Genomic DNA, 55670 nt, shown 5'->3' on the forward strand with positions numbered 1-55670 from the left:
CGTTGCCGACCCAGCTGTGCCCGCCGGAGCGGATGCCGATCCGCAGCCCCTCGGCGCGGGCCAGCCGGACGGCCGCGATGACGTCCAGCTCGCTTCGGGCGAGCACGATGACATCAGGGTGGCGGTCGGGTTTGCGTTCGTTCCAGACGGCGTCGAGACGGGCCCGTTCGTAGGCCTCGTCGCCACGCCGGATGAGGGTGCCCTGGGGCAGCTGGTGCATGGCCGTCTCCTCACGCGTTTCACCCGGGACCATACTGTCGACACTTTAGGCCTTCAAGAGATGCGTCATCGAAATATCTGGCATCTCTGCCGACACTAGGTGATTCAGTGAGGGGTGCCGTGTGTCGTCGTTTGTCTGCGGCGCCGTTGGGGCTGGGCGCGCCCACGCGGCGGAGCCGCAAATCAGACACAGCCCCGCGCCCCTGATGGGGCGCTCTACTCGTCGAAGTCGAAGAGTTCGGTCGGGTTGGTTACCAACAGGCGTTGCAGTGCCGCTGGTTCGGGGGCGATGTGCTCCAACAGGTCCACCAGCAGGCCGTCGTCCGGGGGGTCGCCGGTGATGTTGACGTGCGGGTAGTCGGTGCCCCACACCACCCGCTCGGGCGCGTACCCGACCAGTGACGCGGCGAGGCCGACGGCGTCGGCGAACGGCGGCCCCTCCAGGGAGACCCGGTCGACCCCGCTCACCTTGACCCACACGTCCCCCGTGTCGAGCAGCGCGCGCAGGGTGCGGACGGCCGGGCTGTCCCGGCCCGCGGCCAGGTCGACCCGGCCCATGTGGTCGATCACCACCCGGCCGGGCAGGGCGCGTACGACGTCCGCCAGGCCCGGCAGGTCCTCACCCCGCACATGGAGCTGAGCGGCCCAGCCGAGGCCGTCCACGCGCTCCAGTACGGCGTCGATCTCGGCTCTGGTGGGCCGGCTCCGCAGATGGGGAAGGAAGTTGAGCCGGAAGGCCCGTACGCCCGCCTCGTGCAGCTCCTCCACCTCGGCCCGGCTCGTCGCCTCCCCGACCAGCGCCACACCCCGCACCGTGCCTCTCCCGGCGGCGAGGGCGTCGAGGAGCACCCGATGGTCGTGGCCGTAGCAGGAGGACTGCACGACCACCGTCCGCGTCAGCCCCAGGTGCGCATGCAGGGCCCCGAGTTGTTCCTTGGGGGCGTCGAGCGGGGTGAAGGTGCGCTCCGGCGCGTACGGGAAGACGCCGGCGGGCCCGAAGATGTGGCAGTGGGCGTCGCAACTGCCCGGCGGCAGCCGGAGCTTCGGCACTCGGGGCGACGGGTGCGGGGGCGGGCATCCCGGCGAGGGCACGGGGAGCGGCGCCTGGGGCAGGACGGCCGGTGCGGTCGCGGCGGGCTCAGTCACAGCGCGCCGTCATTCCGCCGTCGACGACGATCTCGGTACCGGTGACGAACCGTGCCTCGTCCGAGGCCAGGAACAGCGCCGCGTACGCCGTGTCGCGCCCGTCGCCCATGAAGCCGAGCGGGATCCGGGCCTGGCGCTGGGCGAGCAGTCTCGCCACGTCCCCGCCCGCGCGCTGCCCGGCGAGCCGGGCCTCGACCAGCGGGGTGTGCAGCTGCCCCGGGACGACGGTGTTCACCCGGATGCCGTCCGGCGCGTACTCGACGGCCGTGACCCTGGACAGCTGGATGACCGCCGCCTTGGCCGCCGCGTATCCCGCCTGGGCGGCACCGGTCCAGCGCAGCCCTGAGCAGGAGGCGGTGTTGACGATCGCCCCTCCCCCGCCCCGCCGCATGACCGGGATGACGTGCTTGCAGGCGAGGAAGGCGCTGGTGAGGTTGGTCCGCAACTGGCTCTCCCAGTCCTCCAGAGTCAGCTCCACCACCCCGCCCGCCCGGGAGCCGCCCACGTTGTTGACGAGGATGTCGATCCGGCCGGCCCGTTCGGCGGTCTCGGCGAAGTAGGCCTGGACGGCGTCTGGTTCGGTGACGTCCAGGAGATCGGTGCGGACCGTGCCGCCCTCGGCGCGGATCTGGTCGGCGGTGACCTGCAGCGCGTCCTTGTCCCGGTCGGTGAGAAAGACCGCGGCGCCCTCGCGGGCGAAGAGCACGGCGGCGGCACGGCCGTTGCCCCAGCCGGGGCCGACGCTGCCGGCGCCGCCGATGACGGCGACCTTGCCTGCGAGCCGCCCCGAACGACGGCTGAGCGGATGTTCTGGCGTGTCCTGAAGCACAGGAGCCTCCCTCCATGGGGGATCGGAGCCTGCCGACAGTCATAGCCAAGTGTCGACACAAAGTAAACATGAGAGCTTCATTAAGCGGATCCTCGGCGCCTTTTTGCCACGTGTGTCGACAGAGGGCTTGTATTGAGCTCAACAACAGGGCTTGTATGGGCTTCCGCAGCAGTCAGCGGTCAGGAAGCGTCGAGGTCCGACCCGGAGGAGCCCGTGCAGAAACCCCCCGTCTTCGCCCCGGAGGAGATCGCCCGCTTCCGCGCCGAGCTCGGCGCCCGGCGGGCGCCCGGTGCCCATGAGCCCGGCCGCTGGTCGGTGAGCCCGCTCAACCGCCGCACGGATGTGGTGGGTTCGCTGCCCAAGACGGTCCGGCTGCGGGACGCGACCCTGCGCTCCCTGGAGACCCTGCCGGGCGTCACGGCCCCGGCCGGGGCGAAGCGCGCCTTTCTGCGGCGGGTGGTGGCGACCGGGGTGCCGGAGGTCGTCACCGCCGGGCCGGGCGGGCGCGACGAGGGTGTGCTGAAGGCCGAGGTGGATCTGGTCAAGGGCGAGAACCCCGAGTGCCGGGTGATCTGCCCGCTGATGCGCTCCACGGAGGACATCGACCGTGCCGCGCGGGCCGGTTACGACGCCGTCCAGGTGTGGGTGCAGGGCTTCGGCGAGACGGCGCTGCTCTACCGGCCCGACGTGTACGCGGCCGCCTGGCGGGGCGAGGAGTGGCGGACCGCGGGGACCGCGCGCGACCGGGCCGCCGTACTGGGGCGGGCGGCGCGGCTCATCGAGTACGCCCGCTCACTGGGCCTCGATGTGATCGCGCCGATGCTGATGGTGTCGTACCTGACGGACGAGGACCACGCCACGACCGTCGCGGCGCTCACCGGGGCCGGAGCCGGCGAGCTGACCCTCTTCGACGGGCCGGGCGCGATGAGCCCGGAGGCGTACGGCCATCTGGTGTACCGGACGACGGAGTTGGCGCCGGACGTCGAGGTGGGCCTGCACCCGCACAACACCTTCGGACTGGCCGTGGGCTGTGCGGTCGCCGCCGTCCGGGCCGGCGCCACCGCCGTGGAACTGTCGGTCAACGGCTACTGCGGCGGCCCCGGAAACGCCGATCTGGCCGCCACCGCGCTGGCCTTCGAGGCCGTCTACGGGGTGCGTACCGGAATCCGCACCGAAGAGCTCACCCAACTCGCCCGGCTGGGAGCCGAGGTGACGGGATATCAGACGGCCTGGAACCATCCGATCACGGGCCCGGACGCGTTCTGCTGGGGCGGTCTGGACTTCATCACACAGGAGACGGCGGTCGATCCGCTGCTCCACAACTGCGTGGAGCCGTCCCTGGTCGGCAACGAGCGCCGGATCCCCTTCACCCCGGACAGCGGCCCCTACACCCTGGCCGACCGGACGGCAGCGCTCGGAATCGATCTGCCGCCGGCCGCCCTGGATCAACTGCTCGATCAGGTGAAGCAGTTGATGACCCGGGAGAACCGCCTCGCGACCGACGACGACCTGCGGGCGCTCGCCCGGGAACTGGGCTGACCAGCCGGCCCGGTGACCATGACGGGTTGGGTCACCGGGCCGACGGTGCCAGCCGACCTCCGGGCCCGTCGGCCTCAGGAGGTGCTGACACCCACGGTGAGCGTCGCCTTGTACCCGTCGGAGACGCTGTCACCCAGTGCGGTCAGGGTCAGCAGGCCGGAGGAGGCACCGCCGTCGTCGTAGATGGTGTCGTCGGCGAGCGCGGTCTCCTTCGTGGTGTTGTCGGAGTACGGCGAGGTCGCCTGGACCTCGGTGTTGATGTCCGCGTCGAAGAACAGCTGACCGGTGTGGATGACCGAGCCGCCGGTGTACGACGTGTCGGTCAGCGTCACATCGGTGTGCACCCGCATGTGGACGTGCACGGCCCGGGAGACGTAGTGCCCGGGCCAGATCGAGATGATGCTCACCTGGCCGTTGGCGTCGGTCATCTGACCGCCCCGCAGGAAGGTGCCGTCGTCGGTCTCGGTGTGGCCGTTCTTGCCGACGAAGCCGGAGTACTCGCCGAGCGCGTCGCAGTGCCAGATCTCGACCAGCGCGTCCGCCAGCGGGGCACAGTCGTTGGCCTCGTCGACGACGGTGAAGGTGTACTGGACCTCGACGCCCTCCCGGTCCTCGCGGACGTCCTCGCGCACCAGCGCGCCGGTGAGCGAGTACGGGCCCTCGGTGACCTCGGCGGTGAGGGTGCAGACGCTGGAGGAGGCGTCGCTGCTGACGGTGGTGGAGGCGTCGGAGTCGCTCTCCGAGGTGGTGGTGTCGGCGGAGGCGAGGCCCGCGGCCATCAGCCCGCCGACCGCGGCGACGGTCGCGCCGCCGATCAGCACCCGCCGCCGCTTCATGGTGTTGTCCATGCGGTGACGACCCGGCTCGGCGGAGAGGGTGTCGGCGGAAACGGGCTCGGGGGTCTGCTCGGAGGCAGAGGCGTTGTCTGTCATGTCATGAGAACTTAAAGACCGACCTGAGGTGAGCCATGGCCACGCACTGTGAAGACGCTGGGGAAGAACCCGTCAACTCGCCTCCATTGGAACGGAGTTGGGACCAATTCCGCGTGTCGCGCGAATGGCGCGGACGTCACGTGTGCGGCATGGGAAAGCCCCGCCGGACGGTTCCGGCGGGGCTTCGGGGAGAGGTGGTTCCTGCGACGCCTACGACAGTCCGGCGGCTCGGGCCCGCTCCACCGCCGGGCCGATGGCCTTCGCGACCGCGTCGACGTCGGCCTGGGTGGAGGTGTGGCCGAGCGAGAAGCGCAGGGTGCCGCGGGCCAGGTCCGGGTCGGTGCCGGTGGCCAGCAGGACGTGGCTCGGCTGGGCGACCCCGGCGGTGCACGCGGAACCCGTGGAGCACTCGATGCCCTGGGCGTCGAGCAGCAGGAGCAGCGAGTCCCCCTCGCAGCCCGGGAAGGTGAAGTGCGCGTTGGCCGGCAGGCGGTCCACCGGGTCGCCCCCGAGGATCGCGTCCGGTACGGCCGCACGCACGGCGTCGGTCAACTGGTCACGCAGGGCGCCTATCTCCTGGGCGAACCACTCCCGGCGCTCCTCCGCCAGACGGGCGGCGACCGCGAAGGAGGCGATCGCCGGGACGTCGAGGGTGCCGGAGCGCACATGCCGCTCCTGGCCGCCGCCGTGCAGGACCGGTACGGGGGTGTACTCACGGCCGAGGAGCAGGGCGCCGATGCCGTACGGGCCGCCGACCTTGTGGCCGGAGACGGTCATCGCGGCGAGGCCGGAGGCGCCGAAGTCCACCGGGATCTGGCCGAAGGCCTGGACCGCGTCGGCGTGCAGGGGGATGCCGAACTCAGCGGTCACGTCGGCGAGTTCACGGACCGGCAGAACCGTGCCGATCTCGTTGTTGGCCCACATGACGGTGGCCAGGGCCACATCGTCGGGGTTGCGGGCGATCGCCTCGCGCAGTGCGTCGGGGTGGACCCGGCCGTAGGTGTCGACGGGGAGGTACTCCACCGTCGCGCCCTCGTGTTCGCCGAGCCAGTGGACCGCGTCGAGGACCGCGTGGTGTTCCACGGGGCTGGACAGGATCCGGGTGCGGGCCGGGTCGGCGTCCCGACGGGACCAGTAGAGGCCCTTCACCGCGAGGTTGTCGGCCTCGGTGCCGCCGGAGGTGAAGACGACCTCGCTGGGGCGGGCGCCGAGCGCTTCCGCGAGGGTCTCCCTGGATTCCTCGACCGTGCGGCGGGCCTTGCGGCCGGAGGCGTGCAGGGAGGACGCGTTGCCGGTCACGCGGAGGGCGGCGGTGAGTGCTTCCACCGCTTCCGGGAGCATGGGGGTCGTGGCTGCGTGGTCGAGGTAGGCCATGGTGACGTCGATTCTACGGGGGGCGGCGTAAGGGTCGCCCAGCGCCGTAGGGGTCGATCGCCGTGTGCGGGTGCCGGTGGTCCGTGGCTGGTCGCGCCCACGCGGCGGAGCCGCAAACTCAACACAGACCCGCGCCCCTTTGGGGCGCTGCCCCGAAGGGCGCTTGCAAGGATCAGCTCACAGGCTCCAGGAGACCGTGTTCGAGAGCTCCATCGCGATCGCCAGGACCGCGAGGTCCGCCACGCCCAGGGCCAGGCCCAGGTACGCGCGGCCCTTGCGCTTCGTGCCGCGCCACAGGGAGACCAGGGCCAGGATGATCGCGATCGGGCCCAGGAACAGGTTCAGGACCAGGAGGCCGAGGAGGCCGAGGATGAAGGACGCCACGGCCATGCCGTCGGCGTCACGGGTGCGGGTCTGGGGGCGGGGGGTGGCCGGGGCGGTGAGTTGCATCATGCTCAGCTCCTCAGGTGAGCGCGGGGGTGGAAGGTCAGTTGGCCGAGGCGTGACGGCGGCGGGCGAGGCGCTCGCGGAGCGCGAAGACGGCCAGCCAGACGACGATCACGGCGGCCAGTCCTGCGGTGACGTCGAGCGGTGCGTGGGCCACGGTGCCCAGCACCACGCCGAACAGCATGAGTGCGGCGACGAGGAACAGCATGGGTTTCGATCCCCCTCCGTTAAGTTTGGGTGAACGCTTGTAGTAACAGTTGTTCACTGACTTTGAGTCTAGCAACTCGCACGGCTTTTCAATTCCAGAGAACAGTTGTTAACTGGATGACATGAGTCACACCCTCGGCATCCGACAGGCCCAGAAGCAGAAGACCCGCCAGGCTTTCCTGGACGCGGCGCTCGCACTGCTGGAGGAGCAGAGCCTGAGCAGCCTGGGACTGCGCGAGGTCACCCGGGCCGTGGGCGTCGCACCGACCGCCTTCTACCGGCACTTCCGCTCCACCGCCGACCTCGGCGTCGCCCTCGTCGACGAGGCCCTCGGCAGCCTGCATCCCATGGTCCGTACGACGGTCTCCATGCCCGGCGAGGAGCGCATCACCCAGGCGGTGCGGCTGATCGCCGACTATGTGTCCGCCCACCCGGCACATGTCCGGTTCATCGCCCGGGAGCGGCACGGCGGGGTGCAGCCGGTGCGGGAGGCGATCCGCGCCCAACTGGCCAGGTTCGCGGACGAGGTCAGGTCCGAGCTGGCCAGGGACCCCGGGGCGGAGGGCTGGAGCGACGACGACCTGCTGATGCTCGCCCACCTCTATGTCGACCAGATGCTCATCACCGCCTCGCTGTTCCTGGAGACCCTTGAGTCGCCGGAGCCCTCGGAGCCCTCGGAGGCGGAGCGGGAGCGCGTCACCCAGGTCGCCACCCGCCAGCTGCGCCTGATCAGCCTCGGCCGGCAGCACTGGCTGGACACCCCCTAGGGGCGGCCGGCGGGCAACGCGAAGGGGCGGCGCGTCCGGTAATCGGACGCGCCGCCCCTGTCGTGCGGCTCGTGCCGTGCGGCCCTTGCCGTACGGCCGCCGGTGTCAGCTCTTGGTGGCCTGCTGGGTCGGGGCGCCGCTGGGCGCCGCGCCGCCGCCGGCGCCACCCTGACCGCCACCGCAACCGCCGCCGCCCTGGCCGCCGCCGGGGCCGCCCTGACCGCCGCCGCCCGGTCCACCGCTCGGCATGCCGGTGGGGTTACCGGTCGGCTTGGCGGTGCCGGTGGGCGCGCCGGACGGGGCACCCGAGGGGGCGCCGCTCGGACGGCCCGACGCGTTGCCGGTCGGCATGCCGGACGGCTGCTTACAGGACTGCGACTGCCCGGAGTTGCCGCTGCTGGACGACGACGAGTCGCCCGAGCCGCACGCGGTCAGCAGCAGCGGAGACATGGCGAGCAGGGCCACGGCGGGGACGAGACGTACACGCTTCATGAGAGACAACTCCATAAAGGATGAGGGAGTCCTGAGGCGTCGCACTCAACCAACAGCGCTTAGGGCGTTCTTGGGCCCGCACTGTCCCCAGCCTGTGATTCGGGTAAAGAGCACCCAAAGACACCGCGCTGACCTGCGTCTTCCCGGACGGGAGCTGTCTACTCGCTGATACAGGTCCGTGACAGAACACTGCCCTCGGCGGGTCAGCCGAGACGGACCCGGGCCAACTGGCGGGACTGGGCGACGAGTCGGTCCGCGCTGTCCCAGACCTCGGCGTCCTCCTCCAGGAAGCCGCCGGCCAGGTTGCGGGTGGTGATGGCGACCCGGAGCGGGCCGGGGGCGGGGCGGTGGCGGACGTGGACGGTCAGTTCGACCGTGGGGACCCAGCCCTTGAGGCCGATCTCGAACGCCGTGGGCGGCAGCGCGTCGACCGCCAGGAGGAGCGAGAGGGGGTCGGCGTCACGGCCGTCGGCGAGGCCGAACCAGGAGCGCATATCCCCCTTGCCGGAGGGGGCGCCGAGGGCCCAGCCCAGGGTGGAGGGGTCCAGCTTGAGCATCAGGCGGTCGGTGATGGCGGAACTGCCCTCGACCGGCGCGGGGCCGCCCGACGGTAGTCGGACATTTGATGCGGTCTCGGGGCCGAAGCACTGCTCCATGGGCGGGATCACGGGCGGGGTCGCCGTCGTACGGACGTCGTCGGGGAGGCCGGCGAGGTCGCCGTAGGAGGCGAGGACACGGATGCGCTCGATCTCCTCGCCCCGCTCGTCGTACTGGAAGAGGGAGGCCTGGCCGGTGGAGAGGGTGCGGCCGGTGCGGACGGTGTCCGTGCGGATCACGGCCGGGCCGGGCTGGGACGCGGTCAGGTAGTGCGCGGAGATGGTGAACGGGTCCGGGTGCGGCAGGGTGTCCGCGAGCGCCCGGCCGAGGACGGCCAGCAGATAGCCGCCGTTCACGGCATTGATGATCGTCCAGCCGGCCGAGAGGTCGATGTCGTAGACCCCGGGAGCGCGCCGGGTGACCGCCGTGTCGCGGTCGAACTCGCTGTCGCCGATCACGGCCCGCGTGCATGCTGCTTCTGGCATGCCTGAACGGTACAACAAGAAATTACTAAGCGGTAGCTTTTCCGATCCCGTAGCCTGTCCATTACCCGGGGACCCCCGGTAAGGGATCCCTCCATCGAGTGAGGTTCCGGCAATATCTAAGTAAGTGCCCGGACACGTCCGTAACCCGCGGCCGGGAATTCCCCTCTATGGGGACATGAGCCTCACCGGGACTCCGTTCCTCTACACGACCATCGTCCTGTCGGTCGTCGCCCTCATACTGCCGCTCGTCCTGTGGTCGAAGATGCGGGGGCCCAAGGTCGTGCGTACGGCGGCCCGGGTCCTGATGCTGCTGTTCGCCCAGGCCACGGCGGTGACGCTGATCTTCGTAGTGGTGAACAACCAGAACAACCTGTACGACAACTGGGCCGACCTCCTCGGTACCGGCAACCACGTCCAGCAGGCCGCCGACCTCGGCCGGGACGGGACCGGCGGAATAGCGCTGAAGACGCTGCCCAAGGTCAAGCAGACCTTCTCGGCGGCCAGCGGCCCGGGCATGCGCGGGGTGCAGGTAACCCAGCTCAAGGGCCGGATCTCGGGGGTGAACGCCGAGGTCTACGTCTGGCTGCCGCCCCAGTACAACGAGCCGGCGTACCAGAACCACAGGTTCCCGGTGGTGGAGCTGCTCCCGGGCTACCCCGGCTCCGCCAAGGCCTGGTTCGGCTCGATGAAGGTGACCGCGCAGCTGGAGCCGCTGATGAGGAGCGGCAAGGTCGCGCCCTTCATCCTGGTCGCCCCGCGCACCAACCTGCTGGCCGGCGTGGACACCGGGTGCGCCAACATCCCGGGCACGGTCAACGCCGACAGCTGGCTGAGCATCGACGTGCCGAAGATGGTGACCGACAACTTCCGCGCCGCCCCGGCCCCTGCCGACTGGGCCACCGCCGGGTACTCCGCGGGTGCGCACTGCGCGGTCAAGCTGGCGGTCGCCCACCCGGACCGCTACCGGGCCGCGATCAGTCTGTCCGGCTACAACGACCCGATCGGCGAGCGCAACTCGCTCGCCGCGCAGAACATCACCCTGCGCCGGGCCAACAACCCCTATGTGCTGCTGAAGAAGGCGGTGACCCCGCCCCGGATCGCCCTGTACCTCTCCGGGGAGTCCGGCGACGGCTACCAGGCCGGCGTGGCGCTCGAGCAGATCGCCAAGGCGCCGACCACCGTGCACGTGGTGTATCTGCCGCGCAGCGACGGCGGCCACAACATGGCCCTGTGGCGGCCCCAGGTGCCGACCGTGTTCGAGTGGCTCACGCTCAACATGGGCCAGAGCCACGCCAAGGGCCGTTCCACTACTCCTCTCGAACCGTCGAACGCCGATTCCACGCACGCGGCGCTCGCCAGTGGTACCTCATCGCGAGCAGGCGCAGTACGAAAGCGGTGACGACCGCGACCCCGCTGGTGAACGGGGTCAGCGCGTCGTAATGGATACAGAGCACCACCGTCGTCGCCCCGACGATCGCCGGTACCGCGTACAGGTCGCGGTCCCAGCGCAGCAGCGAGGGAACCTCGTTGGCGAGCACGTCCCGGAGCACGCCGCCGCCGACCGCGGTGGCGAGCCCCAGGGCCGCGGAGGCGGTGAGGTTCAGGCCGTAGGAGTACGCCTTCGTCGTACCGCTGACGGCGAACAGGCCGAGACCGGCCGCGTCGAAGACCAGGACCGCCGACTGGATCCGCTCGACGTGCGGATGCAGGAAGAACACCACCAGGGCGGCGATGAGCGGGGTGATGAAGTACCCCAGGTCCGTGAAGGCGGCCGGGGGGACCGCCCCGATGATCACGTCCCGGAAGATCCCTCCGCCCAGCGCGGTGACCTCGGCCATCACGCCGATGCCGAAGACGTCGAAGTTCTTGCGGACGGCCAGCAGTGCGCCGGAGATCGCAAAGACGAAGATGCCGATGACGTCGAGCGTGTGCTGGACGGAGGGAGAGAAGAGTTGCTGGAGCTGCACCCTGACATTGTGACGTGTCGGGGCGTATGAACCTTACAAAGCCAGGCTCACAGGGCGGGTTTCCCTGGGGTGAACAGCCAGGTCCGGAACAGGTCGTCGAGGTTCTGCCCGGAGATCTTCTCCGCGAGCCTGATGAAGTCGGCGGTGTCGGCGTTGCCGTAGCGGTGCAGTCTCGTCCAGGCGGGCAGCAGCCGGAAGAAGGCCTCGTCGCCGATCCGTTCGCGCAGCATCTGCAGGGTCATCGCACCGCGTTGATAGACGGCCGAGGCGAACATGGTGTCGCGCTGCGGGTCGGCGACGGTGATCTGCCAGAACGCGTTGTCGGCGGGGCGGGCGTTGTAGCCGGCCAGGAACGAGTCATGGGCCGAGCGGGTGCCCTGGTGCTCCGCCCACAGCCACTGGGCATAGGTGGCGAAGCCCTCGTTGAGCCAGACGTCCTTCCACTGCGCCACGCTCACCGAGTCGCCGAACCACTGGTGGGCCAGCTCGTGCACGATCGTCGTCTCGTTGCGCACCGCCGAGTAGGCCGGCTTGCTCTGCACCTCCAGCGAGAACCCCGCCTGCGGCATGTCGTCGACGATCGCGCCGGTCTCCTCGAAGGGGTACGGCCCGAAGAGCTGTGACCAGTAGTCGGTGACGGCGGCCGTCACCGCGTACACGTCGACGCTGTTGCTGTTGGCGAGGGTCGGGTCGATGGCGACGTAGATCGGGATGCCGGAGGGGGTCTTCCCGGTCTTCACGTCGAACTTCCCGATGGTGGCGGTGGCCAGGTAGGTCGCCATGGGCCTGCTCTCGCGCCAGTGCGTGTACGTCGAGCCGTCCTTGTCGTACGTCGACACGAGCCGGCCGTTGGAGACCGCGGTCAGGCCCTGCGGCGCCTTGATCCGGATGTCGTAGGTCGCCTTGTCCGAGGGGTGGTCGCTGGACGGGAACCAGGTGGAGGCCGCGTTGGGCTCGCAGGCGACGAAGACGCCGTCGGGGGTCTTCATCCAGCCGTAGTCGGAGCCGAAGACGATGGGGCCGTTGAGGGGCTGGGGTATCCCGCCGTAGGTGACGGAGACGGTGAAGTCGCGACCCCTGGCGAGCGGGTTCCTCGGCGTGATGGTCATCTCGTCGCCGGTGCGCGTGAACTCGGCTCGTCTGCCGTTCACTTCGACGCGCGTGACCTCCAGCTTCTGGAGGTCGAGGTCGAAGGAGGAGAGGTTCTGGGTGGCGCGTGCGGTGAGGGTGGTACGGCCGTCCAGGCGGCCGGTGTCCGGGGCGTAGGCGACGTCGAGGTCGTAATGGCGGGCGTCGAAACCGCCGTTGCCGAGCTGCGGGAAGTAGGGGTCGCCGATGCCGTCGGCGCCCGGGGTGGGGGTGGGGGCGGCCGCGATGACGAAAGAGGCGGCTGCCGCGGTTGCGACAGCCGCCAGACGTGCCGAACGGGAGAGGCGCATGGGTCGTCCCTTTCGAGCGTGCCGGTCGGTTGACGGACACGGTCGACTCTGCGCTCTCCCGTTAAGGCATGTACATGACTTTGCCCACTTGTGTCATGGGCTACTTGTCGGTTGGCTCCTGTGACTTCTGTGACGTGGCTGTGGAGTCAGCGGCGTCGGTCGATTCGGTGGAGTCGGTCGAGTCGGCGGACTCGTCGGAGGCCTCGGCCACCGGCTCCGGCTCCGACTCCGCGGGTTCGGCGGCCGGCTCGGCGACTTCGGCGGCCGGCTCGGCGGCTTCGGCGGCCGGCTCGGCGGCTTCGGCGGCCGGCTCCGCCGAGGAGTCCGCCTCCTCGGTCTCCGCCGCGGTCTCCGCCGCGGGTTCGGCCGGGGTCTCGGCCTCGTCGGCCGGAGCCTCAGCAGCAGACTCCGCCGCCTCCGGCTGGGAGTCCGACGTCTCCGGCTCCTCCGGCGTCTCGGCCGTCGGCTCCGGCTCCGCGGCCTCGGCGGCCGCCTCCTGCTTCTGTTCGGCCTCCAGCGCGGCCACCGCCGCCGACGTCTTCGCCTCCTCCTCCAGGACCGCCTCGCCCACCAGCTCCGAGGCCTCCTTGGCCGCGGTCAGCAGGACCGTGTCCTGCGGGGCCTGGTCGGCGAAGTTCTCCGGGTGGTGGCAGGCGACCCGCTGGCCCGGGCGGAGTTCGAGAAGCGCGGGCTCGGTCGTCTTGCAGATCTCCGTCGCCTTCCAGCACCGCGTGTGGAAGCGGCAGCCGGACGGCGGGGCGATCGGCGACGGGACGTCACCGCGGAGCAGGATGCGCTCGCTCTTCTGGCCCCGGCGCTTCGGGTCCGGCACCGGCACGGCCGACATCAGGGCCTTGGTGTACGGGTGCATCGGCGTCTCGTACAGCTTGCTGCTGTCCGCGAGTTCGACGATCTTGCCGAGGTACATCACCGCGACCCGGTCCGAGACATGCCGGACGACGGAAAGGTCGTGGGCGATGATCACGTACGTGAGGCCGAGCTCCTCCTGCAGGTCGTCCATGAGATTGACGACCTGCGCCTGGATGGAGACGTCCAGGGCGGAGACGGGCTCGTCGGCGACGACCAGCTTCGGCTTCAGGGCGAGCGCGCGGGCGATGCCGATGCGCTGGCGCTGACCGCCGGAGAACTCGTGCGGGTAGCGGTTGTAGTGCTCGGGGCTGAGGCCCACCAGCGACAGGAGACGCTGGACCTCCTTCTTCACCCCGCCCTCCGGCTCCACGCCCTGCAGCCGGAACGGCGCGGAGACGATGGAGCCGATGGTGTGCCGGGGGTTCAGGGAGCCGTACGGGTCCTGGAAGATCATCTGGATGTCGCGGCGCAGCGGGCGCATCTTCGCGGTGGACAGGTGCGTGATGTCCTGGCCCTCGAAGGTGACCTTGCCGCCGGTCGGGTCCTGGAGGCGGGTGATGACCCGGCCCATGGTCGACTTGCCGCAGCCGGACTCGCCGACCACGCCCAGGGTCTCGCCCTTGCGCACCTCGAAGTCGATGCCGTCGACGGCCTTCACCGCGGCCACCTGCCGCTGCAGGATGCCCTTCTTGATCGGGAAGTGCTTCTGCAGGCCCTCGACCTTCAGCAGCACCTCCCGGTCCCCGGACGCCTTCTCGGGAGCCGACGCCTGCTGCGGGATGACCGCCTCATCGGTTTTCTTCGTGTCGCTCACAGCTTCGGCGCAATCTCTTCGGTCCAGATCCGCGTCCGGTCCTCGGCCGAGAGGTGGCAGGCGGACCAGTGACCGCCGTCGACCTGCTGCAGCTCGGGGCGGACCGTGCGGGTGACGTTCCCCTTGGGCAGGTCCGCGTACGGGCAGCGCGGGTGGAAGGCGCAGCCCGAGGGGACGTTGATGAGGCTCGGCGGCTGTCCCTTGACCGGGATGAGCCGGTCGGAGGTCTCGCGGTCGATGCGCGGCATCGAGCCCAGCAGGCCCCAGGTGTAGGGGTGCTGCGGCTTCTCGAAGATCTCGTCGACCGGTCCGCGCTCCACGCACCGGCCGCCGTACATCACCAGGACGTCGTCGGCGATCTCGGCCACCACACCCAGGTCGTGGGTGATCAGGACGACCGCGGAGCCGAACTCCTTCTGGAGGTCGCGGATCAGGTCGAGGATCTGCGCCTGGACGGTGACGTCGAGGGCGGTGGTCGGCTCGTCCGCGATGAGCAGCTCGGGGTTGTTGACCAGGGCCATGGCGATCATGGCGCGCTGGCGCATACCGCCGGAGAACTCGTGCGGGTAGCCGTCGATGCGCTTGGCGGGCTCGGGGATGCCGACCCGGTCGAGCATCTCGATGGCGCGGGCGCGGGCGACCTTCTTGCTGACGTTGTTGTGGACCCGGTACGCCTCGACGATCTGGTCGCCGATCTTGTAGTACGGGTGCATCGCGGACAGCGGGTCCTGGAAGATCATCGCCATCTCGCGGCCGCGCAGCCGGCGCACCTCGTCCGGGGAGGCGCTGACGAGCTCCTTGCCGCCCAGCCAGATCTCGCCGGACATCTGCACGTTCTTGCCGCGGGCGCCGAGCCGGTGCAGGCCCATGATGGCCAGCGAGGTGACGGACTTGCCGGAGCCGGACTCACCGACGATGGAGAGGGTCTTGCCCTTCTCCAGGGAGAAGCTGAGTCCGTCGACCGACTTGACGATGCCGTCGTCGGTCGGGAAGTGCACCTTGAGGTCGCGGACTTCGAGGAAGGCGTCGGACGGGCTGGACTGCGTGGGCTCGCCCACGGCCGCGCCGGTCTTGGAGAGTTCGGTCACGAGAGCCTCACCCGCGGGTCGGCGGCCGCGTAGAGCAGGTCCACCAGGAGATTTGCGATCACTACGAAGAATGCGGCGAGCAGGGTCACGCCGAGGATCGGGGGCAGGTCGTTGTCGTCGATGGCCTGCACCGCGTACTGGCCGACTCCGTGCAGGGAGAACACGGTCTCGGTGATCACCGCGCCGCCGAGCAGCAGACCGAGGTCCATGCCGAAGACGGTGATGATCGGGGTGAGCGCGGCGCGCAGTCCGTGCCGGACGACGACCTTGCGCTCGCGCAGGCCCTTGGCGCGGGCCGTGCGGATGTAGTCCTCGTTCATCGTCTCCAGCATGCCCGAGCGGGTGAGCCGCGCGTAGATGGCCGAATACAGGAGTGCGAGCGAGCACCAGGCGGGGATCAGGGTGTTGGCCCACTGTGCCGGGTTCTCGGTCAACGGGACGTAGGTGCGGCCGAAGATCGGCCACTGGTAGGTGAAGAGCAGGATCGCCAGGTTGCCCGTGAAGAACATGGGCAGCGAGACACCCGCGAGGGCCACGCCCATGAAGGCGCGGTCGAAGAAGGAGCGCGGCTTCAGCGCGGAGATCACGCCGATCACCACGCCGGAGACCAGCCACAGCACGGCGGCGCCGGCGGCCAGCGACAGGGTCACCGGCAACCGGGAGGTCAGCTGCGGCCAGACCGCCTGGTGGGTCTTGAAGGAGTAGCCGAAGCACGGCGCGTTGCAGTGCACCGTGGTGGGGCCCAGGTCGTAGGTGGCGCCGGAGACGATCCCCTTGATGAAGTGCCAGTACTGGACGTAGACGGGCTGGTCCAGACCGAGGTTGTGCTTGACCGCGGCGATGTCCGCCTTCGACGGGCTCTTGCCGATGTACTGCTGCGCCAGCTGATCAGCGGTCTGCCCGGCGAGTCGCGGCAGCACGAAGAAGATGGCGAAGGTGACCGCGGAGACGACGAGCAGCAGGATCACCGCTGCGAGCGTCCGACGGAGGATGTACGAGATCACGGGGATCGGCGCTGGTGCCCGCGGGCCTCTCGGCCCGCGGGCACCAATGCCTTCACCTGCCTTCCGGGGCTGCTACTTCGACGCGACGCCGATGTTGAGGTAGTCGTACTGGCCGCTCCAGGCCGCCGAGGAGACCAGGTTGGTGTAGCCGGTCGGACGGGCCAGCAGGACCTTGAAGTAGGTCAGCGGCACGATGGCGGCGTCGTCCATGGTCTGCTTGTCGATCTGCGTGTAGAGGCTGTTGCGCTCGGTGTCGTCCTGCGTACCGATCGCCTTCGCCAGCAGGTCGTTGACCGCCTTGTTGTTGTACTGCGACAGGTTGGTGTTGCCCGAGGCGCCGATGGCCTCACCGTTCAGGATCTGCTGCAGGAAGCCGTAGCCGGACGGCCAGTCGGCGCCCCACTGCATCATGATCAGGCCGATGTTCTGCTGCTCGGTGAACTTCGGGACACCCGCGTAGTCGGTGAAGTACTTGCCCGACGGGTACTGCTTCAGGGTGGCGTTGATACCGGCGGCCTTCAGCGAGTTGATGATCGCCGTGGCGGCGTCGATCTCCTGCGGACGGTCCGAACGGGCCGAGATGTTGGTGCTGATGCTGCTCTTGCCGCAGGCCTTCAGCTGCTCCTTGGACTTGGCCACGTCACCCTTGCTGCCGGTGGTGGCGTAGACGTCCGCCTTCGAGTAGCCCGGGATGTCCGGGGGCAGCACGGTGGAGGCCACGTCACCGCGGATCGGGCCGCCCTCGGCGGTCTGCACCGAGACCTTGTTGATCGCGTACTCGACGGCCTTGCGGCAGGCGACGTTGTCGAACGGCTTCACCTTGGTGTTGATCGCCATGTAGACCAGACGGCCACCGTAGGTGTTGTCCGTGTTGGCCTTCTTGCTGGCGTCGGTGAGCACCTGGGCCTGCGTGGCGGCCTGGACACCCGTGCCACCGAGGTCGATCGCGTCGCCGGCCAGGACGTCCTTGTCGATCGTCTCGGCGTTGACCTTCAGGTTGACGACGATCTTGTCCGGCAGCTGCTTGCGCAGCGGGTCGGTCTTCGCGTCCCAGTTCTTGTTGCGGACCAGCACGGCCTGCTTGCCGTCCTGGTAGCTCTGGAACTGGTACGAGCCCGAGGACACGATGTTCTTGACGTAGTCGACGCCGTTGTCCTTGGCCTGCGGGACCGGGGCCGTCTGCGGGGCGGCGACCAGGTAGTCGAACTCCTGGAAGGCCGTCTTCAGGTGGAAGACGATCGTGGTGTCGTCCGGGGTCGCGATGGACGCGAGGCCCGCGGCGCTCTTGTCCTTGTAGGGACCCTTGTACTTGTCGCCGCCGACCAGGAACTGCTGGAAGTAGTTCGGGCCGAGGGAGAGCACGTCACGCGCGAAGTTGGAGCGCTCGACGGCGTACTTGACGTCCTTGGACGTGATCGCCGTGCCGTCCTGGTACTTCAGGCCCGAACGCAGCTTGTACGTCCAGGTCTTGCCGCCGTCGCTGGGGACGCCCTTGCTCGCGGCGAGGTCCGGGACCAGGGTGTTGCCCTTGGAACCGGCGGCCGGCTCGAACGTCATCAGCGGGCGGGCGTACAGCCGGCTGAAGTTGTACATGTACGCGTAGTACGTGTTACCGGGGTCGAACGAGTCCGGGACGTCGGACAGCTCGTAGGTGAGCGTCCCGCCCTTCTTGTCGGACGCGTTGACGACACCCTTGGTAGCCGCGTTGGCCGCGGCGGAGCTGCCGCCGTTGCCGTCCTTGTTGTCATCGGCCTTGCTACACCCTGCAACCAGCAGGGTGGCGGAGCCGATGGCCGCGATCGCGGCCAGCGCTGACCTTCGCATGATGGGCGGGTTCCCCTCCATTGTCGGAAACTTTTCGGGCTCTCGGTGACAGCAGGCGTCAGCGGCTGCGCGGGTCGAGAGCGTCGCGGAGACCGTCACCGAGCAGGTTGAACGCCAGCACGGTCACGAAGATTGCAAGGCCGGGCACGATCATGTACTCGGGATCGACCTGGTAGTACGTCACCGCTTCGCGGAGCATGCCGCCCCAGGACGCCTGCGGGGGCTGGATGCCGACACCGAGGAAGCTGAGGGACGCCTCGAAGAGGATGTTGGTCGGGATCAGCAGCGTCGAGTAGACGATGATCGGGCCGACCAGGTTGGGCATCAGCTCCCGGAACAGGATGTACGGGCCCTTGGCACCCATGCCGCGGGAGGCGTCGACGAACTCGCGCTCCCGGAGGGCGAGGGTCTGGCCGCGCACGATCCGGCCCAGGTAGGGCCAGTTGAAGAAGCCGATGACGAAGATGAGCACGCTCAGGTGCAGCGGCAGTCCGTTCAGGCCGAAGGCGCCGCCCTGCAGGGTGGCGGAGATGGCGATCGCGAACAGCAGGAGGGGGAAGGCGAGGAAGGTGTCCATCAGCCGGCTGATGACCGTGTCCACGCGGCCGCCGTAGTAACCGGCGACGACACCCATGATCGCGCCGATCACGTTGGACAGGATGGTGGAGCCGAAGGCGACCACCAGCGACACCCAGGAGCCCTCCAGGATGCGGGTGGCGATGTCCCGGCCGAACTTGGGGTCCACGCCCAGCGGGTGGCTCAGGCTCATGCCGCCCCAGCCGCCGTTGGGCAGCGAGGTGTTGGCGTCGATCAGGTCCTGGTGGAAGGCGTTGGGGTCGAGACCGAAGAGGGCCTGGATGGGGCGGGCGAGGATCGCGACGAGGATCAGCAGGACGACGATCACGCCACCCGCGACGGCGACCTTGTCCTTCTTGAACCGGGTCCAGGCGATCTGCCCGAGGGAACGGCCCTCGATCTGCCCCTTGCCGGCACCCTCCAGCACAGCCTCCGGCTGTGCCTCGGCTGCCGCCCCGGTGGTCTCGATCGGTGCGGTCACGGTGAGCGACCCCTCTCGCCGGTGGTGACCGGCCTACCCCAGCCGCGGATTGCGGCTTTGTCGACTTGCTCGATCACGAGGTTTAAACCTCATGTCTGACAGGCGAGTCTTCAGCGTCGTCGCGATCACCCGCCAGATCTCACGGGGAAAGTATGCGCAACCGTGATGCAGTCCGATGGATTCCGTTATCCGAACAGTGGGTAACGCCCGCCGGACGCGGGTCAGTTGGGGCAGAAGGTGCAAACTGGGCGGAACGGAACGTTCCATCGTGATCTACGCGCGGAGAAATGTGTTCGTTACGTAAAACTTGTGAACCGTCTCAACTGCGTTGGCCGCAGCACCCCGACAGAAGCGCGGGGAACCTGCGACCGGCCCCCGCCGGCCCGCGGCCGCCGTACGACTCTAGTAACCACTCTGGGCGGGCGGATACCCGTACCCCGCCACCGGAGCCGGCGGCAACGCCGCATGCGCCTCACGGTCGTAGAACGGCCGTGCGGCCGCCCTCATCCACATCACCACCGGATCGAACTCGTCCGTCATCGCGACCGTCGACACCGGCAGCCCGTCCGGCACCGCCCCGATCGACTGCTGCATCATCGCCCGCACCGAGTCGACCGCCGGCGGCGAGGTGTCGTACACCTCGAGACCGATCGCGAGGTACGGCGCCCCGAGCGCCGGCTGCACCCAGGCCCGCCGGAGCGAGCGGACCGCAGGGGTGCGGTGGGCGTTCTGCGACAGCAGCGCGTAGAACTGCGGGACCTCGATCGCCGGGTCCGACAGACTGAGCGGCCCCGCGGGCTGGCGGTCCAGTCCCGCCGCGATACGGCGCAGGTCCAGCCAGGGGATGCCGACGCCGCCGCCCGGGGCGTGCGGGTTGAGCCAGAGGCCGTAGCGGTCGGGGTAGAGCGTGCGGGCCACGTCGACGCCGTCGACCACCTCGTACGAGCGGTTCCAGCCGCTCGCCGAGAGTTCCTGGGCCGAGGTCACGCAGGGCGCGTAGCCGTGGCCGTCGACCTCCATGTTTCCGTACTGGGCGTCGGGGGAGCCGGCCTGGCCGTGCCAGAGCAGCATCCAGACCTGGCCGGAGGAGGGCGTGGCGAGGGCGCGGAGGAGTGCCTCGTAGGCGTCGTAGCGCCCGGGGGTCACCTGGCGCAGCATGTGCTCGACGCTGCCGCTGAGGCTCGCGCTCACCTGTCGTACCGCCCCTTCGAAGAGTTGCCCCGCGTGTGGTGACAGCTTAAGCGCCCAGGAGGTGGGGGCCGATTGGTCGTGCGCGAGTACGGGTTTCGTGGTGGCTGGTCGCGCCCACGCGGTGGAGCCGCACACCGGTACGGCCCCGGACCCCTTACAGGGCGCCTTCAGTGACCGTATTGGTAGAAGGGACGGACGTTGTCCCGCATCCAGTGCGCCACCGGGTCGTCCGCCACGTCCAGCAGGACCAGGTTGACCGGCCACTTCACCGGCACCCGGCCCAGCGCGGCACCCAGTGCCTGCAGCGGCAGTGCCCGCAGGTCGCCCTCCCACTGGCTGAGTTCGACGCCCACGAACATCACCGGGTCGGCCGTCTCGATCGCGGCCAGGCAGCGGCGGGCCGTGGCGACCACGCCGATCGCGGCGAACTCCGCCGACGCCGCGGCCAGGAAGTCCATCGGGTCGTCCTGCCAGTCGGGCTCGAAGAGGCGGACCCGGCCGCCCGAGGCGGGGCCGTCCAGTTCGGTGCGGCGCGAGCGGCACAGCTCGGCCACCCCCTCCGGCGGCAGCGGGACGCCGACCACTCCCCCGGGGTTCACGGCGAGGCCGACCTGCGGGGGCAGGCCGCGGGCGAACTCGACGGCGGGGGCGATCGTGTACGACAGATGGGCGCCGACGACCAGCCGGAACTGCTCCTCGGAGCTGAAGACCGGCACATACACCTGGCCCTCGATCTCCGTGGTGGGCAGGTCCAGCGCACCGCTGTGCGGGCCGCCGCCCTCCGGCAGCGGGATCCACAGGAAGCTCCGGCTCAGTACCTCGATGAGCCGGGCCGCCGCCGCGGGCACGCCGAGGGAGGCCGACAGGACCTCCTCCAGTTCATTGCCGGGCCAACCGCCGTGCGGGTGGGGGTGTGCCTGTGCCGGGAAGTCCGCGGGAAATTCCGCCGGGAAGTCCATCTGCCTACCGCCTGCTGGGAACCACTGGTGAGGCTGGAAAGGCTAGCGGGTGGCGCCGACAAAACCAGCAGCCGATACGACCTGCACGGCACCCGGCCCGGCAGACCGACGCAACGCTCGACCCACCCGGCCACTTCGACACTCGGCCCCACCAGCCGACGCAGCACTCGACTCGCCCGGCTGATTCGACACTCGGCCCGCCCGGCCGATTCGACACTCGGCCCGCCCGGCCGATTCGACACTCGGCCCGCCCGGCCTGTTCAGACTTCGGCCCCACCAGTCGGTTCAGCGTTCGAAGCCGATTCGGTGGAGTACGTCCGCCGCAGCCCGGTCGAGCAGTACCGCCGAGCCGACGCCCTCGGGCAGTTCTCCCTTCTCCGCCGCGCGCAGCAGACGGCCGGCCGCCCTGCGGTGGCGCAGGAACGCGTACCGGGAGACGCCCCGGCCGCGCTCGCGCTGGCCGTCGAGGGCCGTGCCCGGGGTGACGTCGAGGAGGAGCAGGTGCAGGGTGCCGCCACGGCGGTGTGCCTCCCGGGCCAGCCAGTCCCGTACCCAGGCCTGCGTGCCGCAGTCGTGCACCACCACGCCCTCGCCGGTGCGCAGCGCGCGGCGCAGTCCGGCGTAGTGGGCGAGCCGCACCAGCGGGCGGTAGACGGCGTACGGCAGGAAGCGGGCCAGGCGGTCGTCCCAGCGGTCGCGGGTGTCCTGGGAGTCGACGCGTATGCCCTGGACGGTGCGGTGCATCAGGGTGGACTTGCCGCTGCCGGGCAGGCCGGTGACCACGACCAGGTCGCGCGGGCCGAAGAGGAGACCGTGCGGGCTGCGCCCGGCGCGGTCGCGCAGGTCGCGGACGACCGGTGCGATGGGGGTCCCCCCGCGCGAGCGCAGCCGAGCGTGGGGGAGTTCGCCGCACCGCTCGCGGGCCGGGGCCGTCGGCTGTCCGGGCAGGGCGATGCCCGTCGTGGTCGCGTATGCCGTGGTCGTCCTTGTCACCGTGATCGTCCTCCCCGGGGGTTCAGGAAAGGTTCTCCCCACTTAACGTAAAGAAAAGGTAATGCACGGTGTCTCGCGGTTCGGTCCGCTTCCCGCCACAGCCCTGTCACAAAGGCCGGGCGGGCATGCAATGATGTCCGCGCCAACTGCATACCGGCCGTTTGAATCCGCGCGGGAGAGTCCCCAGCAGTCTTCGCTGGGGCGCCGAAGGAGCAAGTCCCTCCCTTGAATCTCTCAGGCCCCGTTACCGCGCGGGCGAGGCACATCTGAAAAGCGGGCCGCCGTGTCGGCGGCCCCACCCAAGGTGCAAGCCATGACCGCTCTGCGGTCAGGGCGAACCTCTCAGGTTCCGATGACAGATGGGGAGGAACGACCTCGCCCGTTCTGTCATGCCCTCTGGGCCCTTGGGAGACGACCGACCGATGAGCAGTACCGATTCCGCTGGACCCCGCCGTACCGCACTCGACGCCCTGCACCGCTCGCTCGGCGCGACCATGACCGACTTCGCCGGCTGGGACATGCCCCTGCGCTACGGCTCCGAGCGCGACGAGCATGTCGCGGTACGGACCAGGGCCGGGCTCTTCGACCTCTCCCACATGGGCGAGATCACCGTGACCGGCCCGGACGCGGCCGCCCTGCTGAACCACGCCCTGGTCGGCAACATCGCCTCCGTCGGCGTGGGCCGCGCCCGCTACACCATGATCTGCCGGGCCGACGGCGGCATCCTGGACGACCTGATCGTCTACCGGCTGGCCGAGACCGAGTACCTGGTCGTCGCCAACGCCTCCAACGCCCAGGTCGTCCTCGACGCCCTGCGGGAGCGTGCTGCCGGGTTCGGCGCCGAGGTGCGGGACGACCGGGACGCGTACGCGCTGATCGCCGTCCAGGGGCCGGAGTCGCCCGGGATCCTGAAGTCGCTGACCGACGCCGACCTGGACGGCCTGAAGTACTACGCCGGGCTGCCCGGCACCGTCGCCGGGGTCCCGGCGCTGATCGCGCGCACCGGCTACACCGGCGAGGACGGCTTCGAGCTGTTCGTGAAGCCGGAGCACGCGGTGGAGCTGTGGCAGGCGCTGACCGAGGCGGGTTCCACGGTCGGCCTGGTGCCCTGCGGGCTGTCCTGCCGGGACACCCTGCGCCTGGAGGCGGGCATGCCGCTGTACGGGCACGAGCTGACCACGGAGCTGACCCCCTTCGACGCCGGGCTGGGCCGGGTGGTGAAGTTCGAGAAGGAGGGCGACTTCGTGGGGCGCGAGGCGCTCACCGAGGCGGCGGCCCGTGCCGGGCAGAACCCGCCGCGGGTGCTCGTCGGCCTGGTCGCCGAGGGGCGTCGCGTGCCGCGCGCCGGGTACCCGGTGGTGGCAGGCGGCGAGGTGATCGGCGAGGTCACCTCCGGCGCCCCCTCCCCCACGCTGGGCAGGCCGATCGCGATGGCGTACGTCGACGCGGCGCACTCGGCGCCGGGCACGGCGGGGGTCGGCGTCGACATCCGGGGCAGCCACGAGCCGTACGAGGTCGTGGCGCTGCCCTTCTACAAGCGCCAGAAGTAGCCACCGGCGTGACCCTGCGCACATCCTCGCTGATCAGGCACGTTTCCAGCAGTCCCCCCTTCACCAGCACTCCCTCGCGTACAGGAGAATTCAGGCCATGAGCAACCCCCAGCAGCTGCGTTACAGCAAGGAGCACGAGTGGCTGTCGGCCGCCGAGGACGGCGTGGCGACGGTCGGCATCACCGAGCACGCGGCCAACGCGCTCGGTGACGTCGTCTTCGTCCAGCTTCCGGAGGTCGGCGACACGGTGACCGCGGGCGAGTCCTGCGGCGAACTGGAGTCGACCAAGTCGGTGTCCGACCTGTACTCGCCGGTCGACGGCGAGATCACCGCGGTCAACGAGGACGTCGTGGAGGACCCCTCTCTGGTCAACTCCGCCCCCTTCGAGGGCGGCTGGCTGTTCAGGGTGCGCGTCGCGGGCGAGCCGGAGGAGCTGCTCTCCGCCGACGAGTACACCGCCTTCACCGCCGGCTGAGGCGTCGTAGGAAGTCGCAGAAACAGGAGTCACAGAACCAGATGTCCCTTCTGAACACGCCCCTGCACGAGCTCGACCCGGAGGTCGCCGCCGCGGTCGACGCCGAGCTGGAGCGCCAGCAGTCCACGCTCGAGATGATCGCCTCGGAGAACTTCGCTCCGCTCGCCGTCATGGAGGCGCAGGGTTCGGTCCTCACCAACAAGTACGCCGAGGGCTACCCGGGCCGCCGCTACTACGGCGGCTGTGAGCACGTCGACGTCACCGAGCAGATCGCCATCGACCGGGTGAAGGAGCTGTTCGGCGCCGAGTACGCGAACGTGCAGCCGCACTCGGGTGCCTCCGCCAACCAGGCGGCCCTGTTCGCGCTGGCCCAGCCCGGGGACACCATCCTCGGCCTGGACCTCGCCCACGGCGGTCACCTGACCCACGGCATGCGCCTGAACTTCTCCGGCAAGCAGTTCGACGTGGTCGCCTACCACGTCGACGGCTCCGGTCTGGTCGACATGGCCGAGGTCGAGCGGCTCGCCAAGGAGCACCGGCCCAAGGTGATCATCGCGGGCTGGTCGGCGTACCCGCGGCAGCTGGACTTCGCGGAGTTCCGCCGGATCGCCGACGAGGTCGAGGCGTACCTGTGGGTCGACATGGCGCACTTCGCCGGCCTGGTGGCCGCCGGTCTGCACCCGAACCCGGTGCCGTACGCCGACGTGGTCACCTCCACCACCCACAAGACGCTCGGCGGACCGCGCGGCGGCATCATCCTGGCCCGCCAGGACTTCGCGAAGAAGCTGAACTCGTCCGTGTTCCCGGGCTTCCAGGGCGGTCCCCTGGAGCACGTGATCGCGGCGAAGGCGGTCTCCTTCAAGGTCGCCGCCTCGGAGGAGTTCAAGGAGCGGCAGCGTCGTACGGTGGACGGTGCGCGCATCCTGGCGGAGCGGCTGACGGCCGCCGACGCCCGCGAGGCCGGCGTGAACGTCCTCTCCGGCGGTACGGACGTCCACCTGGTCCTCGTCGACCTGCGCGAGTCCGAGCTGGACGGGCAGCAGGCCGAGGACCGTCTCCACGAGGTCGGCATCACGGTCAACCGCAACGCCGTCCCGAACGACCCGCGGCCGCCGATGGTCACCTCGGGGCTGCGGATCGGCACCCCGGCGCTGGCCACCCGCGGTTTCACGGCCGAGGACTTCGCCGAGGTGGCGGACGTGATCGCGGAGACCCTGAAGCCCTCGTACGACGCGGGCGCGCTGAAGGCCCGGGTCGAGGTGCTGGCCGGCAAGCACCCGCTTTACCCCGGCCTGAACAAGTAGTTCCCTGGTGGGGGCGCCCGATGGTGTGTGCCCCCACCCTTTTCCAAGGAGTTCACCGTGGCCATCTCGGTCTTCGACCTGTTCTCGATCGGCATCGGCCCGTCGAGCTCCCACACCGTCGGCCCGATGCGCGCGGCCCGGATGTTCGCCCGCCGCCTGCGCAACGAGAGCCTGCTGCCCTCCGTGGCGTCGGTACGCTCCGAGCTGTACGGCTCCCTGGGCGCGACCGGCCACGGCCACGGCACCCCCAAGGCGGTGCTGCTCGGCCTGGAGGGCGCCTCCCCGCGCACGGTCGACGTGGAGACGGCGGACGACCGTATCGAGGCGATCAAGGCGTCGAAGCGCCTTCGGCTGCTCGGCGAGCACGAGATCCCGTTCTCCTTCGACGACGACCTGAAGCTGCACCGCCGCAAGGCACTCCCGTACCACGCGAACGGCATGACCCTGTGGGCGTACGACGCGCAGGGCGCCGAGCTGCTCTCCAAGACGTACTACTCGGTCGGCGGCGGCTTCGTCGTCGACGAGGACGCGGTCGGCGCGGACCGCATCGTGCTGGACGACACCGTCCTGAAGTACCCCTTCCGCACGGGCGACGAGCTGCTGCGCCTGACGAAGGAGACGGGTCTGTCGATCTCCGCGCTGATGCTGGAGAACGAGCGGGCCTGGCGCACCGAGGACGAGATCCGCGAGGGCCTGCTGGACATCTGGCGGGTGATGCAGGCGTGCGTCTCGCGCGGCATGTCCCGTGAGGGCATCCTGCCGGGCGGGCTCCGGGTGAAGCGCCGGGCGGCCGTGACCGCGCGCCAGCTGCGCGCCGAGGGCGATCCGCTGGCGCACGCGATGGAGTGGATCACGCTCTACGCGATGGCCGTGAACGAGGAGAACGCGGCGGGCGGCCGCGTGGTGACGGCACCCACCAACGGGGCCGCGGGGATCATCCCCGCCGTACTGCACTACTACATGAACTTCGTCCCCGGCGCCGACGAGGACGGCGTGGTCCGCTTCCTCCTCGCCGCCGGCGCGATCGGCATGCTCTTCAAGGAGAACGCGTCCATCTCGGGCGCCGAGGTCGGCTGCCAGGGCGAGGTCGGCTCGGCCTGCTCGATGGCGGCGGGCGCGCTGGCCGAGGTCCTGGGCGGCTCCCCCGAGCAGGTGGAGAACGCGGCCGAGATCGGCATGGAGCACAACCTCGGCCTCACCTGCGACCCGGTCGGCGGCCTGGTCCAGATCCCCTGCATCGAGCGCAACGGCATGGCAGCGGTCAAGGCGGTCACGGCGGCCCGCATGGCCATGCGCGGCGACGGCTCCCACAAGGTGTCCCTGGACAAGGTCATCAAGACGATGAAGGACACCGGCGCCGACATGAGCGTCAAGTACAAGGAGACGGCCCGGGGCGGGCTCGCGGTGAACATCATCGAGTGCTGAGGAGCGGGCCCTGACCAGCGCGTTCGTGTCTTTCAGCGCCGTCTGGGCCTTCCCTGCTTACGCGGCGGAAAGTCCCCGGGAAGTCCCCATGGAAGTAGCTCTTGACCTGCAGTTTCGCGACACGTGATCAATACCGGATGCGCCGCCCACCCACCACTGGACGCATCAAATCGAACCCCTGAGTCCGCCTGAGGGGTCTCATTCGATACATCGACGCTGCGGAAAACTCACGTCTGGAACAGCGGCTGGCCGGCCTCTCCCCCACATCCACGACGGCGCAGGCGCGTCAGGCCCATGCCCCCCGCGATCTGGCGCACTTGGCCACAGAAGCGCGGATGGACGAACTGTCCCGTGGGATGTACCGCCGACCGTCGTGGCGCAGTACGCCGCAAAGACCTTCGACATCGGTATCGAACGGTTCGAAGCAGCCCCGGGAGAGACCATCCCCATGTACAACGCAGCCCGCAGCGTCGTCGACGCGATGCGCCACCGCAGCCGCCTCGGCGAGACCCTCGCCCTGTCCACGCTCGGCCGCTGCCTGCGCCAGAGCGGACGCGGCGGGGTCAGCAAACTTCAGCACATCGCAAGCGAGTTGGACGTTCTCTCCGTCGTCCGCCCCGCCGTAGAGGCGGTGCTCGCCTGATGGCCAACCACACCCGCGGCACCACAGCAGGCCGCGTCCACAACGACCTGCGCAACCTGGCCCGCCGCAACAGCCGGTCCACGGGCGAGGTCATGGTCGAGTACGTCCTCGAACGGTTCCTCTACTGCCCGGCCTCATCGCCCCTGGGCCGGGAGCACTTCGTCCTCTTCGATCCCACGACACTCAAGACGGTCCCCATCCGCGAGGAGGACGACGCCGACCAGGTTCCACGACCGACATGACGGACCCCGCCAGGGCGCGCCATACGATATCGCTTCTCATGCAAATCTGATATCATTTGGTGGTTCTGATCGCGCGAGGAGGCCAGTATGGCGAGGACAGTGATCGACCTCGATGAGACCATGGTCGCCGAGGCCATGCGCATCTTCGGCACCAAGACAAAAGCCCAGGCCGTACGCCTCGCCATGGAGGACGCCGTCAAACGGCACCTGCGACAGGAGGGCTTCGACGCGATGGACGCCGGCGACTTCGACTTCAGCGAGATCATCGAGAGCACCGGCCCTCGGAACGCCGACGGAACCCTTAAGCGCGAAGGTGGCCGAGCCGCCTGATGCAGGACCGCTACCTGATCGACAAGTCCGCTCTGGCGCGCTGGACAAAACCCGGCGTCAGAGAGGTACTCAAGCCCCTCCACGAGCGCTACTTGCTCTCAGTCTGCCAACCCACCGAATACGAGATGATCCACTCGGCCCGGGACACCGCCGAGGCCACGCGAATCAGTACCTGGCTACGCGCCTTCGACTACCTGCACAGTGACGACCACACTTTCACTCGCGCCCTGGAGGTCCAGCGCCACGCTCTCAACGCAGGCTTCCACCGGGCACTGTCACTCCCCGACCTTCTCATCGCCGCCACAGCGGAGCTGAACCGGCTGACCGTACTCCACTACGACGGCGACTTCGACATGATCGCCTCCCTCACCGGCCAACCCACCGAGTGGGTCGTGCCACCAGGCATCGCCGACCGCTGAACGGTACTGAGACCGCAATTGAGACCACCGACTCCTACAGGGAGCGTGCCGGCCTCGACATCGGCGATCGCGTGAGTGCCGGAAGCCCAGACTCCAGGCCACCGCCCGCCGCCACAGCCCGGCCCATGCTCACCCGCCATGGGGAACGCCATACGCTGCGTGCTGGAGAGCGAGACATCCGGCTGGCCCGGCGAGGGGACTGAGATGAGTGCACGGCGACCTGGCCGGTGCTGTCACACTCCATGAGGAGACGCTGGCCCGGCGTAGACAAGCACTTGGCGACGACCACCCCGACACTCTCGTCAGCTGCGAGGAACTGGCTCGCACCTACAAGGAGTGCGGCGACCTGGATCGTGCCGTCTCTCTGCACGAAGCCACACTCACGCAGTACCAGCGACCTCTAGGACCACCCCATCCCGCCACGCTGAACAGCCAAAATGGCCTAGCGGCGACCTATCTCACCTCAGGCAACGTGTCCCGCGCTCTTCCGATGTACGCCGCCGTCCTCGCCCAATGGCAGCAGGCGCTCGGCGACAGCGATCCCGAAACCATCACCAGCCGGAACAATCTCGCCTACGCCTATCCGACCGCCGGACGCCCAGACCAGGCAGCGCAGCACCTCGAAACGGCCCTGGCCCGGTGCGAGGAGGTCCACGGCGAGGCGCACCCGGAGACCATTGCCATCCGCGCGAACCTCGACTGAGCCTACCGGGACGCCGGGTACCCGGCCCGTTCGCTTCCACTGTTGGAGACCGCGGCCGGGCAGAGCGATCCGCTGACGGACGTGTCCGCGCTGCGTGCCGAGGCCGACCGGCTGGCCGCGACCGGAACCGCTCCGCCCGGCCCGCTTCGCGGTCTGCCGACTCCGCCCGACGACCGTGGAGTTCTGGTGCGCGGACCCGGACCGCCTGCACCGCAGACTGCGCTACGACCGCCGGAACGACGGCTGGCACGCCGGCCGGCTCCAGCCGTGGCGCCGCAGAGCGTGTGAAGCCCTAGAGCCGTAGAGCCGCAGCGACCGTGAAGCCGTAGGGCGACCATCTGCTGTCCGCCGCCCGGCTGCGGCGGGCCGGGGAGGTGTTCGGCCCGGTGGTCTACGGCTGGTACGGGCAGACGGAGGCCAGTCTGATCACCGAGGTACGGCCGCACGAGCACACGCTGCTCGGCCGGATGGGCCAGGTCACCGCGGGCCGCCCGGTGCCCGGGGTGGAGATCGCGGTCTGCGGGGAGACGGGCGGACAGCTGCCCGCCGGGCGGAGCGGGGAGATCCGGGTCGGCTCCCCGCAGGTCATGACCGGCCACTGGAGACAGCCCGAGCTCAACGCCGAGGTCCTGCACGACGGTTGGCTGTGCACCGGGGACGCCGGCTATCTGGACGAGGAGGGATACCTCTACATCGCGGGCCGCTACAAGCAGATGATCAAACTGGCGGTGGGCCTTCAGGTCTTCCCGCCGAGCTGGAGGCCTTCCTGCTCACCCACCCGGCCGTGGCGCAATGCATGGTCTTCGGTGTGCGCCGCCCGGACGACGCGGAGGACATCCACGCGGCGGTCGTCCCGGCCCCCGGCCCCCACCCGGACCCCGCCGCGATCCAGGACTTCGTGACCGCGCACCAGGGCCCCCTGCACACCCCGAGCACCGTGCACGTCCTCACCGAGATGCCGCTCACCCCGGTCGGCAAGCCCGACAGACCCCGGGTGCTGGCCCGACTCGGCCTGACGGACGAGAACTTCGCCACCTCTTGAGCCCTGAACGCGTTCCGCAGGCCTATGTTCCCCCAGGGGCTACCGCTCAGTAACCACTCGCTCGTACGCTGCCGCCAACTCACCAACAGACCAAGGGAGTTGGGTCATGCGCGTTCTCAGACGGCTGGCGGCGGTCGCGGCCGCCGGGGCCCTGTTCGTCCTGGCGGGCGGTACCGCGCACGCGGACACGGGGTCGCCGAAGTTCTCCGCGGCCACCACCATCGGCACGCACAATGCATACGACAAGGCCAAGTACACCTACTGGGCGCAGGCGCTGGACTCCGGGGCCTCACTGCTGGAGCTGGACGTGTACGTCGACAGCATCAGCAAGCGCTGGCGGGTCAGCCACAGCAACCCGTGGGGCGACAACAACAACTGCGAATACGCCAACACCCCCAGCCAGTTGTACAGCCAGGCCACCAGCCAGGACCTCGGCAGCTGCCTGGACAACATGGCGGCCTGGGAGCAGCTGCACCCGGACCACGCGCCCATCGTCGTCAAGGTCGAGATGAAGGTCGGGTTCAACCAGACCATCGGCCTGGGCCCCAGCGCGTTCGACACACTCGTCTCCCAGAAGCTGGGCAGCAGTGTGTACAAGCCCGCCGACCTGCTCGGCTCCTCGTACTCCACGCTCGACGCGGCCGCGAAGGCCAACGCCTGGCCCACCCGTGACCAGCTCAAGGGCAAGTTCATCTTCGAACTGATCCCGGGCACGGTGGAGGAGGCCAACCCGTTCGACCACTACTGGACGGACCAGGAGTACGGGGACCACCTGCGCGACCTGTACGCGGCCGGGAACATCTCCCAGGCCCAGGCCTTCCCGGCCGTGCTGGGCGCGGCGAACGGGGACCCGCGCACGAGCCGCTACGACTCCTCCATCCAGCCCTGGTTCGTGTTCTTCGACGGCGACGCGGCCACCTATGTGAACAACGGCTACGACACGTCGTTCTACTCCACGAACCACTACATCCTGATCATGACGGACGCCTACAACGTGTCACCGGCGATCTCCTCGACCGGTCCGACCGACGCCGAGGTCGCGGCCCGGCTCGCGCTGCTCGCCGCCGACCACGCCAGCATCATCACATCAGACTGGTCGACCAAGTCGGCGGCCGTACTGAGCGCGGTCTCGGCCCGGAGCTGACCGAGACCGACCGAGCCGGACAATTCACGCGTCCACGCGGATCCTCCGTGCCAGGCTGGGGAATGGGGAATACGGAATACACAGTTCCAGCATCACTCCCCACTGGCACCCAGGGAGCCCCCCACATGCTGCACGGCATCGATGTGAGCGCGTACCAGTCCGCCACCTACGACACGGACGGCCTCTCCTTCGTCTTCATCAAGGCGACGGAGGGGCGTTCGTACGTCAATCCCAAACTCGCCGCCCAGACCAAGACCGGGCGCGACGCCGGACTGGTCGTCGGCTTCTACCACTTCCTCTGGCCCGGCAACCTCACCGCCCAGGCCGAGTACTTCGTCCAGCACGCCCCCGAGAGGGCCGGCGAGATCCTGGCCGTCGACTGGGAGACCACCCCCGAGGGCACCCACGCGACCAACGCCGAGAAGGACAGCTTCATCCGCAAGGTGAAGGCACTCCGGCCGAACAACCGCGTGATCCTCTACACCAACCGGAACTACTGGCTTACCGTCGACACCACCTCCTACGCGGGAGACGGCCTGTGGATCGCCGACTACGTGCGCGCCGGTCACCCGCGCATCGAGGCCGACTGGCGTTTCCACCAGTACACCAGCGATCCGTACGACAAGGACGTGGCGGACTTCGACGACGAAGCGGACCTCAAGTCATGGGCGAAGAAAGAAGACTGAGCCTTCATGGCGGATCCGGCAGGTTTCAGGGCGGTGCGCCGGGGCGACACTGTGAACCGTGGTGACCAGCCCGACCCCCTTCTGGGAGGCCCTCGACGCCGGCGACCGTGCGGCGCTGCTGCGGGCGGCGACGCAGGTCCCGCTCGCCGCCGACCGGCAGTTCCTCGCCCAGGGCGAGGGCTCGGACCATCTCGTCGTGCTGCTGCACGGCTGGGTCAAGGTGGTCGCCCAGTCGCAGGCCGGCTACCGCGCCCTGCTCGCGTTGCGCGGTCCGGGCGAACTCCTGGGCGAGCAGGCCTCGGTGGAGAACGGCCGCCGCTCCGCCACCCTGGTCACGGCCACCGCCGCGGACCTGCTGCACCTTCCGGCCAGCCGCTTCCATGTGCTGGCCCGCGCCCGTCCCGGCATCGCCGCGGCCCTGGAACAGACCCTGGTACGACGGCTGCGCGAGGCGGACGCCCAGCGCGCCGGCATCACCGAACCGGTCCCCGCCCGCCTCGCCGCCCTCCTGCTCGACCTGGTGGAACGCTGCGGCCTCCCGGAGCCCGAGGGGCCCGGCCGCCGGATAGGGCTCAGCCTCTCCCAGGACGATCTGGCCGGGCTGCTGCTGACCTCCCGGCGGACGGTCAGCCGGGTCCTGGAACAGTGGCGGGCGCAGGGCTGGATAGTGACGGGACGTCAGACACTGGCGGTACGGGCGGTGGACCAGTTGAAGGGGCAGGCGTTCGGCGGGTGAAGGATCCGGTCAGCAGGATGTGTGACTCACCCCGCCCTTCGGCGCCTTGAGGATGCGGTAGCCGCCGGTGTCGGTGAGCTGGTAGGTCACCGTCCAGTCGTCGCAGGTGTCGTCGGTGCTGCCGGACGGGCCGTAGCCGGCGGCCTGGTGGCTGCGGAAGTTCAGCGTGGCCATGGTGTACCCACCGTCGGTGGTGAGGGCGCTCAGCATGAAGCCGCTGTCCCGGGTGGTGGACATGACCTTCTTCCACTGGGCCCGGCTGGAGCTGGAACCCAGGTCGACGGCAGCGGAGTTCGGGTCGTAGTACTTGAGTGCGTTGTCGTAGTCCTGTTCGTTGATCGCGCCGAAGAACTCGGCGAACATCGTGGCCACGTCCTCGGCCGCCGGGTCGTCGGCGACCTGGGAGTAGTCGACGGTGGCGCCCGTGGTGACGGCCTGGTCCGGAGTGGGTGTCGGGGTGGGGTCGTCGGTGGTGGGGTCGGTCGGGCCGGGGGTGTCGGTGGTGTCCGAGTAGGGGCTGGCGGACAGCGTCGTGGGCGACCCGGAACCGGAGCCGCCGGTGGGGTGCATATGGGTCACCGCGTAGCCGCCCACCCCACCGACCAGCACGGCCGCCAGCAGCCAGCCGACCACCTTGCCGCCCGCCGACGAGGGGGCCGGGCGGCGCAGCGGCGGGGCCGAGGCGGGCGCCGACTGGGCGAACACCGCGGCCGGCGATCCCCCCGTGGGCGGCTGCGCCCCGGTCCGCGCCTGCGCACGGGGCTGACCGGTCTGGGTCTGGGCCTGGGCCTGGGCCTGGGCCGCACGGAAGGCCTGGGCCGCCTGGGCCGCCGCCTGCTGCTGCCCGGCGCGGTGGTGCGCCAGCTCCAGCGGCTTCAGCCACTCGATGAGGGCGGGGCGGCGCACCGGGTCCAGGCTCTGGGCGCGGGAGGCGAGGTTCGCCAGTTCGGTGGAGACGGCGCGCAGCGGGACGAGGTCGGTGCTGTCGAAGCTGCGGCTGAAGATCCGGGCGGCGAGCAGCCCGAACTTCCAGGAGTCGGAGGCCGGCGTGGCCTTCTGCTCGGTGTCGGGCACCTCCCAGTCGGGCGTGGCCACCTGATCCAGCACGTCCCGGCCGAGGCAGCGCATGGAGTCGCAGTCGATCAGCAGACAGCGGGCCTCGCCCTGCGGCCCCTGGAGGGTGAACAGCACGTTGTTCGGCGAGAGGTCGCCGATCACCACCTGGCGCCGGTGCAGCCAGTCGAGGGTGCGGGCCAGGTCCAGCAGCAGTTCCAGGCGCCGTACGTCGTCGACGAGCAGGCCGATACGGGTGGCGTAGGCGTCGTCGTTGAGCAGGTACTGCATCGCCTGCGGTTTGGCCTCGTTTCCCGGCGGGATGCGCACCTGGTACGACGCGGGCACCCGGCCCATCAGGAAGCCGACGACCTCGGTCCCCTGGTTCCTGGACGGCACCGGGTCCTGCGGGTCCGGTCCCCGGTACGCCAGCACGGTCGGCCAGGTGAGCCGCTCGTCCAGGAAGGCGCGCTCGCCCGGGGTGAGCCGCTGGCGGAAGCAGACCATCTCGTACAGCGCGTCGGCGGCGTAGACGACGTTCTTCCGGTACTCCTTGTAGACCAGGGTCTGGCCCGGGAACAGCCCGGCCGGGTCCGGCACTCCGTAGACGATGCCCTGACCGCCGTCGCCCAGCCGTTGGGCCTGGTAGGCCCCGAGTTTCTGGGGCAGTACCCAGGGCACCCGCACCTCGGTCATCGTGGCCCTCCCCGTGGCCACAGGGCCAGCAGTGTGCGGTCGTCGTCGAAGGTCTCCCGGTAGAAGTCCAGGGTGAAGGCGAAGGCCAACGGCGGTATGGGGGTGGCGAGTTCGTTGGTGAACAGGTCGGCCACCCGGCCCCGGCCGTCGCCGACCGGGTCGCCGAAGCCGTCCGTGCCGACGAGCAGCACCATCCCCGGGTCGAGGTGCACGGCCCGGGGCCGGATGTCGGCGGGCACGTACGGCAGGGGCTGTACGGCGGAGGAGACCAGCCCGTCGGAGCCGAGCTCCTTGCCGCCGGACAGCCCGTACAGCTGGCCGTGCTTGATCGCCCAGACCCCGGAGTCGCCCACCGACACCAGCGCCACCTGCACACCGTCCGGGGTGGGGGTGGCCGCCCCGGCGACCAGTGTGGTGGCAAGCAGGTCGGCGGTCTCCTCCATGGTCGCGTCCTGGCGGCGCAGCAGCCGGGCGGCCTGCTCGCGCAGCTGCCAGTGGACGGTGCCGAGCAGCTTGCCCCAGTCGGTGACATGGCCGCCGCTCGCCCGGACCTGGTCGAGGAGTTCGCCGACCGCGCTGCGGCAGGCCAGCTGGGAGCCGATGTGCGGCTGGCGGGCGTCGGAGACGCCGTCGGCGACGGCGAACACCACGGCCTTGGAGATCTCGTCGTAGGCGGCCGCGGCATCGTCCTCGCGGGGGCGGCCCTCGGCCCGGTGGGCGTACCCGCGGACCGAGGCGAGCCGCAGGTCGAGCGCGTCGGTGGACCAGCCGTCGCACACGGTGTCCGGGCGGTACGACAGCCCGCCGGCGGGCGGCCGGTAGGTGAAGCCGGGGGCGGCGCCGTCGATGAGGATGGGCTGCCAGGGCCCGTCCAGGTCACCGGCGGACGCGGGCGGCGGAGCCGGTGCGTACTGCGGCCCGGCACCCGGCAGGCCCGCGCGGCTGGTGGGGGCGCCCGGTGGCCAGCCGCCGTCCCTGTCGACGTCGTACACCGAGTCGCCGTGCCCGGAGTCGCCGTGCCCGGAGTTGCCGTGCCCGGAGTTGCCGTGCCCGGAGTCGCCGTGCCCGGAGTCGCCGTGCCCGGAGTCGCCGTGCCCGGAGTCCGGTCCGCCGGGGCGGCCCGTGCCGGGGGCGGCCGGCGGGAACAGGGCCGGTGGCGGCCCGGGCGGCGGTGGCGGTGATCCGTACTGTTCGCCGCGCTCCTCGCCGGAACGCCGGCTCGGGAAGATGGGCATCTCAGATCACGTCGATCGCTACGGTGAAGCCTTCCGGCTTGTCCACCACGAGCTGCGGGGAGGCGGAGCCGAGCGAACGGCCCGAGGAGATCACGCTCTTGGTGAGTGCGGTGCAGAACTTGGCGATGGCCCCGCCGACGTCGACGCCCTTGTTGGCGACGAACCCGAACTGCGGCTCGGTGGCGACCTGGTTGATGGTCTGCGCGTCGGCGTCCACGATCCCGCAGGCGATGATGTTGGGCGCGCCGTGGGTGACTTGGCGGTCGGTGAGTCTGCGGTGGGCGTCCTGCCAGTCCTCGCCCCGGTTGGGCAGCCCGTCGCTGAGGAAGAACACGGCGGGGCGGTGCACCTGGTAGCCCTCCCTCTTGAGGTCGGCCACGTCGTTCGGTATGCGGTTGATCAGGTCCTCGAAGGCGGCCAGGTAGCTGGTCATGCCCCGGGTGCGCAGCTCGGGGAACTCCCCCGCGCTGCGCAGGTCGACGAGGTGGACACGCTCGACCACGTCGTCGGAGAAGCCGAGCACCGAGAAGCGCACCTTGGCGGCGGCCATGGGCTCGCCGAGGAGTGCCTGGTGCAGTGAGCGCAGGCCGTCGTTGAGGTCGTCGATGTGCTCGATCATGGAGCCGGACTCGTCGGCGAGGACGTAGATGGGGAGCAAGTGCCCCCGGTTGCTTTCCACCATCGTCTTTCCGTTTCTGGCGAGTTGGGGAGCTGTGGGTCGGGTCAGTAGGCGTCCTCGGCGCGCCGGAAGCCGTCGGGCGGGTTGACCGAGAACTGCGGGTCGCCCGCGGCGATCCGGCGGCCGTAGCCGACGACGCTGTCGCGCAGGAACACCGCGCAGCTGTGTGCGGCGGAGACGGCGTCCTGGTGCGGCGGGGCCATGAACCCGAACTCGGGCCGGGTGGCCACGGCCCGTACCGCGAAGGTGTGCGCGCGGCCGACGCCGAGCGCGATGACGTGCGGCGCGGCTGGGTTGCCGGTGGCGTCGGTGAGGGCCCGGTGCGCGTCACGCCAGTCGTCGGTCTCGTCGTGCGCCCCGCCGGTGACGAAGTACACGATCGGGCGCAGCACTTGGGCGCCCTGCGCCTTGACGACCCCGACGTCCTGGGCGACGACGGTCCGCAGCTGCTGGAAGGCGTGGCCGTACGACAGCCCTTGGCGGCCGGTGAGGATCGGGGTGCGGGTGGCGGTGGTCACCGTCTCCAGCTGGAGCCGGGGTTCGGTGGTGGCGGCCATGCCCAGCACGGACAGCCGGATGCCCGCCGACACGTCCGCGGCGGCGGCGAGGGCCGCGTGCAGGTCGCTCAGGCCGCGGTTGAGCTCCTCGATGCAGTCGGGCGCGGACTCGTCGAGGACGAGGTAGATCAGCGCCGCGTAGGCGGGCCGGGCGACCGGGGTGACCTGGGTGGGTGTGTAGGCCGGGGCGTACGGCTGGGACGGCGGCTGCGAGTACGGAGGCTGCTGGTACGGAGGCTGCTGGTACGGCGGTTGGAGGTGGGACTGGGTCTGGGTGGGGCCGGAGGCGGCGGCCGAGGGGAGCTGGGCGGCGGGCGCGTCCCAGGGACGGGCGCCGGGCAGCTGGGGTGCGCCGGCGGTGGGCAGCTGGCCCGCCCCGGCGGCCCGGCCGACGACATCGGTCAGGAGCTGCCGCATCACCTCCAGGTCGCCGGCCTGGACCAGGTTCTTGTCGGCCATCGCCTGGAACAGGGCGAGCGCACGCTGGTTCTGCAGCTCGGCGGTGGCGAAGCGGGCCTCCTCCAGCTTGCGCAGCATCTCGAAGGCGCCGGCCGCGTCCTCGGGGTGGGTGTTGAGGTACTGGCGGATCAGGCCCTCGCTGTCGATCCGGGTGCCCTCCAGGGCCTTGGCCTGCCGGGCCGCGGCCTCCATCTGCAACTCCTGCTGCTTGGAGTCGAGTTGCCCCTGCCGTACGACGGCTCCCAGGTTCGGCGTGTGTTCGGCCTGGCCGAGCGTCTCACGCCGGCCGGCCTCGATCAGGGACTCCAGGTAGGCCTTGGACTTGGCGTCGGGCGCGACGGTGACCTGGCAGCCGTAGATGATCAGGCCCTCGGCGAGCAGGACCTGCTGGGCGCACTTCTGGTTGAGGAACATCTGGAGGCCGAAGGAGTCCTCGATCGCGAACCGCTGCCCGGCCGCGTGGAAAAGGCTGGTGAGGTAGCCGTGGACGACGGGCAGGGCGTCGTCGATGCCGGAGCGCACCCAGTTCTTGGCGCCGTCGAAGCCGTCGATGCGGAAGCAGAAGTCGACCCGGACCTCGAAGGCGTGCACACCGTCCCGGGAGACCAGCGGGTTGCGGCCGAGCACGGCGCTGCGCTGCCGGGGCCGCAGGTCGACCTCGTAACGGGTGCGGTATTTGGAGAAGACCTGTTGGGACGGGGTCATCGGGCGGCCGTCGAAGCACTCGACCTCGCCGGCCGCGGTGGCGTAGACGACCGCGAGGTGCGGCTGGGTGGCCTTGGTGGGGCCGACCGCCATACGCGGCACGGGTTTCCGCTCGGCGATCAACGAGACCTGCTCACTCACCGGGCACCTCCTGACGGGAACGAGACCGGGACCGGCTCACTCACCGGACACCTCCTGACTGGGTGGATGCGGCTGCCTTCAGGGCGGCGCCGAGCACCGCCGCCGTGCGGGGCAGCGGGCGGAACCGGTCGCGGTCGGTCCAGTGGCGGGCGTAGCGCTCCAGGAGCAGCGCGGCCCGGGCACTGCGGGTGGCGACGTCCTCGACGAGGACCCGGACCATGTCGTCCAGGAGCTGCGGGTCAGCCTCGGCGCGGGCGGCCCAGGCCTCCAGCACCCCGCCGGCCTCGTCGGCGAACAGCTCGCCGTTGATCACCTCGGCCCACAGGTAGCCGAGCAGGCGCCGCAGTTCATGGCCGGGCGGGGCGTCCGCGGCCAGCCGGAGCAGGGTGGGGCGGCTGCGCCGGGCGCCGGCGGTGCCCGGCTCGTCGGTGACCAGGAGGTTGGCGAGCATCAGGAAGACCAGGTGCCCGGAGGGGCGGCTGGCGCTCTCGTGGGACATCTCGGCGATGGCCCGCAGCACCACCGGCGCATGCGCGTCGACGTCCTCCTCCAGCAGGTCGGCGAAGGCGTCGCCGATCTCGATGGCGACCTGGATGTGGTCGACGGTGCCCAGCCGGGTGAGCGCGAGGACGGCCCCGGACAGATCGGTGCCGCCCAGGCACAGGCCGTAGGCGCGGGCGGCGGCCGCCTCGAACTCCCAGTCGGTGCCCATGTACCAGCGCTCGACCAGCCCGCGCACCCCGGGCCGCAGCGCGGGGCGGCGCAGGCAGACGCGCAGGGCGTAGGCGACGGCCTCACGGCGCAGATAGCCCGTGGTCTGGTCGCGCACCCAGTCCGGGAAGACCTGGGTGGCGACGTACTCGAAGGACTCGGTGGCGATCAGCCCCAGCGCCGTACCGGCGTAGCTGCGCACCTGCTGCGAGCGCCGGTCGACCAACCCGCCGAGCCAGCCGATGAGTTCGTGCTGGATGCGGTACTCGGACCACACGTGCCGGATGATCCGGGCCGGGTAGTCGGGGTTGCGGTACTCGGCGACCGTGCACGGCAGCCAGCCGAAGTCGCCGAGGGTGAGGGTGGCCACGGTCCGGGCGCGCAGCTTCTCGGCGAGCAGCCGGCGGGACTGGCTGAACGGGTCCTGACGCAGCGGCACCGGACCGGTCTCCACACTGGCGGTGAGGACACCGCTGTCGCTGCGGAACCGGTCGAGCAGCGCGCTCGCACCCATGGCGACATGCTCCTGGGGCAGTCCGCCGAGTACGGCGAGGGCGATCGCCTGGGTGCGCAGCCCGGTCTCGCCGAGCCCCTCGAACCACTCCTCGGGCCCCTCCCCGCCGGTGTGGTCCATCCTGGTGCGCACCCGCTCGGGGTCGATGGCGCCGCCGCCGTGTTCGTGCGCGAGCACCTCGGCGAGCCGGGCCGCGTCCCGGCAGGCGGCGGCCGCGTCGAGGAGTTCCTCGGTGAGGTCGCCGATCCCGGCGGCGGTGAGCGCACCCTCGGCGTCGTCGTCGCCGAGCCGGTGGAAGAGATGGGCGCGCAGGACGTCGGCCAGGATGTCGGGGCGGGCGATGCGCTGCACGTACTCGCCGACCCCGCGCCCGAGGTCGGTCTCCGGAGCGGCGATCAGCACGAGATGGGCATCGGCACGCAGCAACAGATCTTCGAGTCCGTCGAGCTGAGGTCCGCGCAGCTCGGCGAGGTCCGCCGGACGGTCCACCAACAACCCGGCGCCACTGCCGAGTTGTCGGAGGTCGTTGAGCTGGGTCAGTTCGGCGACCGAGTCCACCTGGTAGAAGCGCTTGGCCTGGGCGGCTATCAACAGCCGCACGGCAGCCGCGTGTTTGCCCGCACCTGCCGGACCGCGCAGCACGACCGAACGGCGCTGCCAGGCGTCGGCGACGACATCGTCCCAGCGGGGCGGGGCCTGGAAGGTGTGCCGTACGGTCTCCACGGCCTGGGCGGGCAGGGTGCGCAGGACGAGCCTGCGGTCCTCCCCCACATTGATGACGATCTTGTCCCCGTCGAAGACATCGCCGCCGATGCGCCCCCAGGCCGAGCGCAGCAGCCCGGCCCGCAGACTGCCGGCGCCGGCCCGGCCGGTGGCCTCGCTGGCGCTGCCACCGGCGCCGACGCTGTTGTCGGGAGGCGCGGCGGCCCCCGGCTGGCCGGCACCCGGCGCCGCGTGCCCCGCCCCGCCGTCGCCGCCACCGGCCGGGGCCGAGGAGCCGGCCGGACCGGACCCCGCGACACCCGCGACACCGGCGGCACCGGCGGAGGCGGCGGACCCGGCAGATGCGGGCACGCCGCCCCCGGGAGCGCCTCCCCCTGCGCCCCCGGCACCCGCGGGAGCCCCCGCACCGCCCCCTCCCCCACCCCCGGCCCCCGCTGCCGGAGGGGTGCTCATGCGCCGTCCTCGGGAGTGCCGTCGGCGCCGTACTCGACCTTACGACCGTTGACGTAGTCGCCCTTGATCTCGATGAAGTCCCCGCGTACGGCCATCGCGCCGTCGCCGACGGCTATCTGACTGTCCGTTATCTGGTACGGCACAGGCGACGGAACCGGGCTCCCCAGTTCGGTCCCGCCGCCTGCCGCCCCCGCGGACCCGCCCGTGCCGGGAGCGTCCCCCGGTCTCGCTCTCTCACGTGGCGGTTCCCCCGAGTCCGCGGGGAGTCCGGGCGGTGCCGGATAGCCGGGCACGGTGACCCAGCCCCGGCACGGTTCGCCGTGCTTGGTGACGAAGTCGGCCGGCAGGTAGGCCGCCGGGTCGATGCCCGGGTAGCGGCCCAGTACCACCCTGCGGTGGAGCTCGTCGGAGACGACCAGCACCATCCGGGCCCGCCCGGCGCGGGCGAGCACCTGCTTGACCGGTCCCGCGTCCACCAGCCGGGCCAGGTCGTTGATGCCGGCGCCGGTCCAGCGCTGGCCCCGGCGGATCACCAGCCCCTGGTTCAGGCCGACGCGCAGCCGCATCCGGTGTTCGTGGTTGAAGGTGTCGCGGTGCCGGAGCAGCGCGTCCTCCATGCCGCGCACCAGCTCGCGCAGCAGTCTGGTCGGCCGGGTGTCCGGCGGCAGTAACAGCAGCATGCCGTCCCCGCGGTCCTGCGTCAGCTCCTCGTCGAGCGGGAGCCCGGCGCCGGCCAGCGCGAACTCGACCACGTGGTACAGCTCTTCGTGCAGCGTGGCCTGGGTGGTCTCCGGGCGCAGGCTGAAGTCCTCGATGTCGAGGAGCACGATCCAATAGCTGAGCGGATCGTCCGGAACCACCATGAGCGACCTCCCGTGCCGACGCGGGACCCGTGGTGCGCCCCGCGCATATCTGGATAGAACCTGCTCCCGGCAGTGTCTACGCCATCTGGCGCACAGTGCCCTGATCTCAACGGCTTCGCCAAGGTTTCCGACATAACGTCACACAGACGCGTACGATGCCCCATCCGTGTGCACAGAAACACCCGGGACGGAAAATGTCGTTCCGTCATATTCTGTGAGCGAGAGGGAAGTTGACTGTCGAGCGCCGGAAGTGGTGCGAAGGGGGACCCGGTTGCGACGGTTTCGCGTCCCACCACTGTTGCTGGTGGGCTTTGTGCTCGGGCTGGTGGTCGTGCTGCTCACCCGCTCCTGCGGGGGCGGCGGCCCCGTCTCGTCGGAGTCGGCACCGACATCGACTCCGGCTCCGGCTCCGCCCTCGGCGTCCGCCTCCGTGAAGAGCGACACCGGTGTGCCCGCCCTGTGGCCCGCGCCGAGGAGTGTGCGCCGGGAGAGCGGCTCGGTGCCGATCGGACGGAGCGTGGCGGTGCGGGCCGACGCGGGTACGGACGCGTCGACGCTGGACGCGGTGACCCGGGCGTTGCGGGCGGGCGGCGCACGGGAGGTCCGGGTCGGGGACGCGCCGCGGCGGGGCGAGCTGCTGGTGACGGTGGGCACGACCGCGACCGGCCTGCCGCCGGAGGGCTACACGCTCACGGCGGCCACGACCTCGGCGGGCCCCCGCGTGACGCTGTCCTCCTCCGGCGCGGACGGCGCCTTCCACGCTGCCCAGACCCTGGCCCAGCTGATCCGCCCGGTCGGCTCGCCGTCCCCCCGCGCCGCCCTGCCCGCCGTCAGCATCCGCGACTGGCCGGCCACCGCGACCCGCGGCATCGTCGAGGGCTTCTACGGCACACCGTGGACGCAACGCGAACGCCTCGGCCGGCTCGACTTCGCGGCCCGCTGGAAGCTCAACACGTACGTCTACACGCCCAAGGACGACCCCTACCTCCGCGACCGCTGGCGCGACGAGTACCCCACGGACACGCTCACCGGCATCCGCACCCTGGCCGCCCGGGCCGCGGCCGACCACGTGACCTTCGTCTACGCCCTCTCCCCCGGCAAGTCGATCTGCTACTCCTCGGCGGGCGACCGGGCGGCCCTCGTCACCAAGCTCCGCCAGCTCTGGGACGAGGCCGGGGTACGGGCCTTCGCCATCCCCCTGGACGACATCGAGATCGACCGCTGGAACTGCGCGCGGGACGCGACGGTCTACGGCACGGGCCGGGCGGCGGTGGCCAGGGCGCAGGCGGCGCTGCTGAACGGGGTCCGCCGGGACTTCCTGTCCGCCCACCCGGACGCGGCCCCCCTGATCACCGTCCCCACGGAGTACGACGGCTCCCGCGCGAGCGCGTACAAGACCACCCTCGCGGCCGACTTGGACAAGGACGTCACGGTGATGTGGACGGGCCCCCTGGTGGTCTCCCCCGCCCTCAGCACGGCCCAGGCCCGGGAGGCGGCCCGCCTCTACGACCACCGCATCCTGGTCTGGGACAACTACCCGGTGAACGACTACACGGCACCGAACCTGCTGCTGGGCCCCTACACCGGCCGTGACACCACCCTCCCCGGCGCGGTGGCGGGCCTCCTGGCCAACCCCATGAACCAGGCGGCGGCCTCCGACCCGGCCCTCTTCTCGACGGCGGCGTACACCTGGAACCCCACGGCGTACCGCCCCGCGCAGGCCCTGGACGCGGGCCTGTCGGCACTGGCCGACGGCGACGGGACGGCTCTGACGGCTTTGCGGGCCTTCGCCGACGTGAACCGGGCGTCAAGGCTGGACCCGACCGAGGCCCCGGAACTGGCGGCGCTGATCACGGCGTACTGGAAGGGCGGGGCGACGGCCGAGGACGCGTTGCGCACCCGCCTGACGATCCTCGCGAACGCCCGGACGACGGTCCCGTCCGCGCTCCGCACCTCGGCCTCCCCCTGGCTGTCGGCCACCCACGACTGGGCGGAGGCGGCCCTCTCCGCCCTCGACCTCCGCACCGGCAGATCCACCCGAGCCGAGGTCGAATCCCACCGCACGGCAGCCCGCTCCCACACGGTCCTGGACTGGCAGGGCCGAACACGGACGGTCGAGGTGGGAGCGGGGGTACTGGACACGTTCGTGGCAAGGGTGCTGGGCGGGTAGACCCGTACCGCCGCTCACCGCCGTCCCGCCGCCACGGAGCCCAGCCACGGCGGCGGTTCCCGGCGGTGCCGAACCGGCCGGACCACGCCCCCGGACGAACCCGCGGTGCCGGACCGGCCGGGTCGGGCCATGACCTCGGACGGACCGGCGGTGCCCCGCTGTCGGTCGTTATCCCCGGAAGTTCTCCGGTCGTTCCGCGGACGCCTCCGCCAGGGCCTTGCGTACCTCCTCGACGTCCCCGCGCAGGCCGTACACCGGCGTCCCCGGCTGCTGGCGCCAGGAGTCGTCGATGCCGCCGTTGTCGACCGTGTCGAAGCCGAGTTCGTCGATCAGGGCGCGGACGACGCGCTTGGCCGCCTCGTCGTCGCCGGAGACCGGGACGGCCTGGCGGTCGGGGTCGCCGGCGGGGTGGTGGCGGTCGAGGATGTCCTGCGCGTAGGTGCCGTTGAAGGCCTTGATCACGGCGTGGCCGATCTGGCGCTCGGTCCAGCGGCTCTCCGTGATGCCCTCGTCCTCGATCCCGGCGATCCGGCCGTCCCGCTCCCGCGGGTAGTAGTTGCCGGTGTCGATCACCGCGACGTCCGGCGCCGCGCCGTCCAGCAGGCCTGCCGGCAGGTTCGGGACCGCCTTCAGCGGGACGGTGACGACCACGACCTCCGCACCCCGCGCCGCCTCCTCGGCCCGTACCGCCGTCGCGCCCGTCTCCTCGGCCAGTGCGGCAAGCGTCTCGGGGCCCCGCGAGTTCGCCACGGACACGTCGTGACCGAGGGCGGTGAGCCGCCGGGTCAGGTTGCCGCCGATGTTGCCCGCGCCGATGATGCCGATCTTCATGACACACCCTTCGAAAATCGATGCACATACATACGTCTGTCGTGCGGCATCAACCTCGGGCGCGCCCCGATCATTCCGGACACTGCCCCGTCCGGGCGACCTGGCCGCGGATCAGAGGGCGAGCTTCCTGCGGAAGCACACCCGGTCCTGCCCCGGACCGTCGTAGTCGCTGTGCACGGGCACACCGCCGACCTCCCGGTTCCCGGCTTCCGGCGTGAACCCCATGGCGCGATGGAAGGCGATGGACCCGGCGTTCCTCGGTGAGGTGATCGCGCGCACCTCCGTGCGGCCCGCCTCGGCGGCCTGCCGGAAGAAGGCCGTGTACAGACGGCGGGCCGTGCCCTGTCCTCTCAGTTCCGGATCCACTCCCACGAAGTGGATGTACGCCTCGTGGTCGTTGTCGGCCGCGTGGAAGCCGATGAGGAACGCCTTGATGCCGGCACCGTCCTCCAGGACCAGGCTGGTACCGGAGAAGAACTGCAGGAACAGCCTGGGAAGCAGCAGCGAAAGCTCCTGGGCCTGCGCGGGGGTGCGCGAGTCCCCCCACCACCGATGCACGCAGCCGACGAGCGCACCGTGGTCGGAGACACGGGCCCGGCGCAGTACCGGTATCCGGTCGGTCATCGCGCCTCCGAGCCGTTCGGCCGGTCGACGACCGGGCCCGCGAACGGGTCCGCCAGTTCCGCGCGCAGTACGTCCGCCGCGGCCTCCGCGTCCCCGGCCGCCACCGCCCGTACGAGCGCTTCGTGGGCGTCGTCCCCGGTGTCGGGGTCGGTCGCGCGCAGGCCGGTCAGGGTCAGCAGTTCGATCAGGCCCTCGCGGAGCACCGGGGTGAACTCGGTGAACAGGTCGGCGAGGACGGGGTTGTGCGCCGCCGCGACCACCGCCGCGTGGAAGGCGATGTCGGCGTCGACGAAGGCGGGGTCGTCCGCGTCGCCCGCCGCCCGGCGGCCCGCCAGCGCCTCCTCGATCGCCGTCATGTCCTCGGCGGTACGACGCTCCGCGGCGAGCCGGGCCGCGTGCACCTCCACCGCCATCCGCACCTCGTAGACATCGGTGACCGCGGCCCGGCGCAGCCGCGTCGGCCAGTCCTCGGCGGCCTCCGTGGCGATGACGAAGACACCCGAGCCCTGCCGGGGCCGCACCAGCCCGGCGCCCGCGAGCGCGCGCAGTGCCTCGCGGACCGTGGAGCGGCCCACGCCGAGCTCCTTCGCCAGGGTCGTCTCGCCGGGCAGCCGGGTGCCGACGGGCCAGGCGCCGCCGGTGATCTGCGCGCGCAGCCGGGCGGCGGCCTGTTCGACCAGGGGGCTCGGGCGGACGGGACCGAGGGCCATGCGGTGTCACCAACTCCTCTGCGGACCGACGCGGTTCACAGCAATTGTCACTTGTCTGAGGACCTGAGGAGTGACTACCGTACCGTCCATGACGCTCCGCGGTCTTCTTCTCGGCTGCCGCGGCGGGGCCTGACGCGACCGGCACCCCGCCGCGGGTCGCCGTGCTGCCGGTCACCGTCCGACCGACGAGCCGAGAGGCAGCAGCACCGATGACCCTCCTGTGGAACCCGCAGCGCCCCAGCCCGATGCCGTACCACCGTTACCGCCCCTTCCAGGACCGGGTGGACGTGCCCGTGGCGGACCGGGCCTGGCCCGCCGCCCGGATCGAGCGCGCCCCGCTGTGGGTGCCGGTCGATCTGCGCGACGGCAACCAGGCCCTTGCGGAGCCGATGGACACCCCGCGCAAGCGTCGCTTGTTCGATCTGCTGGTCCGGACGGGCTTCAAGGAGATCGAGGTCGGCTATCCGTCCGCCTCCCGGACGGACTTCGACTTCGTACGGCACCTGGTGACCGGCGGGGCCGTCCCGGACGACGTGACCCCGGTGGTCTTCACCCCGGCCCGCCCGGACCTGATCGACCGGACCTTCGACGCGATCGAGGGGCTGCCCCGGGCCGTCGTCCATCTCTACATCGCCACCTCGCCCGTGTGGCGGGAGGTGGTCCTGCGCCGGGACCGGGCCGAGGTGTGGCGGACCGTGCGCGAGGCGGCCGGGCAGATCGCCCGCCGGGCCGAGGGCGCGCCCGGCGTCCGCTTCCAGTTCTCCCCGGAGACCTACAACCTCACCGAACCCGACTTCGTCCTCGAACTCTGCGACGGGCTGACCGAGTTGTGGGACGCGAGCCCGGACCGCCCGGTCACCCACAACCTCCCGGCGACCGTGGAGATCGCCACCCCGAACGTCTACGCCGACCAGATCGAGTACGCCCACCGCCATCTCGCCCGCCGCGACTCGGTGATCCTCTCCGTCCATCCGCACAACGACCGCGGCACCGGCGTCGCCTGCGCCGAACTCGCCGTCCTGGCGGGTGCGCAGCGGGTGGAGGGCTGTCTCTTCGGCAACGGCGAGCGCACCGGCAACGTCGACCTGGTCACCCTCGCACTCAACCTGTTCGCCCAAGGGGTGGATCCGATGGTCGACTTCGGCGACATCGACGCGGTCCGGGAGACGGTCGAGGAGTGCAACCGGCTTCCGGTGCACCCCCGCCACCCGTACGCCGGCGACCTCGTCCACACCGCGTTCTCCGGCACCCACCAGGACGCGATCAGCAAAGGGTTCGAAGAACACGCCCGCAACGCGGAGGAGTTGGGGGTTCCCGAGTCCCGGGCGCCCTGGTCCGTCCCCTACCTGCCGGTCGACCCGGCCGACCTGGGGCGGACCTACGAAGCCGTGATCCGCGTCAACTCCCAGTCCGGCAAGGGCGGTTCGGCGTACCTCCTGCGCACCCACCACGGCGTCGACCTGCCGGAGCGGATGCGCCCCGGGTTCGCGCGCCTCGTCCAGGAGGTGACGGACGCGAGCGGCCGGGAGGCCACGCCGAAGGAGCTGTACGACCTCTTCCGCGCCGCCTATCTGGCCGACGGCGAGGTCCGGCTGGACTCCTGGGCGGTCCACGAGGAGGCACCGGGCCGGCACCGCTTCGTCGGCACCCTGCGCACGGACGACCGTACCGGCGACCACGAGGGCACCGGCCCCGGCCCGCTGACCGCGTTCGCCGACGCACTGACCGGCGCCGGGTACGTCACGGAGATCCTGGAGGTCACCGCGAGCGGGGCGTACGCCTTCGCCGAGTGCCGGGTGGCGGGGACGACGACGGTCTGGGGCGCGGCCGAGGGCTCCTCGTCGCTGGCCGCCTCGGTGGGCGCGGTGCTGTCCGCGGTGAACCGGGCGGCGGCGCGATGAGCGTCGTACTGCGCGTGGCCGATGTGCACGTGCTGCGCGACGGCCGCGCGCTGGCGCACGGCCCGGCGGCCGAGGTCCTCACCGGTGACCAGGCCGGCAGGTGCTTCGACCTGCCGCTGGCCCTGGAACGGCACGGCGGCCGCTGGACCGTCCGCGTCGAGTCCGGCGCACGGGAATCCGGGGCATGAGAGAGGGGGCGCCCGCGGCTCGACGGCCGGGCGCCCCCTCCCTCTCGGCTCACTTGGTCAGGTGGGCCCAGAACTCGTCGAACGACAGAACCTTGTCGCCGTTCAGGTCGCGGCTGTTGATGATCGCCTGGGCGACCGTCTCGGTGACGTTCCAGTCGCCCCCTTGCGCGAGAGCGGACTTGAACTCGGCGGCGGTGATGAAACCGTCACCGTCCGCGTCGATCCGCTGGAAATGCTCGCGTGCCTCGTCGATGTCCGCCACCGATCCGCCCCTTTTATCCGTGCTTCTACTGTCATGCAGACGTACTGTCGCAGGTCAGGTTAACGGCCCGGCCACGCCTTCAGCGCGGCGACCACCCAGCCGAACTCCTCCTGGTACTGCGGCGGCGTCTGAGCGCCCTTGATGACGTTCGCCAACTCCCGGTAACGGGCGACCTCGTTGCCCAGGTCGATCCGGCGCAGCACCGCCGCCCGGTCGGTGCCCTCGCCGAACACCTCGTTCAGTACGGCGTCCGCCTCGGGCGACTCGGGGGCCACCCCGCGCTCCCTGGCCGCGCCGACGACGTCGACCAGCCTGCGGAAGAACCACTGCGAGGCGCCGGCCGGGGTGTCCGCGTCCCGGTCGGCCGCGTTGAGCTCGATCATCCTGCGCATCGCCGCCCGGAAGTCCGGGGTCTGCAGCAGTTCGGCCAGCTCCACCCAGGCGTCGACCTGCTCGGGACTGGGATCGTCGGGCAGCGCCACCCCGAGGGTCCGGGTCCGCTCCCGGATCCACGGATCGGCCGTGTCCAGCCCCTCGAAGATCTCTTCCACGAAGTCGTCCACGATCCGCTGCCGCTCCGCCGCCGACAGCCGTGCCAGTCTGTTCATCAGGGTCATCTCCTCCGCACTCGAACCGCGTCGTGCCACAGTCGACAGCACCGCCCGGGTCACCTTCAGGGAGCGGATCTGCGCGTCCAGCGCCGCCACATGCGCCGCCGCGACCTCCGCCACGGTCCGCTCACCGGCCAGCACCTCGCGCACATGTCCCAGGCCGAGGCCCAGCTCGCGCAGGGTGCGGATCAGCTCAAGACGCGCGAAGGACTCGGCGTCGTAGAGCCGGTAGCCGCCGGCGGAGCGGGTCACCGGGGTGAGCACGCCCTCGTCGGACCAGTAGCGGATGGTGCGCACGGTCAGTCCGGTGGCCTTCGCCAGCTCTCCGATGGTGAAAAGTCCGGTGCCGTCGTCGATCATGTCTGCGAGTGTGGGCCTTCCAGTGGGTGGAGACTCAAGGAGCACGGTGGCAGAGACACTGCGGGACATTCTCGACGCGGCGGCCGAGGGCGTCTTCCCGCCGCCCGACGGCCGTACGACCGTCGTGGCGCAGCCGTCCCCCCGGGACGCCGGGGTACTCTCCTTCACCGCGCACTCGGTGGTCTTCGTCGACGAGGATCCGGAGTGGGTGTACGACACCCTGCGCGCGACGCCCTCCGACCCACTGGCCGCGTCGATGAACTCGCGTTTCCTCACCGCCCTGATGGACCGCACGGGCCGGGAGCAGGAGACGATCGACGGGCTGCTGGTCGCCGGCCCGCTGCCCGGCCGCCCGGACCTGCCGCTGACGGAGCTCACCGGCCCCGACCACTCCCGGGTCGCCTACGCCCGAAACCGCCGCGACGAGGTGCGCGCCTGGGCGGCGGACGGCGGGGTGGTGGTGCTCGGCCGGGGCGTCGCGGGACGTCTGGAGGTCTCGGTGGAGGTGGACGAGGGGGTACGGCAGCGGGGGCTGGGCCGGGCCCTGGTGACCGCCGCCCGGCACCTCGCCGGGGAACCCCTGTGGGCGCAGGTCGCCCCGGGGAACGCCCGCAGCGTACGGGCGTTCCAGGCGGCCGGCTATGTGCCGGTCGGCGCCGAGGCGCTGCTGCTGAAGGTCTGAGACTCAGCGGAAGACGCCCGTGTGCCCCAGCGAATAGCGGCCCGGCTGCGGGTAGACGGCGAGTCCGTGCGGGCCGCTGCCGACGTGGATGCGGGCCAGTTCCCTGCCGGTGCCGGTGTCGATGGCGTACACCTCGGAGTTGTAGCGGCCGGACAGCCACAGCACCTTGCCGTCCGCCGAGACCCCGCCCATGTCCGGGCTGCCGCCGCCGGGCAGCCGCCACTTGTCCGTCAGCCGGTTCCGGGTGAAGTCGAAGACGGAGATCGTGCCCTCGCCCCGGTTGGAGATGTACATCACGCGCGAGTCCCGGCTGACGTAGAGCCCGTGGGCGCCCTTGCCGGTGTGCAGAAGGGTCGGCTTGGTGAAGCGGTCGCCGTCCAGGATCCACAGCCCGTCGGCCATCATGTCGGCGATGTAGAACAGCTTGCCGTCGGGCGACATCTTCACGTCCTGCGGCATCGCGCCGTGGAACGGCAGTTTCTCCTGCCGGAGCACCTCCATCTTCTCGGTGTCCACCTTGAGCACCTCACCGCTGAACTCGCAGGACACGATGAAGTACCGGCCGTCGAGCGAGAAGTCGGCGTGGTTGACGCCGTAGCAGGTGACCGGGAGGGACTTGACCGTCTTCATGGTGTGCGCGTCCCGGAACACCAGCGCGCGGTCCTGGGAGGCCATCACGATCGCGTACTTGCCGTCGGGGGTGAAGTACAGGTTGTACGGGTCGTGCACGGCGACCGGCTTGCCGACCCGGCCGGTCTTCGGGTCGATGGGGGTGAGGCTGTTGCCCAGGTCGTTGTTGACCCAGAGGGTCTTCATGTCCCAGGACGGCACCACGTGCTGCGGCTGCCGGCCGACCTTGACGGTCCTGATCACCCGGTAGGTCTTCGGGTCGATGACCGAGACGGTGTCGGAGTTGGTGTTGGGGACGTAGACCAGGGACGGGAAGTCCTTGACGACCGGTGACAGGTTGTTGGGCCGGTCGGCGGCGTACACGTCGTGCGGGTCGAGGACGGGGGGCATGCCCGGCAGCCCGTCGACGACCTGGTTCGCCTGCGCCTGCGCCTGCGGAGGAGCGCTGCTGTGCGCGGCCTGTTCGTCGGGCTGCCCGGATCCGCCGCTGCACGCGGAGAGCAGTGCCAGGGCGGCGAGGGCGGCAGCGGCGGCCGGCAGACGGACGGCTTTCGTGGTTCGCATCAGCTCAGCAGCTCCGTGGTGGTGACCGCACGCAGTCCGCGGCGGTCGAGTTCTTGGAGTACGGCGGGGAGGGCGGCGACCGTGTCCGGGTATCCGAAGTGCATGCTCACCACCGAGCCGCCGGTGGCCTCCGCGAGCACCTTGCGGGTGATGGCCGTGGCGCCGGGCCGGGTGTAGTCGAGCGAGTCGACGTCGTACGACAGCACGTGCGGGTAGCCGACGTCGGCGGCGAGCCGGACGACGAGCGGCGTCGCGGTCGGGGCCCTGGACGGGCGGAACCACCGGCCGATCGAGCCGGTGAGGCGTCTGAGGCGCTCCGCGCAGTCGGCGATCTCCTTGCGGGCGTCGGTCTCCGACATGGCGTTGATGGAGATGTGCCGCTGGGTGTGGTTGCCGAGGTCGTGACCGCCGTCGAGGACACGGCGGGCCATGGCCGGGTATGTGTCGAGCCAGGTGCCCACGGCCAGGACGGTGAGACGGGCGCCGTGTTTCTCGGCCGTGGTGAGGAGTTGGGTGGCCAGGGTGGGGTCGCCCTGGCCGTGGAAGGTGAGGGCCACCTGGGGGCGGGTGCGGGGACCGTGGGTGATCTGTGCGGGGAGCGGCTTGGGGGCAGCTGAAGCCGGCGCCGATGCGGGGGTCGTGGCGGGCGGTGCCGCAGTGGCCGTACCGGTGTTGCCGCAACCGGTGGTGAGTGCGCCTCCGGCAGCAAGGGCGGCGCCTGCGCGGAGGACGTCGCGTCGGTTGGTGGGGGTCACCTGCACCATTTAAGAGGGGTCAGGTAAGAAAATGGGCGATTGACCTGATAAGGGTTATTTTTGCGAGGTGTGGGCCGACGAGGACCGGTCGCACGGTTCCTAACGGTCGGCGACCCGCATCTCGAACCATGTCGTCTTGCCTCGCGGGAGGAGGTCGACCCCCCACCGGTCCGACAGCTTGTCCACCAGGAACAGCCCCCGACCGCTGATGTCCGTGTCCTGAACCGGCATCAGACAGGGCAGCCCCCGGGACGGGTCCCTGACCTCGATCCTGATCCAGCCGGGCCGGCGGCGCATCCGCAGACCGAACACCCGGGCCCCCGTGTGCCGCACCGCGTTCCCCACCAGTTCCGAGACGAGTAAGACCGCGTCCTCGGTCATCTTGGGGCCCAGTCTCCATTGACGGAGGACGACGACCTGGGCGAGCCGGCGGGCCGTCGCCGCGGACTCGGGGCGGGACGGCAGCGGAACCTCCGCCTCCGTCGGGTTGCCGAACAGTTCGATCGCCTTGAGTGCCCGCTCGTCCTCGACCGCAGGCGACCAGCGCGCCGCGGCCGCACGGCTGTGTCCCCGCGGCTGTTCGATGCCCTCCAGCCCCGCCATGCCCCCATCATGGCCGCCCCGAGCGCCCTCCGGGGCCGTTCCGGAGGAATACTCCCCTCGAAAGCCTCCACCCGGCGACAGTCGGTCGGCATATGCCGAAGGCATTTCGGAGGCGCTCACAGCCTGCCCGACCTGCGACGACACCTCATCTCCGGGCAATCGCCAGGCCCCCTCGACAAGGCGGACTTAAGGTTGCCTTAAGGCTCCCGTAAACCGCCCCATCGAGGGACCCGGAATCAGACATCACGTCAATTGCAAGTGGTTCGGGACATTCACAACAGGGCGAAGATCACAGGAACTTGGCCTTGCCAGGCCCTTCCTCGACGAAGCTGCGCATACCGCGCTCACGGTCCTCGGTCGCGAACAACCCGGCGAACCAGTTCCGTTCGACGGCGAGCCCGGTCTCCAGGTCGGTCTCGACGCCGGTGTCGATCGCCTCCTTGGCGGCCCGCAGCGCGATCGCGGGCCCCTGGGCGAGCCTGGCGGCCCAGGCGTGCGCCTCGGCGTGGACGTCGGCGGCGGGCACGACACGATCGACGAGGCCGATGGCGAGCGCCTCGTCCGCCTTGACCATACGCCCGGTGAAGATCAGGTCCTTGGCCTTGGAAGGGCCGACCAGGCGGGGCAACCGCTGGGTGCCGCCCGCGCCCGGGATGAGCCCGAGCAGGATCTCGGGCTGCCCGAGCTTGGCGTTGTCGGCGGCGATGCGGTAGTCCGCACAGAGGGCCAGCTCGCAACCACCGCCGAGCGCATACCCGGTGACGGCGGCGACGACCGGCTTGGGGATCCGGGCGACGGCGGTGAAGGAGTCCTGGAGCGCACGGGCCCGCAGAATCATGGCCGTGTGGTCCATGTTCTGCATTTCCTTGATGTCGGCCCCCGCCGCGAAGACCTTCTCACCGCCATAGATGACGACGGCTCGGACATCCTCGCGGCGGCCGGCCTCTTCCGCCAGCTCCTTGATCCGGTCCTGGGTGGCGACGTCGAGCGCGTTCATGGGCGGCCGGTCGAGGCGGATCGTACCCACGCCTTCGGCGACTTCGAGGGTCACAGTCATGCCCAGCAGGTTAACGCCGGTTCAGCAGCGCCCCGTAAGGGGCGCGGGGCGGTAGCAACGTGCGGCTACCGCCGCGATGGGGGTCCCCACGCTCGAGCGAAGCCGAGAGTGGGGGAGCGACCAGCCCCCACGCACCCGCACCCGAACAACTACGCAGTCCATTCCTTCCAGGACATGTTCCACCCGTTGAGCCCATTGTCAGGCGAAACGGTCCGGTCGTTGGAGTTCTTCACGACCACCACGTCCCCGATGATCGAGTGGTCGAAGACCCAGGCCGCCGGCAGACTCCGGTCGCCCCCGCCCCGGATGTCCCGCAGCCCCACACAACCGTGGCTCGCGTTGTAGTTGCCGAACGCGTCCCCGCCCCAGTAGTTGCCGTGCAGGAACGTCCCGGACGTCGTCAGACGCATCGCGTCCGGCACGTCCTTGATGTCGTACTCGCCGCCGTAGCCGACCGTCTCGCCGTTCATCCGGGTCACCCGCAGCTTCTCGCTGATGACCATCTGGCCGTTCCACGTGTCGTAGCCCGGCTTGCCGGTCGTGACCTTGAGGTTCTTCACGACCTTGCCGTCCTGCATGACCTTCATCGTGTGCTTCTTGGCGTTGACGATCGACACCTGGTTGCGGCCGATGGTGAACTTCACGGTCTTGGACTGCTTGCCGTACACCCCGTTGCGGCCCTCGACACCGTCGAGGTTGAGGGTGACGGAGACCTTCGTACCGGACTTCCAGTAGTTCTCCGGGCGGAAGTCGAGACGGTCGTTGCCGAACCAGTGGCCCTGGACGTCGACCGCCGGCTCGGTCTTGATGGTGATCGCCTTCTCGACGGCGGCCGGGTCGGTGATGCCCCGGCTGAAGTTGACCGAGAACGGCATACCGACGCCGACCGTGGAACCGTCCTCGGGTGTGAAGTAGCCGAGGAACGTGTTCTTCGGGGTGAGCGTGGTGAAGGAGGAGTCCTCGGCCGCCTCGCGGCCCTCCGTGTCCTTCGCCACCGCGTGGACCGTGTACTTCGTGGAGCTGGCCAGGTGCGTCGACGGCGTCCAGCCGGCGCCGTCCGCCGCGATGGTCCCGTCGACCTTGTTGCCCTTGGCGTCCTTGACCTCGACATCGGTCAGCTTGCCCTTGGCCGCGGTGACCTTGAGGGTCCCGCTGGTGTCCACGCCGGTCGCGCCCGACTTGGGGCTGATGCTGACCGTGGCGACGGACTGCTTGCTCGCCTGCGTCGTGGAGTCCTTCTCCTTGCCGTCCCCGGCCCCCTTGTCGGAGGAGCCGCCCCCGCACGCGGTGACGGCCATGAGAAGGACGCCGGCTATGAGTGCCGGGCCGCCCTTCCTCCGAGTCCGAACCGACGCCCCCGATATCGGCCGCACGTTCAAGTCGTTCTCCCCTCCCAGGGCCTGGTCAGGCCCACCCCGGCGCGCCCCAGCGCGCGCATTGGCGCATAGTAACCGCAGGGTTTTGAGCTTGGCGTTTGGCGAATGTCACCGTTGGGTCGCAACTTCCGCTCCGCCAAGCCGGTCCCCTACCTGACTACTTGACCGCGCTGCCCGCCTTCCACTCCTTCCACCCCATGTTCCACCCTCCGAGGCCATTGTCGGGAGCGACCATTTTGTCGTTGCTGTTGACGATCTCGACGACGTCGCCGATGAGGCTGCGGTCGTAGAACCAGCCCGCGGGCGTGTCCGAGCTGCCGCCCTTCACATCGCGCAGGCCCACGCAGCCGTGGCTGACGTTCTCGCGTCCGGGTGCGTCCGGCGCCCAGTAGTTGCCGTGCAGGAAGGTGCCGGAGTCGGTGAGTTTGAGGGCGTGCGGGACGTCGGGGATGTCGTACTCGCCGCCGAAGCCGACCGTCTGGCTGTTCATACGGGTGACCTCGTGCATCTCCATCACCACCATCTTCCCGTTGTAGGTGGTGTGCGCGGGCGCGCCCGCGGTGATCGGCACGGTGGCGAGCAGCGCGCCGTCGCGGCGGACCTCCATCGTGTGCTTGG

Annotated in this window: 58 protein-coding genes and 1 riboswitch (2 of these 59 only partly in view); of the genes, 22 read left to right on the top strand and 36 right to left on the bottom strand. The window is 70.5% G+C overall.

What is annotated here, in order from left to right; all coding sequences use genetic code 11:
* The 3 genes from ACIRR9_RS23300 to ACIRR9_RS23310 form a co-directional block, all read right to left on the bottom strand.
* Positions 1 to 220, bottom strand: partial view of an FAD-binding oxidoreductase gene (locus ACIRR9_RS23300; protein WP_403754893.1) — the beginning only. The gene continues 1163 nt to the left of window position 1, outside the view; 220 of the gene's 1383 nt are visible here — the first part of the coding sequence; it begins with the start codon at positions 218 to 220; the stop codon falls past the left edge of the window.
* 215 nt (positions 221 to 435) lie between these two features.
* Positions 436 to 1365 carry an amidohydrolase family protein gene (locus ACIRR9_RS23305; protein WP_403754896.1) on the bottom strand — a complete coding sequence of 310 codons (930 nt, stop codon included), beginning with the start codon at positions 1363 to 1365 and terminating at the stop codon, positions 436 to 438.
* On the bottom strand, positions 1358 to 2194 hold the full coding sequence (locus ACIRR9_RS23310; RefSeq protein ID WP_403754899.1) for an SDR family NAD(P)-dependent oxidoreductase: 837 nt from the start codon (positions 2192 to 2194) through the stop codon (positions 1358 to 1360). Before ACIRR9_RS23310 ends, ACIRR9_RS23305 begins: the two co-directional genes overlap by 8 nt.
* 213 nt (positions 2195 to 2407) lie before the next feature.
* Here ACIRR9_RS23310 and ACIRR9_RS23315 point away from each other — a divergent pair, with 213 nt between their 5' ends.
* On the top strand, positions 2408 to 3733 hold the full coding sequence (locus ACIRR9_RS23315; RefSeq protein WP_403754902.1) for a hypothetical protein: 1326 nt from the start codon (positions 2408 to 2410) through the stop codon (positions 3731 to 3733).
* Between the two features lie 74 nt (positions 3734 to 3807).
* On the opposite strand, the gene ACIRR9_RS23320 is transcribed toward ACIRR9_RS23315, so the two are convergent.
* The 4 genes from ACIRR9_RS23320 to ACIRR9_RS23335 all read right to left on the bottom strand — a co-directional run bounded on the left by ACIRR9_RS23320 (position 3808) and on the right by ACIRR9_RS23335 (position 6694).
* Positions 3808 to 4665, bottom strand: coding sequence for an intradiol ring-cleavage dioxygenase (locus tag ACIRR9_RS23320; protein ID WP_403754905.1), 858 nt, complete (start codon positions 4663 to 4665; stop codon positions 3808 to 3810).
* A gap of 210 nt (positions 4666 to 4875) precedes the next feature.
* Positions 4876 to 6039 carry a cysteine desulfurase family protein gene (locus ACIRR9_RS23325; protein ID WP_403754908.1) on the bottom strand — a complete coding sequence of 388 codons (1164 nt, stop codon included), beginning with the start codon at positions 6037 to 6039 and terminating at the stop codon, positions 4876 to 4878.
* A 177-nt stretch (positions 6040 to 6216) separates the two neighbouring features.
* The gene (locus ACIRR9_RS23330; RefSeq protein ID WP_316781905.1) at positions 6217 to 6489 is read right to left on the bottom strand and encodes a DUF4190 domain-containing protein; all 273 of its coding nucleotides are present in this window, start codon (positions 6487 to 6489) and stop codon (positions 6217 to 6219) included.
* Positions 6490 to 6526: 37 nt separating this feature from the next.
* Positions 6527 to 6694, bottom strand: coding sequence for a hypothetical protein (locus tag ACIRR9_RS23335; RefSeq protein WP_365342937.1), 168 nt, complete (start codon positions 6692 to 6694; stop codon positions 6527 to 6529).
* A 121-nt stretch (positions 6695 to 6815) separates the two neighbouring features.
* On the opposite strand from ACIRR9_RS23335, the gene ACIRR9_RS23340 reads away from it, so the two are divergent.
* Positions 6816 to 7460, top strand: a complete 645-nt coding sequence (locus ACIRR9_RS23340) for a TetR family transcriptional regulator (protein WP_403754911.1) — start codon at positions 6816 to 6818, stop codon at positions 7458 to 7460.
* 105 nt (positions 7461 to 7565) lie between these two features.
* On the opposite strand, the gene ACIRR9_RS23345 is transcribed toward ACIRR9_RS23340, so the two are convergent.
* Both ACIRR9_RS23345 and ACIRR9_RS23350 read right to left on the bottom strand, forming a co-directional pair.
* A complete protein-coding gene (locus ACIRR9_RS23345; RefSeq protein ID WP_403754914.1) occupies positions 7566 to 7952 on the bottom strand; it encodes a hypothetical protein in 387 nt (128 codons plus the stop codon).
* A gap of 203 nt (positions 7953 to 8155) precedes the next feature.
* A complete protein-coding gene (locus ACIRR9_RS23350) occupies positions 8156 to 9034 on the bottom strand; it encodes a thioesterase family protein (protein WP_403754917.1) in 879 nt (292 codons plus the stop codon).
* Between the two features lie 175 nt (positions 9035 to 9209).
* Between ACIRR9_RS23350 and ACIRR9_RS23355 the strand changes: the two genes are divergently transcribed.
* Complete coding sequence (locus ACIRR9_RS23355; protein WP_403754921.1) at positions 9210 to 10433, top strand: alpha/beta hydrolase; 1224 nt, start codon at positions 9210 to 9212, stop codon at positions 10431 to 10433.
* Here ACIRR9_RS23355 and ACIRR9_RS23360 read toward each other — a convergent pair.
* The 10 genes from ACIRR9_RS23360 to ACIRR9_RS23405 form a co-directional block, all read right to left on the bottom strand.
* Positions 10342 to 11001 carry a trimeric intracellular cation channel family protein gene (locus ACIRR9_RS23360; RefSeq protein ID WP_365342946.1) on the bottom strand — a complete coding sequence of 220 codons (660 nt, stop codon included), beginning with the start codon at positions 10999 to 11001 and terminating at the stop codon, positions 10342 to 10344. The two genes, ACIRR9_RS23355 and ACIRR9_RS23360, sit on opposite strands and share 92 nt — an antisense overlap.
* 47 nt (positions 11002 to 11048) lie before the next feature.
* Positions 11049 to 12440 (bottom strand): M1 family metallopeptidase, encoded by a 1392-nt coding sequence (locus ACIRR9_RS23365; RefSeq protein ID WP_403754924.1) that lies wholly within the window; start codon positions 12438 to 12440, stop codon positions 11049 to 11051.
* 100 nt (positions 12441 to 12540) lie between these two features.
* Positions 12541 to 14124 (bottom strand): ABC transporter ATP-binding protein, encoded by a 1584-nt coding sequence (locus ACIRR9_RS23370; RefSeq protein ID WP_403754927.1) that lies wholly within the window; start codon positions 14122 to 14124, stop codon positions 12541 to 12543.
* Complete coding sequence (locus ACIRR9_RS23375; protein WP_365342952.1) at positions 14121 to 15212, bottom strand: ABC transporter ATP-binding protein; 1092 nt, start codon at positions 15210 to 15212, stop codon at positions 14121 to 14123. Before ACIRR9_RS23375 ends, ACIRR9_RS23370 begins: the two co-directional genes overlap by 4 nt.
* Complete coding sequence (locus tag ACIRR9_RS23380) at positions 15209 to 16216, bottom strand: ABC transporter permease (RefSeq protein ID WP_365342953.1); 1008 nt, start codon at positions 16214 to 16216, stop codon at positions 15209 to 15211. The genes ACIRR9_RS23375 and ACIRR9_RS23380 overlap by 4 nt, the downstream gene beginning before the upstream one ends.
* A 72-nt stretch (positions 16217 to 16288) precedes the next feature.
* Entirely contained in the window at positions 16289 to 18061 is a 1773-nt protein-coding gene (locus ACIRR9_RS23385) for an ABC transporter substrate-binding protein (RefSeq protein WP_403754931.1), read from the bottom strand.
* Between the two features lie 37 nt (positions 18062 to 18098).
* Entirely contained in the window at positions 18099 to 19097 is a 999-nt protein-coding gene (locus ACIRR9_RS23390) for an ABC transporter permease (protein WP_365342957.1), read from the bottom strand.
* Positions 19098 to 19499: 402 nt separating this feature from the next.
* Positions 19500 to 20255, bottom strand: coding sequence for an enhanced serine sensitivity protein SseB C-terminal domain-containing protein (locus ACIRR9_RS23395; protein WP_403755042.1), 756 nt, complete (start codon positions 20253 to 20255; stop codon positions 19500 to 19502).
* A gap of 200 nt (positions 20256 to 20455) precedes the next feature.
* Entirely contained in the window at positions 20456 to 21247 is a 792-nt protein-coding gene (locus ACIRR9_RS23400; protein ID WP_123973991.1) for an enhanced serine sensitivity protein SseB, read from the bottom strand.
* Positions 21248 to 21532: 285 nt separating this feature from the next.
* A complete protein-coding gene (locus tag ACIRR9_RS23405) occupies positions 21533 to 22246 on the bottom strand; it encodes an AAA family ATPase (protein ID WP_403755045.1) in 714 nt (237 codons plus the stop codon).
* 156 nt (positions 22247 to 22402) lie between these two features.
* Positions 22403 to 22500: riboswitch (glycine riboswitch) on the top strand.
* Positions 22501 to 22662: 162 nt separating this feature from the next.
* Here ACIRR9_RS23405 and gcvT point away from each other — a divergent pair.
* From gcvT to ACIRR9_RS23480, 15 genes are all read left to right on the top strand, one after another.
* Positions 22663 to 23790 carry a glycine cleavage system aminomethyltransferase GcvT gene (gene gcvT, locus ACIRR9_RS23410; RefSeq protein ID WP_384556308.1) on the top strand — a complete coding sequence of 376 codons (1128 nt, stop codon included), beginning with the start codon at positions 22663 to 22665 and terminating at the stop codon, positions 23788 to 23790.
* 97 nt (positions 23791 to 23887) lie between these two features.
* Entirely contained in the window at positions 23888 to 24265 is a 378-nt protein-coding gene (gcvH, locus tag ACIRR9_RS23415; protein WP_384556310.1) for a glycine cleavage system protein GcvH, read from the top strand.
* 41 nt (positions 24266 to 24306) lie between these two features.
* Positions 24307 to 25569, top strand: a complete 1263-nt coding sequence (glyA, locus tag ACIRR9_RS23420) for a serine hydroxymethyltransferase (RefSeq protein WP_403754935.1) — start codon at positions 24307 to 24309, stop codon at positions 25567 to 25569.
* A gap of 57 nt (positions 25570 to 25626) precedes the next feature.
* A complete protein-coding gene (locus tag ACIRR9_RS23425; RefSeq protein WP_365342968.1) occupies positions 25627 to 26994 on the top strand; it encodes an L-serine ammonia-lyase in 1368 nt (455 codons plus the stop codon).
* A 373-nt stretch (positions 26995 to 27367) separates the two neighbouring features.
* Positions 27368 to 27637: a hypothetical protein gene (locus ACIRR9_RS23430; protein WP_403754938.1), complete on the top strand. Its 270-nt coding sequence runs from the start codon at positions 27368 to 27370 to the stop codon at positions 27635 to 27637.
* Positions 27637 to 27879, top strand: coding sequence for a hypothetical protein (locus tag ACIRR9_RS23435; RefSeq protein ID WP_403754941.1), 243 nt, complete (start codon positions 27637 to 27639; stop codon positions 27877 to 27879). The genes ACIRR9_RS23430 and ACIRR9_RS23435 overlap by 1 nt, the downstream gene beginning before the upstream one ends.
* Positions 27880 to 27966: 87 nt before the next feature.
* Positions 27967 to 28209 (top strand): type II toxin-antitoxin system VapB family antitoxin, encoded by a 243-nt coding sequence (locus ACIRR9_RS23440; protein WP_293996899.1) that lies wholly within the window; start codon positions 27967 to 27969, stop codon positions 28207 to 28209.
* Entirely contained in the window at positions 28209 to 28628 is a 420-nt protein-coding gene (locus ACIRR9_RS23445) for a PIN domain nuclease (RefSeq protein WP_350781766.1), read from the top strand. The genes ACIRR9_RS23440 and ACIRR9_RS23445 overlap by 1 nt, the downstream gene beginning before the upstream one ends.
* A 208-nt stretch (positions 28629 to 28836) precedes the next feature.
* On the top strand, positions 28837 to 29331 hold the full coding sequence (locus ACIRR9_RS23450) for a tetratricopeptide repeat protein (RefSeq protein ID WP_403754945.1): 495 nt from the start codon (positions 28837 to 28839) through the stop codon (positions 29329 to 29331).
* A 175-nt stretch (positions 29332 to 29506) separates the two neighbouring features.
* Positions 29507 to 29635 (top strand): pyridoxine 5'-phosphate oxidase C-terminal domain-containing protein, encoded by a 129-nt coding sequence (locus ACIRR9_RS23455; protein ID WP_403755048.1) that lies wholly within the window; start codon positions 29507 to 29509, stop codon positions 29633 to 29635.
* 37 nt (positions 29636 to 29672) lie between these two features.
* Positions 29673 to 30233 (top strand): AMP-binding protein, encoded by a 561-nt coding sequence (locus ACIRR9_RS23460; RefSeq protein WP_403755051.1) that lies wholly within the window; start codon positions 29673 to 29675, stop codon positions 30231 to 30233.
* Entirely contained in the window at positions 30128 to 30373 is a 246-nt protein-coding gene (locus ACIRR9_RS23465; RefSeq protein WP_403755054.1) for a hypothetical protein, read from the top strand. Before ACIRR9_RS23460 ends, ACIRR9_RS23465 begins: the two co-directional genes overlap by 106 nt.
* 106 nt (positions 30374 to 30479) lie before the next feature.
* Positions 30480 to 31517, top strand: coding sequence for a phosphatidylinositol-specific phospholipase C domain-containing protein (locus tag ACIRR9_RS23470; protein WP_403754948.1), 1038 nt, complete (start codon positions 30480 to 30482; stop codon positions 31515 to 31517).
* A gap of 125 nt (positions 31518 to 31642) precedes the next feature.
* Positions 31643 to 32203, top strand: coding sequence for a glycoside hydrolase family 25 protein (locus tag ACIRR9_RS23475; RefSeq protein WP_403754951.1), 561 nt, complete (start codon positions 31643 to 31645; stop codon positions 32201 to 32203).
* A 58-nt stretch (positions 32204 to 32261) separates the two neighbouring features.
* On the top strand, positions 32262 to 32939 hold the full coding sequence (locus ACIRR9_RS23480) for a Crp/Fnr family transcriptional regulator (RefSeq protein WP_365347409.1): 678 nt from the start codon (positions 32262 to 32264) through the stop codon (positions 32937 to 32939).
* 9 nt (positions 32940 to 32948) lie between these two features.
* Here ACIRR9_RS23480 and ACIRR9_RS23485 read toward each other — a convergent pair whose 3' ends face one another.
* From ACIRR9_RS23485 to ACIRR9_RS23510, 6 genes are all read right to left on the bottom strand, one after another.
* Positions 32949 to 34688 carry a hypothetical protein gene (locus ACIRR9_RS23485; protein WP_403754954.1) on the bottom strand — a complete coding sequence of 580 codons (1740 nt, stop codon included), beginning with the start codon at positions 34686 to 34688 and terminating at the stop codon, positions 32949 to 32951.
* Positions 34685 to 35923 (bottom strand): protein phosphatase 2C domain-containing protein, encoded by a 1239-nt coding sequence (locus ACIRR9_RS23490; RefSeq protein WP_403754957.1) that lies wholly within the window; start codon positions 35921 to 35923, stop codon positions 34685 to 34687. Before ACIRR9_RS23490 ends, ACIRR9_RS23485 begins: the two co-directional genes overlap by 4 nt.
* A gap of 1 nt (position 35924) precedes the next feature.
* Positions 35925 to 36605, bottom strand: a complete 681-nt coding sequence (locus tag ACIRR9_RS23495) for a hypothetical protein (RefSeq protein WP_123974006.1) — start codon at positions 36603 to 36605, stop codon at positions 35925 to 35927.
* A 41-nt stretch (positions 36606 to 36646) separates the two neighbouring features.
* The gene (locus tag ACIRR9_RS23500) at positions 36647 to 38464 is read right to left on the bottom strand and encodes a hypothetical protein (RefSeq protein WP_403754961.1); all 1818 of its coding nucleotides are present in this window, start codon (positions 38462 to 38464) and stop codon (positions 36647 to 36649) included.
* A 40-nt stretch (positions 38465 to 38504) separates the two neighbouring features.
* Positions 38505 to 40763 (bottom strand): hypothetical protein, encoded by a 2259-nt coding sequence (locus tag ACIRR9_RS23505; RefSeq protein WP_403754964.1) that lies wholly within the window; start codon positions 40761 to 40763, stop codon positions 38505 to 38507.
* A gap of 98 nt (positions 40764 to 40861) precedes the next feature.
* Positions 40862 to 41728, bottom strand: a complete 867-nt coding sequence (locus ACIRR9_RS23510; RefSeq protein ID WP_123974009.1) for a hypothetical protein — start codon at positions 41726 to 41728, stop codon at positions 40862 to 40864.
* 304 nt (positions 41729 to 42032) lie between these two features.
* Between ACIRR9_RS23510 and ACIRR9_RS23515 the strand changes: the two genes are divergently transcribed.
* A complete protein-coding gene (locus ACIRR9_RS23515; RefSeq protein WP_403754967.1) occupies positions 42033 to 43898 on the top strand; it encodes a beta-N-acetylglucosaminidase domain-containing protein in 1866 nt (621 codons plus the stop codon).
* 168 nt (positions 43899 to 44066) lie between these two features.
* Here ACIRR9_RS23515 and ACIRR9_RS23520 read toward each other — a convergent pair whose 3' ends face one another.
* The 3 genes from ACIRR9_RS23520 to ACIRR9_RS23530 all read right to left on the bottom strand — a co-directional run bounded on the left by ACIRR9_RS23520 (position 44067) and on the right by ACIRR9_RS23530 (position 46063).
* Positions 44067 to 44729 carry an NADPH-dependent F420 reductase gene (locus tag ACIRR9_RS23520; protein WP_123974011.1) on the bottom strand — a complete coding sequence of 221 codons (663 nt, stop codon included), beginning with the start codon at positions 44727 to 44729 and terminating at the stop codon, positions 44067 to 44069.
* Positions 44730 to 44840: 111 nt separating this feature from the next.
* Entirely contained in the window at positions 44841 to 45353 is a 513-nt protein-coding gene (locus tag ACIRR9_RS23525) for a GNAT family N-acetyltransferase (protein WP_403754970.1), read from the bottom strand.
* Entirely contained in the window at positions 45350 to 46063 is a 714-nt protein-coding gene (locus ACIRR9_RS23530) for a FadR/GntR family transcriptional regulator (protein ID WP_403754974.1), read from the bottom strand. Before ACIRR9_RS23530 ends, ACIRR9_RS23525 begins: the two co-directional genes overlap by 4 nt.
* Before the next feature lie 209 nt (positions 46064 to 46272).
* Between ACIRR9_RS23530 and ACIRR9_RS23535 the strand changes: the two genes are divergently transcribed.
* Entirely contained in the window at positions 46273 to 47964 is a 1692-nt protein-coding gene (locus ACIRR9_RS23535) for a 2-isopropylmalate synthase (protein ID WP_403754977.1), read from the top strand.
* Complete coding sequence (locus tag ACIRR9_RS23540; RefSeq protein ID WP_403754980.1) at positions 47961 to 48152, top strand: hypothetical protein; 192 nt, start codon at positions 47961 to 47963, stop codon at positions 48150 to 48152. The genes ACIRR9_RS23535 and ACIRR9_RS23540 overlap by 4 nt, the downstream gene beginning before the upstream one ends.
* 49 nt (positions 48153 to 48201) lie before the next feature.
* Here the strand turns inward: ACIRR9_RS23540 and ACIRR9_RS23545 are convergent, their stop codons facing one another.
* Together ACIRR9_RS23545 and ACIRR9_RS23550 are read right to left on the bottom strand one after the other, a co-directional pair.
* Positions 48202 to 48414, bottom strand: a complete 213-nt coding sequence (locus ACIRR9_RS23545) for an EF-hand domain-containing protein (protein ID WP_123974016.1) — start codon at positions 48412 to 48414, stop codon at positions 48202 to 48204.
* Positions 48415 to 48473: 59 nt separating this feature from the next.
* Positions 48474 to 49385 carry a MerR family transcriptional regulator gene (locus ACIRR9_RS23550; RefSeq protein ID WP_403754983.1) on the bottom strand — a complete coding sequence of 304 codons (912 nt, stop codon included), beginning with the start codon at positions 49383 to 49385 and terminating at the stop codon, positions 48474 to 48476.
* Between ACIRR9_RS23550 and ACIRR9_RS23555 the strand changes: the two genes are divergently transcribed.
* Positions 49384 to 50067, top strand: coding sequence for a GNAT family N-acetyltransferase (locus tag ACIRR9_RS23555; protein WP_403754986.1), 684 nt, complete (start codon positions 49384 to 49386; stop codon positions 50065 to 50067). The genes ACIRR9_RS23550 and ACIRR9_RS23555 overlap by 2 nt on opposite strands.
* Before the next feature lie 3 nt (positions 50068 to 50070).
* Here ACIRR9_RS23555 and ACIRR9_RS23560 read toward each other — a convergent pair whose 3' ends face one another.
* From ACIRR9_RS23560 to ACIRR9_RS23585, 6 genes are all read right to left on the bottom strand, one after another.
* Positions 50071 to 51261 carry a YncE family protein gene (locus tag ACIRR9_RS23560; protein WP_403754989.1) on the bottom strand — a complete coding sequence of 397 codons (1191 nt, stop codon included), beginning with the start codon at positions 51259 to 51261 and terminating at the stop codon, positions 50071 to 50073.
* Positions 51261 to 52025, bottom strand: coding sequence for a polysaccharide deacetylase family protein (locus ACIRR9_RS23565; protein WP_403754992.1), 765 nt, complete (start codon positions 52023 to 52025; stop codon positions 51261 to 51263). Before ACIRR9_RS23565 ends, ACIRR9_RS23560 begins: the two co-directional genes overlap by 1 nt.
* Before the next feature lie 90 nt (positions 52026 to 52115).
* Positions 52116 to 52619, bottom strand: a complete 504-nt coding sequence (locus tag ACIRR9_RS23570) for an ATP-binding protein (protein WP_123974021.1) — start codon at positions 52617 to 52619, stop codon at positions 52116 to 52118.
* Positions 52620 to 52908: 289 nt separating this feature from the next.
* A complete protein-coding gene (locus ACIRR9_RS23575) occupies positions 52909 to 53676 on the bottom strand; it encodes an enoyl-CoA hydratase/isomerase family protein (RefSeq protein ID WP_403754996.1) in 768 nt (255 codons plus the stop codon).
* 149 nt (positions 53677 to 53825) lie between these two features.
* Entirely contained in the window at positions 53826 to 55055 is a 1230-nt protein-coding gene (locus ACIRR9_RS23580; RefSeq protein ID WP_403754999.1) for an Ig-like domain-containing protein, read from the bottom strand.
* A 154-nt stretch (positions 55056 to 55209) separates the two neighbouring features.
* On the bottom strand, positions 55210 to 55670 hold the 3' end of the coding sequence (locus tag ACIRR9_RS23585; protein ID WP_403755002.1) for an Ig-like domain-containing protein. The gene runs 778 nt beyond the window's last position; the window shows 461 of its 1239 coding nt (coding positions 779-1239); its start codon lies beyond the right edge, outside the window — the gene reads right to left on this strand; its stop codon occupies positions 55210 to 55212.

This window comes from Streptomyces sp. NPDC101234 (assembly GCF_044767525.1).
Classification (GTDB): Bacteria; Actinomycetota; Actinomycetes; order Streptomycetales; family Streptomycetaceae; genus Streptomyces; species Streptomyces sasae.

What these genes read in the sequence shown, in the direction of transcription:
- ACIRR9_RS23325 (WP_403754908.1), bottom strand. Translation starts at nt 6,039, where the DNA reads ATGGCCTACCTCGACCACGCAGCCACGACCCCCATGCTCCCGGAAGCG.
- ACIRR9_RS23350 (WP_403754917.1), bottom strand. Translation starts at nt 9,034, where the DNA reads ATGCCAGAAGCAGCATGCACGCGGGCCGTGATCGGCGACAGCGAGTTC.
- ACIRR9_RS23570 (WP_123974021.1), bottom strand. Translation starts at nt 52,619, where the DNA reads ATGGCGGGGCTGGAGGGCATCGAACAGCCGCGGGGACACAGCCGTGCG.
- ACIRR9_RS23395 (WP_403755042.1), bottom strand. Translation starts at nt 20,255, where the DNA reads ATGCTGCGCCAGGTGACCCCCGGGCGCTACGACGCCTACGAGGCACTC.
- ACIRR9_RS23355 (WP_403754921.1), top strand. Translation starts at nt 9,210, where the DNA reads ATGAGCCTCACCGGGACTCCGTTCCTCTACACGACCATCGTCCTGTCG.
- gcvH (WP_384556310.1), top strand. Translation starts at nt 23,888, where the DNA reads ATGAGCAACCCCCAGCAGCTGCGTTACAGCAAGGAGCACGAGTGGCTG.
- ACIRR9_RS23530 (WP_403754974.1), bottom strand. Translation starts at nt 46,063, where the DNA reads ATGGCCCTCGGTCCCGTCCGCCCGAGCCCCCTGGTCGAACAGGCCGCC.
- glyA (WP_403754935.1), top strand. Translation starts at nt 24,307, where the DNA reads ATGTCCCTTCTGAACACGCCCCTGCACGAGCTCGACCCGGAGGTCGCC.
- ACIRR9_RS23330 (WP_316781905.1), bottom strand. Translation starts at nt 6,489, where the DNA reads ATGCAACTCACCGCCCCGGCCACCCCCCGCCCCCAGACCCGCACCCGT.
- ACIRR9_RS23485 (WP_403754954.1), bottom strand. Translation starts at nt 34,688, where the DNA reads ATGACCGAGGTGCGGGTGCCCTGGGTACTGCCCCAGAAACTCGGGGCC.
- ACIRR9_RS23575 (WP_403754996.1), bottom strand. Translation starts at nt 53,676, where the DNA reads ATGACTGTGACCCTCGAAGTCGCCGAAGGCGTGGGTACGATCCGCCTC.
- ACIRR9_RS23475 (WP_403754951.1), top strand. Translation starts at nt 31,643, where the DNA reads ATGCTGCACGGCATCGATGTGAGCGCGTACCAGTCCGCCACCTACGAC.
- ACIRR9_RS23345 (WP_403754914.1), bottom strand. Translation starts at nt 7,952, where the DNA reads ATGAAGCGTGTACGTCTCGTCCCCGCCGTGGCCCTGCTCGCCATGTCT.
- ACIRR9_RS23465 (WP_403755054.1), top strand. Translation starts at nt 30,128, where the DNA reads ATGGTCTTCGGTGTGCGCCGCCCGGACGACGCGGAGGACATCCACGCG.
- ACIRR9_RS23540 (WP_403754980.1), top strand. Translation starts at nt 47,961, where the DNA reads ATGAGCGTCGTACTGCGCGTGGCCGATGTGCACGTGCTGCGCGACGGC.
- ACIRR9_RS23335 (WP_365342937.1), bottom strand. Translation starts at nt 6,694, where the DNA reads ATGCTGTTCCTCGTCGCCGCACTCATGCTGTTCGGCGTGGTGCTGGGC.
- ACIRR9_RS23440 (WP_293996899.1), top strand. Translation starts at nt 27,967, where the DNA reads ATGGCGAGGACAGTGATCGACCTCGATGAGACCATGGTCGCCGAGGCC.
- ACIRR9_RS23365 (WP_403754924.1), bottom strand. Translation starts at nt 12,440, where the DNA reads ATGCGCCTCTCCCGTTCGGCACGTCTGGCGGCTGTCGCAACCGCGGCA.
- ACIRR9_RS23490 (WP_403754957.1), bottom strand. Translation starts at nt 35,923, where the DNA reads ATGCCCATCTTCCCGAGCCGGCGTTCCGGCGAGGAGCGCGGCGAACAG.
- ACIRR9_RS23340 (WP_403754911.1), top strand. Translation starts at nt 6,816, where the DNA reads ATGAGTCACACCCTCGGCATCCGACAGGCCCAGAAGCAGAAGACCCGC.
- gcvT (WP_384556308.1), top strand. Translation starts at nt 22,663, where the DNA reads ATGAGCAGTACCGATTCCGCTGGACCCCGCCGTACCGCACTCGACGCC.
- ACIRR9_RS23520 (WP_123974011.1), bottom strand. Translation starts at nt 44,729, where the DNA reads ATGAAGATCGGCATCATCGGCGCGGGCAACATCGGCGGCAACCTGACC.
- ACIRR9_RS23555 (WP_403754986.1), top strand. Translation starts at nt 49,384, where the DNA reads ATGTCTGCGAGTGTGGGCCTTCCAGTGGGTGGAGACTCAAGGAGCACG.
- ACIRR9_RS23565 (WP_403754992.1), bottom strand. Translation starts at nt 52,025, where the DNA reads ATGGTGCAGGTGACCCCCACCAACCGACGCGACGTCCTCCGCGCAGGC.
- ACIRR9_RS23560 (WP_403754989.1), bottom strand. Translation starts at nt 51,261, where the DNA reads ATGCGAACCACGAAAGCCGTCCGTCTGCCGGCCGCCGCTGCCGCCCTC.
- ACIRR9_RS23510 (WP_123974009.1), bottom strand. Translation starts at nt 41,728, where the DNA reads ATGGTGGTTCCGGACGATCCGCTCAGCTATTGGATCGTGCTCCTCGAC.
- ACIRR9_RS23495 (WP_123974006.1), bottom strand. Translation starts at nt 36,605, where the DNA reads ATGGTGGAAAGCAACCGGGGGCACTTGCTCCCCATCTACGTCCTCGCC.
- ACIRR9_RS23470 (WP_403754948.1), top strand. Translation starts at nt 30,480, where the DNA reads ATGCGCGTTCTCAGACGGCTGGCGGCGGTCGCGGCCGCCGGGGCCCTG.
- ACIRR9_RS23320 (WP_403754905.1), bottom strand. Translation starts at nt 4,665, where the DNA reads ATGACAGACAACGCCTCTGCCTCCGAGCAGACCCCCGAGCCCGTTTCC.
- ACIRR9_RS23400 (WP_123973991.1), bottom strand. Translation starts at nt 21,247, where the DNA reads ATGGACTTCCCGGCGGAATTTCCCGCGGACTTCCCGGCACAGGCACAC.
- ACIRR9_RS23435 (WP_403754941.1), top strand. Translation starts at nt 27,637, where the DNA reads ATGGCCAACCACACCCGCGGCACCACAGCAGGCCGCGTCCACAACGAC.
- ACIRR9_RS23385 (WP_403754931.1), bottom strand. Translation starts at nt 18,061, where the DNA reads ATGGAGGGGAACCCGCCCATCATGCGAAGGTCAGCGCTGGCCGCGATC.
- ACIRR9_RS23535 (WP_403754977.1), top strand. Translation starts at nt 46,273, where the DNA reads ATGACCCTCCTGTGGAACCCGCAGCGCCCCAGCCCGATGCCGTACCAC.
- ACIRR9_RS23525 (WP_403754970.1), bottom strand. Translation starts at nt 45,353, where the DNA reads ATGACCGACCGGATACCGGTACTGCGCCGGGCCCGTGTCTCCGACCAC.
- ACIRR9_RS23550 (WP_403754983.1), bottom strand. Translation starts at nt 49,385, where the DNA reads ATGATCGACGACGGCACCGGACTTTTCACCATCGGAGAGCTGGCGAAG.
- ACIRR9_RS23445 (WP_350781766.1), top strand. Translation starts at nt 28,209, where the DNA reads ATGCAGGACCGCTACCTGATCGACAAGTCCGCTCTGGCGCGCTGGACA.